The following is a 55539-nucleotide window of genomic DNA, read 5'->3' on the forward strand; positions in this document are numbered from 1 at the left end:
GCTCGCGCAGGGCCGTCTTGTCGGCGCGCCCCTCGGCCCAGTCTGCAAGCACCGTGCTCTCGATGTTGTCGATGCGGGCGCGCAGCACGCCGAGCTGCTCTTCGAGGTTGAGGGTCTCGGCCAGCGGTCGCTCGGCGAATTTTCCCGTTTCCGCAAGGAGGGCGTTGAGCCGCGTTTCGGCGCTGGCGATGGTGGCCTCGGCGGCGACCAGTTCGTCGGCGTCTGGCTTGCCGTTGGGCCGAGCGAGCGCGCGGCGCATCTCGGCGATCGCGGCGGCCCGCTCGCTGCGGCGGTTGGTGGATTCGAGCCGCTCGATCAGCGCCGTCGCCTGCTCTTCGAGGAACCGCGCGCGCTTGCGTTCGATGGCGAGGCTCGCGGCGAGCCGTCCCGTATCCTCGTCGTAGTCGCCCGAAAGCTCCCGCACCGCATCGCCAGTCGCTTCCGGCAGGTCGGCGGCCAGCGCCGCGCGCAACTGCGCGAGCTCGGCTACCCTCGCCGCCACGTCGCGATCGCGTATGCGCAACCGCTGGGCAAGGTCGGCCGTCTCACGCTCGTACTCGGCGACGCGTGCGCGCAGGTCCGCCACGCGCGTTTCCAGTTCCCGGGTGATCTCGGCGTGTTTCCCGCGCTCGGCCCGGATGCCGGCGAGATCGGTCTCGCGCGTGCCGGCCTCGCTCAACTGTTCGGCGAGCTTGCCGCGAAGCTGCTCCACCTGCATTTCGAGCCGACGCGTCGTCAGGGCGAACTGGGCGCGCAGCTGGTCCTTGTCGGCGCGCAGCTCCGCCATGGTCATGGGGGTCGCCGCCTCGATCCGGCGGCGGGTCAGGCGGACCGCGCGCCGCCAGACGGCGGGCAGCACGATCAGCGCCAGAAGGGCGGTCACCAGCGCCCCGAGGGCGAAGTACATGACGTTCTCGATGAGCATACCCAGCATCGGCCGGCCAACCGGCCTCTCCAGCCCTTTCGGCGTCGATACGCGCGCCTTAAGCCGACAAATAGCGCTTATTTCATCGCCGTGCCAAGGCCGCCGGCGCGTCGTGGCGTCCACAGGCGGCTTTCACCATTGAAAAAATGGTGATCGCTCAGAACGGGTTCCAGGTCGGCTCGGGGGTGAACTTGAGGTAGCCCACATTGATGCCCAGCCGCGCACCGACGCCGGAGCGGATCGGCACCATCACCACGTTCCTGTCCTTGATGACGGTCATGCCGAAGCCGCCCACGATATAGGCCGAGCCATCGACGCCCGGGAAACGGCCGAAAACGTCCTGGACGGTCGAAAGATTGTAGACCAGCATCATGACTTTCGAGCCGGCGCCGCCGATGTCGAGGCCGACGCTCGGGCCTTGCCAGAAGACGGGCATCTCGCCGGCGTTGCGGGTATAGAGCCTGCCTTCGCCGTAGCGGGCGCCGGCAAAGAGCGCGCCGCCGCCTTCCTCGCCGAGGATATAACCGTTGGGCAGGCCCATCTGGCTGACCGCCCGCTCGACGACGGACGCGAGGCCCTGCGCCGCCGAGCCGAAGAATTCGCCGCCGGCGGTGACGAGGTCTTCGCCCGAATAGGTGTCGCTCAGCGAACCGCCGCTCTGGGCAGTCGCGGCCACCGGCGCAAAGAGGGCGACCAACAACATGAATAGGGGGGCAAGGCGCTTGATCATGGTTCGTTTGTCTCCACTGGCTCGCAGTTGCGGCGCGTTACGACGACCTTAAGGTTGTCGCGCTAGGCTCGGATTGCCCCAAATCGAACCTCTGCGCGCCGATCATCGCCGACATGATGAAGCAAATCTCTAAACAATTCTTAACCATGCTCGCCTTGGTTCTGCCGCTTTTGGGGGCGGCCGGAACCGCAGGCGCCGCCTCGCTCGTCACCACCATCGTCACCGATCCGCTGACCGGCATCGCCATCGGCGGGTACGATCCGGTTTCCTATTTCACCGAGCGCACGCCGCAGATGGGGCGCGGCGATTTCGAGTATGTCTGGGCCGGCGTGCCCTGGCATTTCGCCAGCGCCGCCAATCTCGAGGTTTTCCGTCGCTCGCCTGAGATCTATGCGCCTCAATATGGCGGTCACGGGGCCATGGGGGTGGCGCGCGGCTATCTTTCCCAGGGAAATCCGCGCATCTACACCGTCTTCAAGCAGCGCCTCTATTTCTTCTATTCGCCCGCCAACCGGGAAGCGTTCCTCTTGGCCCCCGACCAGGCGGCGCTCGACGGGGAGGCGCACTGGCAGTCGCTCTCCGCGCAACTCTCGGCCCGATAGTCCGCGGGCTCGATTGCCTGACAGTCCGATCCGGCTAATGTTGGCGGATTGATTCTCTAGGAGCACCCTCATGGCCGACATCATCGAGCTCAACGCAACGGATCTGGCCGCCATGCTGTGCTCGCGGGTCTGCCACGACCTCATCAATCCGATCGGGGCCATCGGCAACGGGCTCGAGGTTCTGGGCGATCCCAACCAGACGGACATGGCCGACGGCGCGCGCGAGCTCATCGCCAGCGCCGCCAAGCAGTCGCGCGCCAAGCTCGAGTTCGCCCGGCTCGCCTATGGTGCGTCCTCGACAGCGGGCACCGACATCGACACGCGCGAATGCGAGCGCGTGGCGCGGCTCCTCTTCGAGATCGAGAAGGCCGATCTCGACTGGCAGGCTCCGCTCATCCTCCTGCCCAAGCTCAAGGCCAAGCTCTTCATGAACATGCTGCTGATCGCGGCGGGCTCCGTGCCGCGCGGCGGCCACGTCACGGCCAGGATCAGCGGCGAGGCCGGCAAGGAGGTCTTCGAGTTCACCTCCCACAGCGATCCGGAGAAGCGGCAGAAGACGCTGGTACCGTCGGGCGCGGCCGAACTTCTTTCCGGGGCTCCCGAGGAGGGGGTCGACGCACGCGGCATCCAGCCGTTCTATACCGGGCTCCTGGCGCGCATGACCGGCATGGAGATCAAGATCGGCATCGAGGACGAAAAGTTCGTTTTCACTGCCAAGCCGCGCGCTAACGGCTAGCATTTTGCTAACCATTCCGTAGCCGTTTGTGGCGATAATCGCTCCGATTTGCCAGCCGGGTGCGGTCCCATGAAGTCCTGCCTCATCGTCGATGACTCGAGCGTCGTGCGCAAGGTTGCGCGCCGCATCCTCGAGGATCTGGATTACGCCGTCGACGAGGCGGAGGACGGGCAGGAAGCCTACGACAAATGCCGGCGCGAGATGCCGGACGCGATCCTGCTCGACTGGAACATGCCGATCATGGGCGGGCTGGAGTTCCTCAAGGCGCTGCGGGCTTATGTGGGCGGCGAGAAGCCGCGGGTCGTTTATTGCACCATCGAGAACGACGTCGGCCAGATCGCCATGGCGATGAAGGCGGGCGCCGACGACTACATGTTCAAGCCCTTCGACCGGGCCTTGCTGGAAGCCAAGTTCGAGGAAGCGGCCTGAGGTCGCTTCCTCAAGGTTATCATAGACTTACATACCCATGAACGACTTGGGCGTCTCACCCTTGAGGAAGGGCTCGATCAGCGCGTGCAGCAGTTCGGGCTGGCTGATGACCGCGGTGTGCGAGGTCGCCGGCAGCACGGCGAGGCGCGAGGCGGGCAGCGGCACGCCCATGTCGCCCATACCGCCGCCGCCCAGCAGCCGGAAGAGCTCGACATTGTGCTCGAGGGTCGACACGTCCGCATCGCCGGCGATGATGAGCACGGGCGCCTTCAGCTGCTTGACGTCCTCCTCCCAGGCCATCGGCTCGTGCTCGAGTGCAATGAGCTTGTCGACGAGCGCCGGGAAGCCTTCCGGATCGGCCGCGAGCTTGCGGTATTCGTCCTCCATCGGGGTGCCGACGAACATCTCGGGCGCCATCTGCGGGATGAACTCGCGGAACGCCGGCTGCCAGCCCTCGGCGTCGTAGGCGACGGAGGCGGCGACGAGCTGATCGATCTTTTCGGGATGGCGGATGGCGAACTGCAGGCCGGCAGCCGCGCCCATCGAATAGCCGAAGACGTCGGCCTTCTCGATGCCGATGGCATCCATGAACGCGGCAACGTCGTCGGCGAGGTTGGGATAGGTGATCGGCCGGTCGATGTCGGTGGTCCGCCCATGGCCCTGGAACTCGAGGGCGATCACCTGGCGGCTCTCGGCGAGCATCGGGATGATCTCGCCCATCGTCGGGATGTTCATGTAGGCGCCGTGCAGGACGATCAGCGGTTCGCCCTCGCCATGGATCTCGTAGTACATCTGCATGCCGTTGACCTCGACGGTCTCCCCGGCGGTCTCGGACTGGGCGAAGGCGGACGTGGTCATCAGCAGGGCTCCGGCGATGATGATGGAACGGAACATGTCGTTGTCTCCTCGGAATTTCATGCAGGTCCTCGCCTGCACGTTCGCCTAGACGACGAGCATCATCGGCTGCATTCGACAAATCCGCTCCAAGATTCCGGAAAAAAGCAAAAGCCCCGCGCGACGGTCGCACGGGGCTTGCTGAAATCCGGTCGGAACGAGGGATCAGGCGCTTTCGGCCATTTCGGTCTCGTCGGGCTCACGCAGCACATAGCCGCGGCCCCAGACGGTCTCGATGTAGTTCTTGCCGCCGGTGGCGACGGAAAGCTTCTTGCGCAGCTTGCAGATGAAGACGTCGATGATCTTGAGTTCCGGCTCGTCCATGCCGCCATAGAGATGGTTGAGGAACATCTCCTTGGTCAGCGTCGTGCCCTTACGCAAGGAGAGGAGCTCGAGCATCTGATATTCCTTGCCGGTCAGATGCACGCGCTGGCCCATGACCTCGACCGTCTTGGTGTCGAGGTTGACGTTGAGGTCGCCGGTCTGGATGACCGACTGGGCGTGGCCCTTCGAGCGGCGGACGATGGCGTGGATGCGGGCCACCAGCTCGTCCTTGTGGAAGGGCTTGGTCATGTAGTCGTCGGCGCCGAACCCGAGGCCGCGAACCTTGTCCTCGATGCCGGCGAGGCCGGAGAGGATGAGGATCGGCGTCTGCACCTTGGCGACGCGCAGGGTCCGCAGCACCTCGTAGCCGCTCATGTCGGGCAGGTTCAGGTCGAGAAGGATGATGTCGTAGTCGTAGAGCTTGCCGAGGTCCACGCCTTCCTCGCCGAGGTCGGTGGTATAGACGTTGAAGCTCTCGGACTTGAGCATCAGCTCGATGCTTTGCGCAGTCGCGCTGTCGTCCTCAATAAGGAGTACCCGCATTATTATCCCCTTGCCAAACCGTTCCTGCTGGAACCCGGCGAGGCGGGGCATCCGGGACGCCGCCTCGCTTCCAACCCTACTGGGTATGACGCAACCCTAAGCCCAAATAGTTAACAAAGTTTAATTCTGATCCGCAATACGCAATCGGCGGTAACCCTGATTAATGATAACACATTGAAAAACATGGATATTACGCCAGAATTCTTCTTAAGAAATTAGTTTAAGAGTTGGTGACAACCGACTCTGTCGACTCAAGCATTCCGGGGCGGGGAGGGGAAAGGATGCGCCGAGGCGCGCGGCGGAAAAAACTTCGCCAAAACTGCCATTAGCGCTTTTTGCTTAACGTTCGGTTACCGTGTGATTCGCATTTGCGATTCGTGGAACGCAAGCCCCTACCATTCCAAGCCGGCACGGAGCCTCCAACGCCATGAAAGCCTTGATCTCGGCCATCGATGCCATCGACGATGTCGAGGTGTTCGGGCGGGTCAAGTCCGTGCAGGGCCTGCTGATCGAGATCGTCGGCCCCGTCCGCGAGCTCAAGGTCGGCGGGCGCGTTTGCGTCGAGACGGCCGGCGGGACATTGCTCTCCTGCGAGATCATCGGATTCCGCGATGGACATGCGCTCTGCCTGCCTTTCGGGCAGCTCTCGGGCGTCAGGCTTGGCTGCAAGGCGGTGTTCCAGCGCCACGCGGGCGAGGTCTATCCGTCCGAAGGCTGGCTCGGCCGGGTGATCGATGCCAATGGCGAGCCGATCGACGGCAAGGGGCCGCTGCCGGCGGGATCGCTGCCCTATGGCCTGCGCGCCGATCCGTTGGCGGCGCACGACCGGGTGCGGGTCGGCGAGCCGGTGGACCTCGGCGTGCGAGCCCTCAACACCTTCACCACCATGTGCGAGGGTCAGCGCATGGGGATATTTGCGGGCTCGGGCGTCGGCAAGTCGGTGCTGATGTCGATGCTGGCGCGCAACACGGATGTCGACGTCGCGGTCATCGGCCTCATCGGCGAGCGCGGCCGCGAGGTGCAGGAGTTCGTGCAGGAGTATCTGGGCGAGGAGGGCATCAAGCGCGTCGTCGTCGTCGTCGCCACCTCCGACGAGGCGGCGCTGATGCGCCGGCAGGCTGCGTACCTGACGTTGACGCTCTCCGAATATTTCCGCGACCGGGGCCGGCGCGTCCTCTGCATGATGGACAGCCTCACGCGCTTTGCCATGGCCCAGCGCGAGATCGGGCTGGCGATCGGAGAGCCGCCGACGGCCAAGGGCTACCCGCCCACGGTCTTCACCGAGCTGCCGCGGTTGCTCGAGCGTGCGGGACCCGGCACGCAGTCTACCGGTTCCGTTACCGGCTTATTTACCGTTTTGGTGGAAGGTGATGATCACAATGAGCCCATAGCGGACGCCGTGCGCGGCATTCTCGATGGGCACATCGTGATGGAGCGCGGCATTGCCGAGCGGGGACGTTACCCCGCGGTCAATGTGCTCCGGTCCATCTCGCGCACCATGCCCGGGTGTGTTCCGCCGCAGATGCGGCCGGTCCTGGCAAAAGCGCGCGAGTTCATGTCGGTCTATGCCGACATGGAGGAACTGATCCGGCTGGGGGCTTACCGGAAAGGGTCAGATCCGAAGGTGGACCAGGCGATCGCCCTCTATCCCGCGTTCGAGGCTTTTTTGGGCCAGGAGCGGGAAGAGACGACGACAATCTCCGAGAGCTATGTGCAGCTCGAGGCGATCGTGGCCGGAACGGCGGACGCGGGTCCGGAGGACTGAAGGGGAGCCGACGGTCCGGGTTTGACTTGATGTGTAGGGAGTACAGGTCGTGAAGTCGCGCAGCGAGAGCCTGATCCGGCTCAAGAAATTCCAGGTCGACGAGAAGCGCCGCCAGGTGGCGCAGATCGAGATGATGGCCACCGACTTCGAGCGCATGGCCGCCGAGCTCGATCAGCAGATCGAAATCGAACACCAGAAGACGGGCATCTCGGACGTCGCCCATTTCGCCTATTCGACCTTCGCCAAGGCCGCTTCGCAGCGCCGGGACAATTTGCTCGCTTCCGCCCATGACATGCGGGAAAAGCTCGAGGTCGCCCAGGATGAGCTCGCCGAGGCGATCGAGGACCTGAAGAAGGTCGAGCTTCTCGATCAGCGCGAAAACCAGCGCGATGCAGCCGAAGAGGCCAAGAACGAGCAGGCCGCCTACGACGAGATCGGGCGCCTGCGCCTGCGCCGCTGAACTTCTGGTTCCACGCCTTCAGGCCATGACCCGGTTGCGCATGATGCGCCACCGGCTCAATTCGCGTTCTCCTGCGGGCGCTGGAAGGGCGGCGCGGCGCTGAGCGCCTCGGGGGTGGTTTCCAGCACCCAGCGCGTCTCTCCATCCGGCATCTCTGTCGGCACGAGAATCTGGAAATCGACGGCGATGCTGCGCCCCGGATCGCCGAGATAGCTGCCGACATCGAGGATGACGCTGGCGATCGAACCGGACGGGCTGATGACTAGGTCCTCGATCGTGCCGATGATCTCGGCATCCTGGTCCTCGCTCGCATAGATGCTGCGCCCGAAGAAATCGAGCGCCATGATCTCGCCCGCGGCCAGCGTATGGCCCTCGGAAAGGATGGTGGGGGGCGTCAGTCCCACTGCATCGAGTTCGGTGCGCTCGCGCTCGAGATTGGAAGGCGCGGACGGTGTCGGCTGCTGGGCGGTAGCGGTCGGGGCGATCAGCGCGGCCAGCACCAGGGCGGTGATCGATTTGTTCAACATGGTCACCTTCTCAACAAGCATCCGGCCGCCGAGATGGCAGCCGGAGGGTACGCATGGGGCGAGCGCGGGGCAGAGGGACCCGCGCTCGCATGTTCCTATTGTGGCGCAGCGGGTGCCGCCGGGGCCGCCGGATCGGCGGGCGCCATGCCATCGGCAGGGGCGGCAGGCGCCATGCCGTCGGCCGGAGCAGCCGGATCGACCGGCTCATCCTCGGCCCAGACGAACTCGGGAGCAGCCTCGAGCGCCTCGGCAGTGGTCGCCAGCACCCAGCGTTCGGTGTTGTCGGCTGCTACGGTGAACTCGAGCGCGTCGAAGTCGGCCGCAACCCGTTTCTCGCCGATGCCGAGGAACCCGCCGACGCCGATGACGACGGCCTGGATCTGCCCGTCCTCGGAGAAGACGAGATCGCTGACATTGCCGATGTTCTCGGCGTCGTCGCCCGAAGACGAATAGACAGGCTGGCCGATCAGGGCAGTCGCAACGTTATCGCTGTCGGCGACCGTATAACCTTCCGAGATGTCCCAGGGCTCGTCGACCTCGGTGGTCTCAGCCGCGCCGGCTTCGACCTCCTCGCCCTCCGTCAGGTCCTCGGTGGGAGCAGCGGCATCGTCGGCCGGCGCTGCGGGATCGGCAGGTGCAGCCGGGTCAGCCGGTGCGGCAGGATCGGCGGGTGCCGCAGGATCGGCCGGAGCGGCCGGGTCCTCGGTCGCGGGCGCCTCTGGCGTTGTCGGCGCATCCTGGGCAATCACGGCGGTTCCCAGCAGCGCCGCCAGCGCGGTGGTGGTCAAAAGGGTGCGGATCATTGTAGACTCCGTTGGTTCATTGCTTGAACAGGGCCGTGCGGCGCAACGCTTGCCGGTGGAGTGCCGCGCGGCCTGTCATGTATCGTCAACGCCAGAAGGGCTCAGACGTTCCCCGGCAGTGGGATAGCTTCCAAAATGATCGGGATGGCCCGGCCAATTGAAAAGGCCGGCGCCCTTCGGCCCCGGCCTTCTCCGCCTCCCCGGCGGTATCATTGGAACGGGCCGCGCGGTGCGCGGACCCGGATCGTGGAAGACCTTAGCGGAGCCTCGATGGCGGCGCACGCGACGGTCGCCGGCGCGGTTAACGGGTTGCTAAATGGTTAACCGCGTCAGTCGTCTTGCGTGTATGTGCGCATCGACCGGTGGGGGATGCCGGCATCCATGAACTCGTCGCCGAAGGCGGTGAACCCGAGTTTTTCATAGAAGCCGAGCTTGTCGGTCTGCGCGGCCAGATAGAAGCGGTCGACGCCCTGCTGCCGGCAGTGATCCATTGCGGCCAGCATCATGGCCCTGGCGATGCCGTGGCCACGATGGTCGCGATCGACTGCCACCCGCCCGATCTTGGCGTGCTCAGGCTTGAAAACGACGCGCAGCGTCCCCACGACCTCGCCAGCGGCGATGGCGACGAAATGGGTCGCGGTCAGATCGTCGGCATCATGTTCGATCTCCTCGGGCACGTGCTGCTCGATGACGAACACCTCCCGGCGCAGGCGGAAGGCGGCGTTGCAGAGGGTGGAGAATACGGGAACTGCGAGGACGACGATATCGGCGGGCATTGTCATGAGGGCTGCATTGGTGCCACGCCCGTCCCCGCCGATCAAGCGGTCGCGGCAGCGCTGGGCAGGCTCGCGAAGTGCTCCTCGTCGAGGCGCATCAGCGTCTTCATCATCAGGCCGCGGAAGACCGCGTTCTTCTCGTCGATCTGCGGGGCAATGGCGGGCAGGCCGGCGATACGCCCGACGAGGGAGGCGGCGAGAGCCGCCTCGATCTCGGCGCGCATCAGGTGGTAGGCGCGCGCACCCGGACCAACGATGCGCACATGGGTCGCGTCGAACAGCGAGATCACGCGGGAAAGGCCGTAGCCGATGGCGCGGCCGGCCATGTTGAACGCGTGGCGCGTGTTGCGGTCGCCGGCCCCGGCCCGCGCAATGAGGCCCTCGTACTGGCTCGCCGGAACCGAGGCGGCGGGCGGGGCGGTCTCGGGCACGGAATAGGCGGCGCGCAGGATCGCGTAGTCGGCCGCATAGGCCTCGATGCAGCCGCGTGCGCCGCACCGGCAGAGCGCGCCACCTGGCAGGTGGTTCATGTGGCCGAACTCGGTGGCGCCCTCGTTGCCGCGCCCGATGGTCTCGCCGCGGAAGGTCAGGCCCATGGCGACGGTCGAGCCGATGAAGACGGTGGCAACGCTCGCGTCGCGTAGGTCCGGATCGAGCCAGCGCGAGCCTTCGGCCAGGAGCCGGCCGCGCTTGTGGAGCGTCACCGGCACGCGGAACGCGGCGGCGACGTCCTCGGCTATCGGCCGGTCGGCAAGATGCGCGATGGGCGACCATTTGAGGTGCCCGCCGTCGCGGTCGAGGATGCCCTGCACGGAGATGGCGATGGCCAGGAGCGCGCGCATCTCGCGCCGGTTGCGCTCCCGCAGCAGGGCGAGCTGGCCGGCGATGAAATCGGCGGGGGCCACATCGCGGAACTCGTCCGGGCGCAGGGGCAGTTCGAACCGGTCGATCAGCGTGCCGCCATAGTCGACGAGCGAGAACTGGGTCCGGTTGACCTCGAGCTCTATGAGGACGACGCTTCCGGCAAGGCGGTTGAACCCGATCCGTACCGCCGGCCGGCCGCGGATGCGCATCGGGTCGCTGCCGTCCTCGCGCAGCTCCGTCAGCACTCCCTGGGCCAGCATGTCCTGGCTGATGGCGGTGATCGAGGCGTGGCTGAGGCCGGTCTCGGCGGCAAGGTTGGTGCGCGCCAGCGGTCCGCACCGTCGCAACGTTGCAAGCACCAGCGCGCGGTTCTGGCGCCTTATGCTGTCGCTGTCGCTTACCGCACGAATCAAGGCAGGCACCGGGAGGCGAAGGTTGAAACGGCGTCACCCTATAGGATGACCGGGTTCATTTCGAGGTTCGCAAATGACGTTGACAGAGGAACGGGCGGCATGCCAGTTCTTTTTTCGAGCATCGAAATTAATGCTCGAGACGATGCTCCCGTCAAAGGAGCGGATGAGCATCGCGGATGGGGCGATCATGCCCTTTGGGAGGAACAGATGAAAACTTTACTGACGGTCCTGCTCGGCACGACCGCGCTCTTCGGCGCGGCCGGGTTTGCCGTTGCCCAGGACGAAGTGGTGGTTGGCGTTTCCTGGAACAACTTCCAGGAGGAACGCTGGAAGACGGACGAAGCCGCGATCAGGGCCGTGCTCGACGCTGCGGGCGCCCGCTACATCTCGGCGGACGCACAGTCGTCGGCCTCCAAGCAGCTGACCGATATCGAGAGCCTCATCGCGCAGGGCGCGGACGCGCTCATCATCCTTGCGCAGGACAGCGACGCCATCGGCCCGGCGGTCGCCTCCGCTGTTGCCGAAGGCATTCCCGTCGTCGGCTACGATCGCCTCATCGAGAACCCGGACGCGTTCTACCTCACCTTCGACAACAAGGAAGTCGGCCGCATGCAGGCGCAGGCGGTGTTCGACGTGCAGCCGGAGGGCAACTACGTCTTCATCAAGGGCAATTCGGCCGACCCCAATGCCGATTTCCTCTTCGAGGGGCAGATGGAAGTGCTGCAGGCGGCGATCGATTCCGGCGCCATCGTCAACGTGGGCGAAGCCTACACCGACAACTGGAACCCGGAAGTGGCGCAGGCCAACATGGAGCAGTTCCTGACCGCCAACAACAACGAGGTCGACGCGGTCGTCGCCTCCAACGACGGCACAGCAGGCGGCGCCATCGCGGCGCTGGCGGCGCAGGGTCTCGCCGGCTCGGTGCCGGTCTCGGGACAGGACGGCGACCATGCGGCGCTCAACCGCATCGCGCTCGGCACGCAGACCGTCTCGGTCTGGAAGGATGCGCGCGAGCTCGGCAAGAAGGCTGGCGAGATCGCGCTGGCGCTCGCCGAAGGCACGGCGCTCGATGCCGTCGAGGGCGCGACCACGTTCTCGGACGGGCCCAACGGGGTCGAGATGAACGCGGTGCTGCTGGCGCCGGTGCCGGTCACGCAGGACAACCTCAACGTCGTCATCGACGCCGGCTGGGTCTCCAAGGACGTGGTCTGCCAGGGCGTCGCGGCGGGCAGCGTCGCGGCCTGCGATTGATCCAGGGAATGAGCGTATAGTCGCTTCCAGGGTGCCGCGGCACATGCTGCGGCACCCCATGCGACGGCGCGCGTCGCGCCGGGAAGCGACGGGGGAAGAGATGAGCGAACACAACGCCATACTGACGGCTGCCCGTTCCGGCGGCGGGGCCCATAGCCCATTGAAGCGGTTCCTGGCCGCCACGGAACTCGACACCCGCCTCCTCGGCATGGTCGGGGCGCTCATCATCATCTGGGTCGGGTTCAACATCTTTTCGGGCGGGCTGTTCCTCACCCCGCGCAATCTCTGGAACCTTTCGGTGCAGACGGCGTCGGTGGCGGTGATGGTCACCGGCATGGTGCTCGTCATCGTTTCGCGCAACATCGACCTGTCGGTCGGCTCCATCCTTGGGCTCGTCGCCATGGTCATGGGGGTGGTGCAGACCGAAATCCTGCCGAGCCAGCTGGGATTGGGATTCGGCCATCCGATGATCTGGGTCATCGCGCTCGCCGTTGGCCTGGCGGTCGGCGTCGGCATCGGGGCGCTCCAGGGCGTCATCATCGCCTATCTCAAGGTGCCGGCCTTCATCGTGACGCTCGGCGGCTATCTCGTCTGGCGGGGCGCTGCCTGGTGGGTGACGGCAGGGCGCACCGTCGCGCCCCTCGACTCGCGCTTCCAGCTGATGGGCGGCGGACCGGCGGGATCGATCGGAGCCTTTTGGAGTTGGGTGGTCGCGGGGCTCGTCGGCCTCGGCATCGTCGCCATGCTTTACCTCGGCCGCCGGCAGCGCCGCCGCTTCAACTTCCCGCTGCGCCCGGTTTGGGCGGAGGTGGCGCTGGGGGTTATCGGCTGCGGCCTCACCCTCGCCGCCGTAGCCGTCGCCAACTCCTATCCCTGGCCGGTGCGGATCGCCGAGCGTTTCGCCGAGGCGAGCGGCATTCCGGTGCCGGAGAGCGGGCTCTTCATCTCGCACGGCATCGCCATTCCGGTGCTCATCGCGCTGGCGGTGGCGGTCGTCATGACCTTCATCGCGATGCGCACCCGCTTCGGGCGCTACGTCTTTGCCATGGGCGGCAACCCGGAGGCGGCGGACCTCGCCGGCATCAACACGCGCTGGGTGACGGTCAAGATCTTCATGCTGATGGGCGCGCTCTGCGCCATCGCCGCCTCGATATCGTCGGCGCGGCTCAATGCGGCGACCAATGCGCTGGGCACGCTCGACGAGCTCTACGTCATCGCGGCGGCGGTCATCGGCGGCACCTCGCTTTCGGGCGGGGTCGGCACGATCGCAGGCGCCGTGCTCGGGGCGCTCGTCATGCAGTCGCTGCAGTCCGGCATGGTGCTGATGGGGCTCGACAGCCCCCTGCAGAGCATCGTCGTCGGCCTCGTTCTCGTCCTCGCCGTCTGGCTCGACACGCTCTACCGGCGCAACAAGGCTTAAGGATTTCGCTGATGTTGGACAGCAAGACACCGCTCGTCGAGATGACCGACATCTCGATCTCGTTCGGCGGCATCCATGCGGTCGAGCGGGCTTCGGTCGACCTTTATCCGGGCGAGGTCGTGGGGCTCCTCGGCCACAACGGGGCGGGCAAGTCGACGCTGATCAAGATCCTGTCGGGCGCCTACAAGCGCGACACGGGCATCATCCGCATCAATGGCGAGGAAGCGACGATCAACAATCCGCGCGATGCCAAGGCCTACGGCATCGAGACGATCTACCAGACCCTCGCCGTGGCCGACAATGTCGATGCGGCGGCCAATCTCTTTCTCGGGCGGGAGCTTACGACCCCCATCGGCACGCTCGATGACGCGGCCATGGAATCGAAGGCGCGTGAGGTGATGGGCCGGCTCAATCCGAATTTCCGCCGCTTCAAGGAGCCGGTGAAGGCGCTCTCGGGCGGGCAGCGCCAGTCGGTCGCCATCGCCCGGGCCATTCTCTTCAATGCACGCATCCTCATCATGGATGAGCCGACCGCGGCGCTGGGGCCCCAGGAGACGGCGCAGGTCGGCGATCTCATCAAGCAATTGAAGTCCGAGGGCATCGGCATCTTCCTCATCAGCCACGATATCCATGATGTGTTCGATCTGGCCGACCGTCTCGTGGTGATGAAGAACGGCAAGGTGGTCGGCACGGCTCGCACCGAGGACGTCACGAAAGACGAGGTTCTAGGCATGATCATCGTCGGCAAGGTGCCGGCCCGTGCCATTCCCGGACCCGGTGCCCTCAGCGAATAGGGCAGGGGCTCAGCGGGCGGTTCCATAGGCGGCGAGGAATACCCGCACGCCTTCGGCCGCATAGCGGCGCAGCTCCGCGGGCTTGGGGATGGCCTCGTCCCCGAGCAGCATCGCACGGTTGAGCGGGCCGGACATCACCAGCCAGTTGAAGTGCTCGGCGGCAATCCGGGGATCGCCGATCTCGAGTTGGCCGCGTTCGGCGAGGCGCTCGAACATACTTGAAAGAATGCCCAATGCGCGCTGTGGGCCACGCTCATAGAGCACCTGTGCGAGCTCGGGAAAGCGCGCGACTTCGCCGATGACCAGCCGACGCAGCTGCATGACGCGCGGGGTGAGGACGATCGAGAGCTGGAGATAGGCGTAGCTTTCGAGGTACCTGGCCAGATCGCCGCCGGCGATGTCGGGCATCTCGTTGTGCACCGCGTCGCCGGTCTCGTTGGTCATGCTGGTGACGATCTCGATGAAGAGCGCCTCCTTGCTCGAGAAGTGCTTGTAGACCGTCTGCTTGGAAACGCCGGAAAGCGCTGCGATCTCGTCCATGCTGGTGCCGAGATAGCCGTCCCGCAGGAAGACGTCGGTGGCGGCCGCCAGGATTGCCTGGCGCTTGCGCGCCGAGCGGCCATCGCCGGCTCCTTCCGCTTGTGTCTCCGGTGTGCCCTTCATCCAGTCCCACGCTGCCATTTTTGTCTAATTTTGTGCCACGTTTGCGTGGATTTTCTCACGATCGACCGGCCGAACTTCACCGTCGCCGATTCCCGGTTGACAGAAGTGTACTGGACAGTCTAGTTTTCTGCAAGTGAAGTACTAGACCGTCTAGTTTGATCAGAACGAGATTGTGACGAGGAGGATCATCATGCACGTTCAGTTCGCCGAGCTTCCCGTATTCGACCAGGATCGGGCCAAGGCTTTCTACACTCGGCACTTCGGTTGCACGGCCGCCGCCGATGCGCCGATGGGCAAGGACGGGTGGCGGTGGATCGAGATGAAGTTTCCCGATGCGCGCACGACGCTCCACTTCGTGCGGCGCAAGGACGATACGCCCGCCGAGGAGCCGACCATAGTCCTGGTCGATGACGATGTGGCGGGGATCATCGAGAAGCTGCGCGCGGGCGGCGTCGAGATCATCACCGAGCCGCAGGAGGCGCCGTGGCAGCCCGGGCGCATTGTCGCCGAGTTCCGCGACAGCGAAGGCAACAGGCTGACCATCGGCAGCCCGTGACTGCCGCTCACCCAATGTCCTGAGGATCGGAAAATGTCGAAGCCGACACTGCTGGCCGCGCTCGCGGCCGGTGCGATGCTGTGCGGCCTGGCGGCCGGCATGGCGCAGACGAACGAACCCGATGGCGGCCCGCCCGCCGCGCGGCATGCAACAGGAGAGACAGCCATGACCAATTCCGCTACGTCGTCCATGCTCGAAGTACCGGGCGCGCGCATCTACCACGAGAAACGCGGCAGCGGCCCCGTGCTCCTCATCATTCCTGGCGGACCTCAAGATGCGGGTGTCTTCGCCGAGCTCGCCGAACTGCTGGCCGACCGGTATACCGTCGTTACCTACGATCCGCGCGGCAATTCCCGCACGAGCGTCGAGGGCGAGCTGGGCGACCTCGACCTCGATGTCCAGGGCGACGATGCGGCGCGGTTAATCGAGGCGGCAGGCGCAGGCCCGGCTTATGTCTTCGGCACCAGCGGGGGCGCGCAGATCGGGCTCAACCTTGCGGCCCGCCACCCGCACCTCGTCAAGGCGCTCGTTGCGCATGAACCGCCGACGATCATGCTGCTCGACGATCCGTCCGAAGCGCTGGCGGCCGATCAGGCGCTTTACGACACCTACAAGAGCGAGGGCGTCGATGCCGCCATGGCGCAATTCTTCGGCATGGCAGGTTTCGATGGCGACGAACCGCCGCCGGAGTTCGACATGCCTCCGGAAGCGGCGGAGACGTTTGCGCGCGTCGCCGGCAATTTCGAATACTGGCTGGCGCACGGCATGATTCCGCTTTCGGTCTACGAGCCGGACGTCGCGGCGCTGCGCTCGGGCGAACCGAAGATCGTTGTTGCCATCGGCGAAGGTTCGGCGCGCCAGCCGATCGCCGAGATGGGGGAGGCGCTTGCGCGCAAGCTCAGGGTTGAGCCTGTCAGCTTTCCCGGCGACCACATCGGCTTCGAGCAGGATGCGGGCGGCTTTGCCAAGGCACTGGATGGGGCATTGAAGTAGGAAAGCCCCCTCACCCGGTCCCTACGGGACCGACCTCTCCCCCAAGGGAGAGGTGGCGGGCTCTCAGGTTGCTGTTCCCTTCACCTCTCCCTCGGGGAGAGGTCGGCGCGCAGCGCCGGGTGAGGGGGCCTTTTATTAAGGCCGCATATCCGCCGGCACAGGCGGCGCCTCGTAAAGCACGGTGATCTTGATACGCTCGTTGGCCGAGAGATATGGGTCGCTCGGGAAGAACGGCTCGGAGGTCGCCCGCCCCGTAACGGCGCGCACATGGTCCTCGCTGAGGCCGAACTCCCCGAGAATGGTGCGCACGACATTGGCGCGGTCGCTCGAGAGCTCCCAGGCGCCATAGCGCGGATTGCTGTAGGTGCCGCCGGCGGCGACGTGCCCGGAGATGGTCACCTGGTTGGGCAACTGCTGCAAGATCGGGGCGACGGCGGCGATGGCCTTGCGGGTCGCCTCGAACGGATATTTCGAGCCTTCCGGGAACATCGGCCGGCCTTCCTGGTCGACGATCTGGATGTCGAGGCCGTCCTCGGTTTCCTCCACGATGAGATTGTCGGCGATCTCGGTGATCTCCGGCATGGCCTGCCAGGCCTGGCGGATGCTGGCGGCGGCGGCGTGGAAGGTTTCGCTATAGGTCGACCGCAGGTCGACCTGCGAGGCCTTGACCGCGTCGTTCTCGGCCCCGTCCGTGCCGTTGCTGCCGGCCGCGGCGCGGTCGGTCGCGCCGGTCTCGGCGGATGTGGGGGCGAGCGAGGCGCTCAGGTTGACGTTGGGCGAGGAGCCGGCCATCTGCGCGCCGGTGACGTCGAGGGCGGTGCCGCCCATCACGCCGCCGGCGCCGCTGGTGGTCGGGGCAACGTTGGGCGGGGCGAAATAATCGGCAAGGCCCTGCTTCTGCTCGGGCGTCGTCATGCTGATCAGCCAGAGCAGCAGGAAGAAGGCCATCATCGCCGTCACGAAGTCGGCATAGGCGATCTTCCAGGCGCCACCGTGATGCTTGTGAGCGGCCTTCTTGATTTTCTTGATGACGAAGAGCTGGTCGTCGGTCGCCATGGTCTGATCCCTGGTCTCAGCTTGCCGCCGGCAGGCTGGCGGTCGCCTCGTCGATCTCGGCGAAGGTCGGGCGCACCTCGGACATCAGCGCCTTGCGGGCGAACTCGATGGCCATGACCGGCGGGTAGCCGGAGATGTGGGCGAGCAGCCCCACCTTCATCGAGAGGAAGTACTTGGCCTCGGAGTCGTAGATGTTGCGCAGCGACTGGGCCATGGGACCGAAGAAGCCGTAGGCGACGAAGACGCCCAAGAACGTGCCGACGAGCGCGCCGCCGATGAGGTGGCCGAGCACTTCCGGCGGCTCGGTGATCGAGCCCATGGTCTTGATGACGCCGAGCACCGCCGCGACGATGCCGAGGGCAGGCGTGCCGTCGGCGACCGCTTGCACGGCCGAAACGAGGCGCTCACGCTCCTGGTGGTGGGTCTCCAGTTCTTCGTCCATCAGCGCGTCCATCTCGTGGACGTTGTTGGTCCCGAGCGTCACCATGCGCAGGTAGTCGCACATGAACTCGACGGCGTGGTGATTGGCGATGAAGGTGGGGAAGCGCTGGAAGAGCGGCGACTGGTAGGGGTTTTCGATGTGCTGCTCGAGGGCGAGCAGGCCCTTGGCCTGGACGAGCTTGAAGAGGCTGAACTGCAAGCCCAGCAGCTCTACATAGGCGGCCTTGTCGTAGCGCGGGCCGCGAAAAAGGGTGCCGAAAATGCCGAGCGACTGCTTAAGGACGGCGCCGCTGTTGCCGATGACGAAGGCGCCGAGCGCGGCGCCCAGAATGATCACGGCCTCATAGGGCTGCCAGAGTATCTCCAGATGTCCGCCCATGGCGGCGTAGCCGCCCAGGACACAAACGACGACGATGATGATACCGATAATGAGGCGCATCCTGTCCCCAAACTTTCTGTAGAGCGCGCCGGCCGGCGCATCTGCCAGCCCTGTGGGATCGTTGCGCCGGCCTTGCACCGGGCCGGTTCCCCGCCATCGGCAAAGGAGCGTTCCTGCTCCCCTGCGATCGCGCGCGTTGCACCAAACCTGAAAAACGGGCCTGACGAGCAACTGCAGCTGCTCGCCGGGCGGGAGCCCAAACGGCTCCCGCGCCCATGGTTAGCCGGTCCGGCTTAACGTGCGGTTATCTTGCGAGCTCTACACGCTGCCGATGGTCTTCAAGCGCACGCGCGGATGCACCTCGTTTTGGCTCATCACCGTCGTCTGCGGACGGAACCGCTCGACGATGGCGCGCACGTGCGGGCGGATCGAGGGCGAGGTGATGAGCACCGGAATCTCGCCCTGCTGGGCGGCGTTCTCGAAAGCGCCCTGCACCGCATGGATGAACTGCTGCAGCCGCGACGGGGCCATGGCGAGATGCCGGTTCTCGCCCTCGCCGGTCATGGCCTCGGCGAAGTCGCGTTCCCATTGCGGGGAAAGGGTGACGAGCGGCAGGTTGCCGTCGGCATTGAGCTGGGCGGCGCAGAGCTGGCGCGAGAGGCGCGAGCGCACGTGCTCGGCGATGGTCTGGGCGGAACGGCCGGGGCCGGCGATCTCGGCGATACCTTCGAGGATGGTCGGCAGGTCGCGGATCGAGACGCGCTCGGTCAGCAGCGCCTGCAGCACGCGCTGGATGCCCGAGACCGTGACCTGGCTCGGCACGATGTCTTCCACCAGCTTCTGCTGCTCCTTGGACAGGCCGGCGAGCAGGGACTGCACGTTGGCATAGGAGAGGAGGTCGGCGACGTTGGCCTTCAGCACTTCCGTCAGGTGCGTCGAGATGACGGTCGAGGGATCGATGATGGAGAGGCCCTGCATCTCCGCCTCGTCGCGCAGTGCCGAATCGATCCAGGTGGCGGGAAGGCCGAAGGTCGGCTCGATGGTGTGGACGCCCGGCAGCGTGATCTCGCGGCCCATCGGGTCCATGACCATCAGCTGGCTGGCGAAGATCTGGCCGGTGCCGGCCTCGACCTCCTTGATGCGCACCTTGTACTCGTTGGGCTCGAGCTGCATGTTGTCGAGGATGCGCACCGGCGGCATGATGAAGCCGAGTTCGGCCGCGAGCTGGCGACGCAGCGCCTTGATCTGCTCGGTCAGCCGATCGGTGCCACTCTCGTCCTCCTTGACCAGCGACAGAAGGCCGTAGCCGAGCTCGAGCTTCAGGTCGTCGATCTTGAGGCTGTCTGTGATCGGTGCTTCCTGCGGCGCGGCGGGGGCGGCCGCGGCCTGAATTTCCTGGGCCTCGACGGTTGCGCGGGCGGCGGCATTGGTGCGGGCGGCGCGCCAGGCGAGATATCCGACGCCGCCGGAGAGGGCCATGAACGGCGCGAAGGGCATGCCGGGCAGGAAGGCGAGCAAGGCCATCACCGCCGACGACATGCCAAGAGCCTTGGGATAGCCGGTGAACTGGCGGCCGAGCGCCTTGTCGGCCGAACCGGTGACGCCGGACTTGGAAACGAGGATGCCCGCGGCCGTCGAAACGATGAGGGCGGGGATCTGCGAGACGAGCCCGTCGCCGATGGTCAGGAGCGTATAGACGTTGGCGGCTTCCTGGAAGGAAAGCCCCTCCTGCATCATGCCGATGACCATGCCGGCGGCGACGTTGATGAAGGTGATGATGAGGCCGGCGATGGCGTCGCCGCGCACGAACTTCGATGCGCCGTCCATGTTGCCGAAGAAGGCGCTTTCGCCTTCGAGCTCGGCGCGGCGCGCCTTGGCGCCGGCTTCATCGATCAGGCCGGCCGAAAGATCGGCGTCGATGGCCATCTGCTTGCCGGGCATGGCATCGAGGTTGAAGCGCGCGGCGACCTCGGCGATGCGGCCCGAGCCCTTGGTGATGACGATGAAGTTGACGATGACCAGGATGATGAACACCACCGCGCCGATGACGAAGTTACCGCGCGTGATGAAGTTGCCGAAGGCTTCGATCACGTGACCGGCGGCGTCGGTGCCGTTGTGGCCCTCAGCGAGGATGAGACGGGTCGTGGCAAGGTTGAGCCCCAGCCGCAGCATGGTGGCGATGAGCAGCACCGTCGGAAAGGACGAAAATTCCAGCGGCTTTTGAATGAACAGCGCCGTCATCAGGATCATCACTGAGAAGACGATCGAGACGGCCAGCAGCGCATCGAGCAGCAGCGGCGGCATCGGCAGGATGAGGATGACGATGAGCCCCATGACGCCGGTCGCGAGCGCGATGTCGCCCGAGCGCAGCGTGTTGACCACGCTCATGACGCTGGGCAGCGAGAACTTGGGGCGCAGGCCCCCGGCGGAGGTGTCGGTCATGCGTGGTGCTCGCACCTTGGGTTAGATCGTACCGGGGTTCTTGCGGTCTTCATCCTCAAGCCACGGAGCGCCGCTCGCCGGGCTCGGGCACGAAGGTGCCCTCGTCGGCATACTGGTTGAGCTTGTTGCGCAGCGTCCGGATGGAGATGCCGAGGATATTGGCCGCATGGGTGCGGTTGCCGAGCGTGTGGCCGAGAGTGTCGAGGATCAGCTGACGTTCGACATCGGCGACCGTGCGCCCGACAAGGCCCTGGGTCACGGCCGCTGCCGTCTGGGCGACGTCGGAGGCAAGCGACCGGGTAACCTGGGAAAGCCCGCTGCCGTCGGGCATCAGGATCGCCTCGGGGCCGATCTCGTCGCCGATGGCGAGCAGCACCGCGCGATGGAGGGTATTCTCCAGTTCGCGCACGTTCCCGGGCCAGGGCGCGCGCAGCAGTTCGTCGCGGGCCGTGGCCGAAAGCGGACGCGACGGCAGGCCGTTGGCTTTCGAATATTTAAGGATGAAGTGCTCGGCGAGCGCGGCGATGTCGGCCGGGCGCTCGCGCAGGGGCGGGAGCCTGAGGTTGACGACGTTGAGGCGGAAAAGCAGGTCTTCGCGGAAGCTGCCTTCGCGCACAGCCTCGACGAGGTTGCGGTTGGAGGTGGCCAGGATACGGATGTCGACCGGAACCGGGCGCGTGCCGCCCACTCGGTCGATCAGCCGTTCCTGGATGGCGCGCAGGAGCTTGGCCTGCAGGCGGATATCCATCTCGGAGATTTCGTCGAGCAGGAGCGTGCCGCCCGAGGCTTCCTCGAACTTGCCGATGCGGCGGGCGACGGCGCCGGTGAAAGCGCCCTTCTCGTGACCGAAGAGCTCGCTTTCAAGCAGCGCCTCGGGAATGGCGGCGCAGTTGATGGAGATGAACGGGCGTCCGGCGCGCTTGGAGTGGGCGTGGATGTGCTTGGCCATCACCTCCTTGCCGGTGCCGCTTTCGCCGGTGATGAGGACGCTCGCGTCCGAGCCGGCGATCTGGCTGGCCATCTGCACGACCCGGCTCATCGCCGGATCGCGGAAGAGGAAATCCTGGCTTTCGCGCGCCACCGCCGCGATCACCGCGGCGATAAGCTCGGCATCCGGGGGCAGGGGGATGTATTCCTTGGCCCCGGCGCGGATGGCGTTGACGGCGGCCGCCGCATTGGTCTCGGTGCCGCAGGCGACGACCGGCGCGACGATGCGCTCGGCTTCCATGGCGGCGATGAGGCCGGCGATATCGGCCATCACGTCGACGAGCAGCAGGTCCGCGCCACGCCCGGCGCGGAGCGCGGCCAGCGCAATCTCGACCGATGGGGCGTGCGCGACCTTGGCGCCGCCCTGCATGGCGAGCTTGGTCGCTTCACTCAACTGGCCTTCGAGGGCCCCAACGATCAGCAGGCGCATCTGCGGCTCCCTTACTGCGGCTTGACGATTTCGGTCATGGTCACGCCCAGGCGGTTCTCGACGAGAACGATCTCGCCGCGCGCCACGAGGCGACCATTGATGTAGATCTCGACGGCCTCGCCGACCTGCCGGTCGAGCTCGATGACGGTGCCGACATCCATGCGCAGGAGGTCCGATACGGGCATGCGGGTGCGCCCGAGCACGACCGAGATGCGCACCGGCACGTCGAACACCGCCTCGAGGTCGGCGGCGGATTTTTCGGCGTACGGCTCGGGGCCGCCGCGCACGATGGTGGCGGCCATTTCCTCGAGGCTGATGTCTTCGCGGGCGGTCACGTCGCTGTCGAATTCATTGGGTTCGCCGGCGCTCATGCCTCTTTCTCCTCTTGCGGGCCGATCCCGCGGGTGGCGAGATAGGCTGAAATGCGTTGGTCGATCTCGCGCGAGATCGTGTTGATGTCGCGCACGAGCCCCCCGTCCACCCACTCCAGCCTGCCGTCGCCGAGGCGCTGGTCGGGGTCTCCCATGACGATGAGGCGGCCGGAAAAGCCGGAGGTCGTCATGTGGTCGGTCGCGACGTCGCGCACGGCGTCGGCGATGTCGGGGTGGCAGCGGATGACGAGATGCGGCACGCCGTCGAGGGATGCCATGCATTCGGCGATCAGCGCCTCGATCTCGGCGACGGGATAGCGGGCGACGAGGTGCGCCGCGAGCTTGCGGCCGACGGCGGCGGCGAGATTGACCGCTTCCACCCGGTTGGCCTTGCGCGCATCGTCAAGGGCGGCGGTCATGCTGACGATCGAGGTGGCCAGCGCGGCGGCGGCCGAAGCGATGGTCTGCGCGGCCATGGTCGTGGCGTTGCCCTCGCCGTCCCGCAGGCCTTGCGCATAGCCGTCCTCGCGCGCCTGGCGCACGAGCTGGGCCACCAGGTCCTCGGGCATGACCGGAGGCGGGGCCGTCGGACGCTGGCCGAGGTCGAGATCGAAGGTGAAGCGTGCGAGGCTCGCCATCTATCAGGCCACCATCTGGTCGTCGGCTTTGGTCTTGAGGATGATGATCTCGCCCTTGGCGGCGAGATCCTTGGCCGTCGCGACCATGCGCGCCTGCGCCTCGTCGACATCCTTGAGGCGGACGGGGCCCATGGCTTCCATGTCGTCGCGCAGGAGCTTGGCCGCGCGCGCCGACATGTTGGCGAAGAAGAAGTCGCGGATGTCCTCGCTCGCGCCCTTGAGGCAGAGGGCGAGCTCGCGCTTGTCCATGCGCTGGAGCAGCGTCTGGATGGCGGACGGCTCGAGGCGCGTCAGGTCCTCGAAGGTGAACATCAGCGCCTTGATCCGCTCGGCGTCGTCCCGGTTCATCTCCTCCAGGTTGGTCATGAAGCGCGCTTCGGTCTGGCGGTCGAAGGAGTTGAAGATCTCCGCCATCTGCTCATGGCTGTCGCGGCGCTTGGTGTGCGAGAGGGTCGACATGAATTCGGTGCGCAGCGTCACCTCGATCTTCTCGAGGATTTCCTTCTGCACGGGATCGAGCCCCAGCATGCGCTGGACGACATCCATCGCCAGCTCCTCGGGCAGCACGGCCAGCACCTTGCTGGCATGGTCCGGCGCGATCTTGGAGAGGACGACGGCTACGGTCTGCGGGTATTCGTTCTTGAGGTAGGCGGCCAGCACGTCTTCCTGGACGTTGGAAAGCTTCTCCCAGATGTTGCGCCCGGCCGGTCCCCGGATCTCCTCCATGATGGAATCCACGCGGTCGGCCGGCAGAAACGAGAGCAGCAGTCGCTCGGTGGTGTCGGTGTTGCCCGAGATGGTGCCGGCCGAAGAGATGGTGGTGACGAACTCGATCATCAGGTCGTCGAGCATCTCCTGGGTGATCGGGCCGAGCCGCACCATGGCGCGTGAGAGGGCTTTGATCTCAAGCTCGTCGAGCTCGTCGAAGATCGGCCTGCCGTAATCGGGACCGAGGGCGAGCATCAGCACGGCCGCCTTCTCGTCGCCACGGAGCGTGCGCTGGGCGGCGCCCTGGCCGACGACGAGCTGCTGGCCGGCGCCCTGCATCGGGGCGGGATTGCGGGTTTCGTATTCGATCTGGGCGGGGGCGGCGGCCACGGTCTCGTCCTTACGCTGCGTCACTCAGCCAGTCGCGCACGATGAGCGCGGCTTGCCTCGGGTTTTCCTCGACCAGCGTGCCGACGGTCTTGAGCGTCTGGAGCTGGTTTTCGCCCATGGATTTGGCGTTGGCGACCCAGGAGGGGGTCTTGTCCCTGGGCTCCTGCGTTTCCTCGGGCACGAGCTCGCCATTGGCGCCGACCATCTGGTGGTGGCCGAGCTCGGCGCCCGGCGGCAGGGCGAGCGGCTGCGGCTCGGGCGCGAGCACGCGGCGCAGCAGCGGGCGCATGATGAAGAGGACGAGGGCGAGCGCGATCAGCAGCGTCACCGCCATCTCGGCGAAGCGAACCATGTCGTCGCGGGTGAAGTCGAAGAGGCCCGCTTCGCTGGTGCCGACGGCCAGGTCGGGCCGCTCGGCGAACTGCATGTTGACGATCTCGACCCGGTCGCCGCGCGCCTCGTCGAACCCGACGGCCGAGCGCACGAGCGCGGCGATGCGTTCGATATCCTCGGCCGTGCGCGGCTGGTAGGCGGCGACGCCGTTGCCGTTGTCGACATAGGTGCCGTCGACGACCACCGCGACCGACAGGCGCTTGATGCCGCCCGCTTCGGTGACGGCGGTCTGGGTGGTCCTGGAGATCTCGTAGTTGGTGACTTCCTCGGTCGTCGAGCCCTGTTCGCTGGTCGCGCCATCCGCCGTGGCGTTCTCGCTGGCGCCGGGCAGTTCGTTGGCGACGGAAACCTGCTGGCTGCCGGGACCGGTCGCGGAATTGGCCTCCTCGCGCAACTGGCTGGAACGTACCACCTGGCTTTCCGGATCGAAAACCTCGGAGGTGACCGTCGAGCGGTCCATGTTGAGTTCGGCGGTCACCTCGACGCGGGCGCGGCCGGGGCCGACGACATTGGCGAGCATGTCCTCAAGGCGGGTGCGCAGGCGGTTCTCCTGGGCAAGCGCCAGCTCGGCGGTCTGTCCGGCGATGACGCCGTTCTCGCCTTCGCCGGTGCCGGCGGCCAGCAGTCGGCCGGTGTTGTCGACGATCGAAACGCGGTTGGGCGACAGACCCTCGATGGCTGAGGCGACGAGGTGCTGGACGGCGCGGATCTCGCCGGCCGAGAGCTCCCCGCGCACGGTCAGGACGATCGAAGCGGAAGGTTCCCGGCGCTCGCGGCGGAAGAGCTCGCGCTCGGGCAGCACCAGATGCACGCGCGCCGCCTGGATGCGGGCGAGCGAGGTCATGGTGCGGGCAAGCTCGCCTTCGAGGGCGCGCACATTGTTGATGTTCTGCACGAAGCTCGTGGCGCCCAGGGTGTTCTGGCTGTCGAAGATCTCGTAGCCGACCTGGCCGCGCGTCGGCAGGCCTTCGCCGGCGAGCTGCATCCGCAGCGCCGTGATCTGGTCGCGCGGCACGAGGATCGTGTCGCCGCTGCCGCGCAGCTCGAAAGGCACGTTCTGCGTCTGCAGCTCGGCGACGATGGCCGAGGAGTCCTCTATCGAGAGCTGGGAGTAGAGCGGCGCCATGCTCGGGGCCGAGGCCCGCATGATGAGAAAGGCAAAGAAGCCCAGCATCAGGACGGCGACCGTCGCCATGGCCGCGATCCGGGCGAGCCCAAACCGATTGAGGAACTGAAGCAGGTTGTCCACGCGAACACTCGGATTTTGAACATGAGCGATCGCGAGCCCCCGCAACCGTTAGGCAAAAATTACCTAGCGGATGGTAAACAAGGCGTTAACTCGTTGTTGCAAAGTGCGAAAATAGGCAGAAACTGCCGGTCACGTAATCGAGAGGCATGAAGGCGATGGCGCTGAGAATTCTGGGACGGCTCACATCCATCAATGTACGCAAGGTTCTCTGGCTCGCCGACGAGATGGGGCTCGCCTACGAGCGCGAAGACTGGGGAATGCCGCTGCGCGACCCGAAGGTGCCCGAGTTCCTGGAGCTCAACCCCAACGGGCTGGTCCCCGTGCTGGTGGACGGCGACTATGTGCTCTGGGAGAGCTCGGCGATCATGGCCTATCTTGCCCGTGCGTTCGGACCGACGCCGTTGGCGCCGGAAGAGGCGAGGGCGCGAGGCCTCTGCGACCAGTGGCTGATATGGCAGGGATCCGAGATGGCGTCGGTCTGGGGCTATGCGGTCATGGCGCTGGCGCGCAAGGTGCCCGGCTATGACGACGAGACGAAGATCGGCGAATCGCTCGAGCGCTGGACGGCCAAGATGCGCATCCTCGATGCGCAACTCGGCCGGACGCCGTTTGTCGCGGGAGACGCGATGACGATGGCCGACATCGCCGTCGGGCTGGCGGTCCATCGCTGGTTCTCGGTCGACCGCGAGATCGAGCCCATGCCGAACGCTGCTGCCTATCTGGAGCGCCTGCGTTCAGAGAGCAAAGGCGGCTCGTACCTCACGGATCGGACGCCCTGAACAGGCAAAACCCGCCGGACGGGTCCGGCGGGTTCGCGAATTTCACGCGCGGCCTGAACGCTCAGGTTTCGCGGTAGTGCTGAATCCAGGTCGTGCGCAGCCCGGCAAGGCCATGCTTGTCGATGGCAGCCTGCCAGTTGAGGAATTCATCGACGCTCAACGTGTAGCGATCGCAGGCTTCTTCCAGGCTCAGCAAGCCGCCGCGCACGGCGGCGACAACCTCGGCCTTGCGACGGATCACCCACCGACGCGTGTTCTTCGGGGGAAGATCGGCGATCGTAAGCGGGCTTCCGTCCGGACCGATAACGTACTTGACGCGAGGACGCATTTGTACGGTCATTTTACTCTCTACTCGACCTGACCATAGGCCGAGAGACTAAGCCCATCGCGCTTAAAATTTGCCTAAGGGGAAACTTACAGGTGGTTAAGAATGCCCGGTAAATGTGTGCCGGGCAGCGCCACAAGGGCTGTTCGCCGGCTTCTTCGCCTCCCTCCCCCCTCAAGGTGAGGGATTTGAGGGTGGGGGGTCAGTGGATCACAGATGAACCCCCACCCCCGACCCCTCCCCTCAAGGGAGAGGGGAGCATCGGCTCATGCACGCGTTTGAATCCGGGCGCCTCAGCGGCGGGGCTCGTCGTCCTGTCGGGGAGATAGACCGTGGCGTCAGGCCGCCTCGGTTTCATCCTCTGCGTCATCGCCGCCATTGTCCCCACCACCCCCTGTCGACGGTTCGGGAATGCGCACGTTGGTGACGTCGGTGAGCTTGATCTTGGAGGTGCCGACGGTCAGCACCGGCACCTCGCCGGAGAAGTCGACGGCCGAGACGACGCCGGTGGTGGCGGTGGTGACGTTGACGTAGTTGCCGGCAAGGTTCTTGGCGACGATGGAGATGGTGTAGGTGCCGTCGGGCTTGATGTTGCCGTCCGAACCGCGCCCATCCCAGATGAACTGCCCTTCGCCCTGCGCGAGCGAGCCGGTTTCGGTATAAACGACGTTGCCCAGGGCATCCTTGATGGTCACGGTCGCGTCCGATGCGGTGGCGGCGGAGGGGAAGCCCCAGACGGCATAGCCGCCCGAGAGGTCCGCCTTGTCGCCCGCGGCCGTCACTTCCTTGCCGATATAGGAGACGGCGTCGGTGTTGACCGCCGCCTGGTTGGACAGCATCAGCGCCTCGAGGAACTGGTTGGTCTTCAACTGCTGCTCGACGGAGGTGAACTGCACCAGCTGCTGGGTGAACTGGTTGGTGTCCATCGGGTCGAGCGGGTTCTGGTGCTTGAGCTGCGTCGTCAGGATCTGCAGGAAGGTATCGAAGTTGTCGGCGATGCTCGTCCGGCTGCTGTCGAGTGTGCTGCTGCTGTTCGTCGTGGAAACGCCGCTGACGGTCACGCCGGCCTCCTAATCAAGCAAGAATATTGACGCCGCCGGCACTTGCGGTGCCGCGGTATAGGGTGACGACAGGCGCCGGGATCGCATCGTCCGCTTCGCCGGCAGGCGCGTCGGCAACGGTCGGCGTCTTGCCGCCCTGCTGCCCCTGGTCCTGCTGGGCGAACGGATTCTGCTTCAGCGAGAATTCCAGGCTGGTCTTGGCGCCATCGAGCCCGGCCTGGGCGAGGGCGCGTTCGAGCGTCCTCTGGTCACGCTGCATGAGGTCCAGGGTTTCGGCCTTTTCCACCGCAAGCCGGGCGGTGACGTTGCCGGCATGGTCGATCTCCATGCGCACGTCGATCCGGCCGAGCTCGGGCGGATCGAGGCGGATCTGGAAATGCGTATTGCCCTGCTGCACCTGGCGGGAGATCTCGAAGGCGATCTGCGGCAGGTTGAGTTGCTGTTGCGAGGTCTGGTAGCCGGCGACGACCGGCCGGGCGACCGGCGCGGTCTCGATCCGCGTGCCCGTCTGAACGGCGATCTCGGCCGCCGTGTTCGGCGTTTCGGCGTCGGCCGTCAGGCGCGCCAGGGATTCCGGTTGCGGCGCCTGTCGGGTTGCCGCGCGCATCACGCTATCATCGGCCTCGCCGCCGCCGGCGGACTGACCTCTGCCGAGCGCATCGCTCAGCCGGGCGTCGGCGGAAAGGGTGGGGCTCTCCGACTTCGCGCCTGGCTTGCCGGCGGCGAGAGCGGCGATACGGGCTTCGAGATCAGGCGGGAGCCCCTCACCGTCGAGCCCGAGTTCGGCAAGGGTGGCGCCATCGCCGAGGGCGGCGGCGAAGGCGCCGAGTTTTGCCCCGACCGACCGGGCAAGCGCTGCCTCCTCGCGATTGTCGCCACCGAGCTTTCCGGCCAGATCAGCGAGGAGCCCGGCGAGGCGTTCGGTCGGGGAAGCATCGTCCTTGATGAGGTTTGCGCCCATCCGGGTAAGCTCGGTTTCGCTCGGAGCAGGCGAAAGCGGCAGATCGAGCATAGCCGCAAGCGCGTCGAGCAGCTCGTCTATCTTGGCGAGATCCTGTTCGTCGGGGTCGTCGGCGAGGCCCGACAGGCGCTCGATCAACTCGGCGAGGAGCTTTTGCGGGTCGGTTGAGTCTTCGGGGAGCTCGATGCCCGCCGCCTGCGCCAGCTCCGCCAGGGAAAGCTTGCCCGCCTGCCCGGCGATCTGCACGCCGACGAGTGCTCCGGCCTCGAATTCCAGCTCGACGGGTTTGCCGAACAGGTCCTCGATGCCGGCCTTGAGCGCCGCGGCGTCGGAGGCTCCACCGGTCAGGGCCGCAAGCAGAGCTTCGAAACCTGTCGGCGCGGCATTGGCCGAAGATGCACCACCGCTGCTGAAAGCGGAAACCGATCCGGATGCGGAACTGACGAGAAGCGGCACTTTACTGGGCGTCCCTGACAAAACACATGTCCGACTGTTGCGATGCAAGCGCCTTGCCAGATGCATGTGCCTAGAGGATTTCCTTTGAAATCAATTGTTTGGGTGGATCGTTCTCCAATCCGCACGGGCGTCGGCGGCAGGATTGTCCGGGCGATGCGGCAAAAGCTGCCGAGCACGGATGTTGCGGGAGCGGCGGGAAAGGATTAGAGACGGCGCCGACATACATGCCGCTGGCTCTTGACCCCAACCGGATGACCTTGAACATGCTCAACTCGCTTGATCTGCCCAAGCGCCCTGAGGACACACGCGTCGTCGTCGCGATGTCCGGGGGCGTCGATTCCTCGGTCGTTGCCGGGCTCCTCGCCCGGCAGGGCTATGAGGTGCTGGGCGTCACCCTCCAGCTCTACGATCACGGCGAAGCCACGCACCGCAAGGGCGCGTGCTGCGCCGGCCAGGACATCCACGATGCGCGCCGGGTCGCCGCAAAGCTCGGCATCCCGCACTACGTGCTCGATTACGAGGAGCGCTTCCGCAACGCCGTCATCGAGCCCTTCGCCAACGCCTACCAGCAGGGCGAGACGCCGGTGCCTTGCATCGCCTGCAACCAGTCGGTCAAGTTCGTCGACCTGATGGCGGTGGCCCAGGACCTCGGCGCGGACGTGCTCGCCACCGGCCACTATGTGCAGACGCGGCTCGAGGACGGGCGGCGCAAGCTCTACCGCCCGGTCGATTCGGACCGCGACCAGAGCTATTTCCTCTTTGCCACCACGCAGGAGCAGCTCAATTTCCTGCGCTTTCCGCTGGGCGGCATAGGAAAGGCGGAGGTGCGTGAGCTTGCCCGCGAGATGGGGCTGGAGATCGCCGAAAAGCACGACAGCCAGGACATCTGCTTCGTGCCGCAGGGCAAGTACGCCGACATCATCCGCAAGATGCATCCGGAGGCCATCGCCGAAGGTGAGATCGTCCATCTCGACGGGCGGGTGCTGGGCCGCCACAACGGGATCGTCAACTACACCATCGGCCAGCGCAAGGGCCTCGGCATCGCTGCGCAGGAGCCTCTCTACGTCGTCAAGCTCGAGCACCGCACCGGCCGCGTCATCGTCGGCCCGCGCGAGGCGTTGAAGACCCATACGGTGAGGCTGCGTGACGTCAATTGGCTCGGTGAGCGCCCGCTCGCGGAGTTCTCCGCCGGCAATGGGGCGCCGGTCGAGGTCAAGGTGCGCTCCACCCGCGGCCTACAGTCCGGCGTCGTCTCGATGCAGGGCGGGGAGGTCTTCGTCACCCTCGTTGCCGGCGAGTACGGCGTCTCACCGGGCCAGGCCTGCGTCTTCTATGCCGACGACTCGCAGACCTCGCAGGTGCTCGGCGGCGGCTTCATCGCCGAAGCGGTGCCAACGGCGTTCGCGGCTTGAAAGGAGCCATAACGTCTTGCGTTATATAACGTTACGCGTTATAAGTGCATGATCCGGGGCTTTGCCGATTCCGAAACCGAACTGATCTGGTCCGGCCGGCGGAGCCGGAAGTTACCGCCCGATATTCAGGCCACGGCGCTCCGCAAGTTGCGTCTGCTCAATCAGGCGCGGGTGCTGGCGGACCTGCGGGTTCCGCCGGGCAATCGTCTGGAGCTGCTTAAAGGCAATAGAGCCGGGCAGTACAGCATCCGGATCAACGAGCAATGGCGCATTTGCTTCATCTGGCAGGAAGGAGGACCGAGCAGTGTCGAAATCGTCGGCTATCATGACTGATATGGACCTTCTGCCCAACCCGCATCCCGGTGAGATTCTGCTCGAAGAATTCCTAAAGCCGATGGGGCTCAGCCAGAATGCGCTGGCTCGCGCTGTGCACGTTCCACCCCGCCGTATCAACGAGATCGTACTCGGCAAGCGGGCGATGACAGCCGATACCGATCTGCGATTGGCGCGGTATTTCGGCGTGTCGGAAGGATTTTTCCTCGGCCTGCAGGCAGATCACGACCTGATGGAACGACGGCGGGCTATAGAGGGCGACCTCGAGACGATCACGCCACGAGCCGCTTAGTCCCCATTCCCCGCCGCCTGCTGCTGCCTCGACAGCGTCGTTCTGCCGCCAGATCGAGAGGTTGGAGCTGATCGCTGCAACGATGAAAGTCAGCGCGACGACACCCAGCACGATGAGCAGGATGCGGCCCCGGGTATTGTTCGGCTTGCCTTCATCCATGGTCCCGCGCTCCCCGTTTTTGTCGCCCCATTGGGCGGGCGATGAAATTTTTCTAAGCTCATCCCCAAGGATCGTGCGTCGAGCCGCGTCCTAAGGTCAAGGCGCTTGGGTGAAGCGTCCGGACGCGCACGGGGAGGACTGCGATGGAGATTGGGCTTTGTCGGAAGCGGTGATGCCGCTCACGGCGGATGCGGCCGATACCGAGACAGATGTCGCCGATCTCGTGACCCTGGCGCGGGCAGGGGATCGACAGGCCTTCGTCTCGCTCGTCTCGACACACTATGACTTCGTCTATCGCACGGCCTATCGCTGGTGCGGAAACCGCAGCGATGCTGAGGACGTGGCGCAGGAGGTGTCGATCAAGCTCGCGGCCGCCATCGCAGCGTTCGATGGGCGCTCCAAGTTTTCGAGCTGGCTCTACCGCATCACGCTCAATGCCGTGCGCGACATGCAGCGGGCAAGGGCCCGGCGCGGCCGGCACGTCACCGCCCTGGCCGAGGTCAGCCCGCAGTCCGCTCCGCCAGAGCAGGAGGACGCGGCGGCGACGCGCCAGCTCTGGGCGGCGGTACGGGCCCTGCCCGACAAGCAGCGCGACGCGGTGCTGCTGGTCTATGCCGAGGACCTCACCCACGCTGCCGCCGCCGAAATCATGGGGTGCCGGGAGGCGACCGTCTCCTGGCACATCTTTGAAGCCAGAAAGACCCTGAGGGGGTTCCTATGAGCACCGAACCGAACATCGATCCACTGGCGCGCCTCGGCGGCATCGAAGCTCCGGCCGCGGACGCGGCGGCACGCACCCGCGCCATCGCCGCTGCGACGGCTGCCTTCGAGAAAGAATCTTCGCCGGGCGCCCAAGGAAAGCGCTGGGGCGAGCGTCTCAAGTCCATCTTTCCAACCTTTCAGGGAAACTGGATCATGGACACGCGCATTCCCATCGCCACGGCCGCCGTCGCGCTCCTCCTCCTGCCACTCGGCTACCAGCTCTATTCGACCACCTCGATGACGCCGCCCGTCGTGCAGCAGCCGGCGGTCGCGCCGGCCCCGGCTCCGGAGCCGGCCGAAATGGGCGAGGAGGCGGATACCGCCGCCGAAGTGCCGGTTGCGGCACCCGAGCCCGTCATGGCCGAACGGGCCAAGACCGTCGTGGTCCCGCAGTCCGGCGCCGCCTCGCCCACAATGGACATGGAAGCGATGCCCGCCCCCGCGCCGATGGCGCCGAGCCTGATGGCGACGGGGATGGCCGCGCCTGCCGATGCGATGATGGCGATGCCGGAAGCCTCCGGCGACGCGTTCGCCGCCTTCGACGAGCAGCCGGTCAAGTCCGTCGCCGAAGAGCCGGTCTCGACCTTCTCTATCGATGTCGATACCGCGAGCTACTCCTATGTGCGCCGCATGCTCGAGGACGGGCAGGTGCCGTCCCCCGACGCCGTGCGCATCGAGGAGATGATCAACTATTTCCCCTACGACTACGCCGCGCCGGAGGACGCCGAGACGCCGTTCGCCTCGACCGTCGCGCTCTATCCGACGCCGTGGAACCCCACGACGCGCCTCCTCCACATCGGCATCAAGGGCTACGAACCCCCGGTCGCGGTGGACAGGCCCAGCAACCTCGTCTTTCTCATCGATACTTCGGGATCGATGGACGAGCCCGACAAGCTGCCGCTCCTGAAGCGCGCCTTCCGCCTGCTCGTCGAGCAGCTGTCGGACAACGACACGATCTCGATCGTCACCTATGCCGGCTCGGCCGGCGTGGCGCTGGAACCGACCTCGGCCGGCGACAAGGCCAAGATCCTCGCCGCGCTCGACAACCTCTGGGCTGGCGGTTCAACGGCCGGAGTCGAGGGCATCGAGCTTGCCTACCAGCTGGCCGAAAAGGCGAAGGTCGAGGGCGGCGTCAACCGGGTGATCCTCGCCACCGACGGCGATTTCAATGTCGGCATCTCCGACCCGCAGGAGCTCGAAGACTTCATCGCGCAAAAGCGCGGCAGCGGAGTCTTCCTCTCCGTCCTCGGTTTCGGTGCCGGTAATCTCGGCGACGACACCATGCAGAGCCTTGCCCAGAGCGGCAACGGCAACGCCAGCTACATCTCGAGCTTCCGCGAGGCGCAGAAGGTGCTCGTCGAGGAGATGGGCGGCACGCTCGAAACCATCGCCAAGGACGTCAAGATCCAGGTCGAGTTCAACCCCGCCATGGTCTCGGAGTACCGGCTCGTCGGCTATGAGACGCGCACGCTCAACCGCGAGGATTTCAACAACGACAAGGTCGATGCCGGGGAAATCGGCGCGGGCCATACCGTCACCGCGATCTACGAAGTGACGCCGGCGGGCTCCGATGGCGCGCTGATCGACTCGCTGCGCTACGGCTCGGATGAGCCGGCCGCCGGCGGCAACTCGGACGAATACGCGTTCCTGCGGATGCGCTACAAGCTGCCCGACAGCGACGTCAGCCAGCTTATCGAAACGCCGGTGACGGCCGAGGTCGCCTATGACGACATCACCTCGGCGCCCGCCGACATGCGCTTCGCCGCCGCCGTCGCCGCCTTCGGGCAGAAGCTCAAGGGCTCCGTCTATGCCGGCGATATGGATTGGCAGACGATCCGCGCGCTCGCCCAGGGTGCCCGTGGGAAAGACGAAGCCGGCTACCGCGCCGAGTTCGTCCAGCTCGTCGACCTTGCGGCCTCGCTGAGGCCGGACCGGTAGAGTATGGCACCCTTTCCCTTCTCCCCTTGTGGGAGAAGGTGCCCCGAAGGGGCGGATGAGGGGTCCGCGATAGCGCCACAAGCGCGGGAGCACGAGACAGCATCGCAGACCCCTTACGCAGATTTTCCGCTGAACGCGGAAAATCTGTCCCTCTCCCACAGGGGGAGAGGGATGGGGCGCCAAACTACGCCAGCGGCTTCAGCCCCGCCTCGATCGAAGCCCTATGCGGCTCGAGGAACGGCGGCAGCGACAGGCTTTCGCCGAGCGTCTCCAGCGGTTCGTCGGCGGTAAAGCCGGGGACGTCGGTGGCGATCTCGAAGAGGATGCCGTTGGGCTCGCGGAAGTAGAGCGAGGTGAAGTAGTAGCGCTCCACCTCACCGCTCGAACGCAGGCCTGCTTCGGAGACCCGCGCGATCCACTGGCGCAGCGTCTCCTGGTCGGGCGTGCGGAACGCCACGTGGTGGACGCCGCCGGCGCCGGGCCGCACGAAGTCGAGATCGGGCTGCACGGCAACGTGCAGCTCGGCCGAAGGTCCGCCCGGTCCCATCTCGAAAACGTGGACATCGCCGGTTTTGGTGCGGTCGGGATAGGTCCTCGCCTCGCGCATGTTCATTACCTGCGTCAAGACCCGCGCGGTCGGCTCGAGCCGCGGCACGCTCATGGTGATGGGGCCGAGGCCGATGATCTGCTTGTCGGCCGGCACCGGGCTCTTCTCCCAGGCCTTGGCGGTATTGGCCGGATCGACGACCAGCCGGAAGCGCTGGCCCTCGAAATCCTCGAACTCGAGCGAGACATGCCCGAACCGCTCCTTGATGGCGCTGACGCCAACGCCGGAATTCTGCAGGTGGTCCTTCCACCATTCGAGCGTTTCCTCACTGTCGACGCGCAGGCCCGTGCGCACGATCGAGTGCGTGCCGCGTTTTTCGGGCGCGGCAGGAAAATCGAAGAAGGTCAGGTCCGCGCCGGGCGAGGCGACGCCGTCGCCGTAGAAGAGGTGATACGCCGTGGTGTCGTCCTGGTTAACCGTCTTCTTGATGAGCCGCATGCCGAGGGTCTGCGTATAGAATTTCAGGTTGCGCGGGGCCTGAGCCGTCACCGCCGTCAGGTGGTGGATGCCGCCGAGTTCGAGGGTCATGTCGTGTCTCCTGAAAGGCGCGTGTTCATGCGCCGTTTGCCTTGCCCAACACATAGGACGGTTCGCCTTGCCACGTCAGGCGGACAACGCCGACAGGCCGTTGCCGATTCTCGAACGATATGCATCGCAACTGGCGCGGTGGTTGCCCGTTTCTCAAAGGAATGGAGCATGCCATGGTTGCCAAGTCATCGGTCACCGCCCGGCCGGTCGATCCGAACCAGCCCGATCCGCCGATCGGGAGTTTAGCCGAGGCCCGCGCCTCGATAGACGAGTGCCGGCGCTGCGAGCTCTACAAGGCCGCAACGCAGGCCGTCTTCGGCGAGGGACCGCAGCATGCCAGCGTCCTCTTCGTCGGCGAGCAGCCGGGCGACCAGGAAGACCTTGCCGGCAAGCCCTTCGTCGGCCCGGCCGGACGCCTCTTCGACAGCTACCTCGAGCGGGTCGGCATCGACCGCAGCAGAGTTTACGTCACCAATGCGGTCAAGCACTTCAAGTTCGAGCCGCGCGGCAAGCGGCGCCTGCACAAGCGCCCGGACGCCGCCGAAATCGCCGCCTGCCGCTTCTGGCTGGACCTCGAGATGCAGTTCCTCGAGCCCAACCTCATCGTGGCGCTCGGCGCCACCGCCGCCCGCAGCGTTCTCGGCAAAGTGGTGACCATCGGCGAATTGCGCGGCAAGCCCATCGAGCGGGGCAACGCCCCGGCGGTCTTCGTCACCATCCACCCCTCCTTCCTCCTGCGCATCCGCGCCCGGCCGGAATACGAGCAAGAGGCAGAAAAGTTCGAAGCCGATCTCGCCGCCATCCGCGACTACGCGCAGGCGGGCTGAGAAGGCCTCGGGCATGCTTGACACGAGGGACACGCAAACCTAATAAGTCGCGGCGCTCACAAGCGCCGCCGCGCACCGCCGCGGTCCCCTTCGGGGCGGAGTAGCTCAGTTGGTTAGAGCAGTGGAATCATAATCCATGTGTCGGGGGTTCAAATCCCTCCTCCGCTACCAATTTGTATCACCGGTTTGGGGCTGGGCAGCCACTGCCGCATCGCGCTGCGGGGTTCGGACTACCGCGTGGCGGTCTCGCCGATGTTGAAGGTGGCGCAACTGGTGCAAGAATCCGAAACCAGCCAGACATTAGTTCTCGTGCGTCCGTGCTCATGGGGGCATGCAGCGGCTCAACATGAAGATGGATGCCGAAGGACTGGTCGAGCGCCGCACCGTGGAAACCCTTGTCGACCTCTGTCATCGAAGCCCGACTGCGTGGGCGTCCGCTATTCGTTGATCCTGCAGGCTTTGGGCGGCATCGATGGCTTTCGTCAACACCAACGTCCTGCTCGAAAATGCATCAGAAGGGGGGCGACGTCTCCATCCCCAGGCAGTGCCGTTTTCATTTCCTTCGGCACGACTGTCCGGCTCGTGGGGTCAACTTGCGCGAATGCTGGTGCCCAAGTCACCGTATCGCATCTTGGTTCGAGCGTAACCAAGAGGTGCGAACTAGGATGCGTTGACGCTTCTCTAAGCTCAGCCGCGCCCCGGTCAAATTGTCGAATAGGTGTACCGCGTTGGAATCGATGGTCACGGATACGGTTTGTCCGGGCTTGAGGTCGACGCGCTGGCGGAAATAGACCGTCAGTTGTTCATCGCCGCATCGGCCATGCACGAGCGTGTCGGCGCCCGTTGGCTCCACGACATCCACGATCAACTCGATACCGTCATCCTCCAGACTGATCTGCTCGGGGCGAATGCCGTATGAAATGGCCTGACCGGGCTTAACGTTGGCATTCTGGGGCAAGGGCCATATCGACCCGATCCCGCTTCGAAATTCGTTAGTTCCGTTCCGATTTTCGACGGTTCCGGACAGGATGTTCATCGCCGGAGAGCCGATGAACCCGGCGACAAAGATATTAGCAGGCTTGTCGTAGAGCTCCAGTGGCGTGCCGAACTGCTCCACAACGCCGTCATGCATGATGACGATGCGGTCGCCCATGGTCATGGCCTCGACCTGATCATGGGTCACATAGATCGTCGTGGTCTTGAGGCGCTGGTGCAGCGCCTTGATCTCGGAGCGCATCTGCACGCGCAGCTTGGCGTCGAGATTGGACAGCGGCTCGTCGAAGAGGGAGACGGCCGGATCGCGCACGATGGCGCGGCCCATGGCGACGCGCTGGCGCTGCCCGCCGGAAAGCTGGCGCGGATAGCGGTCCAGCAGCGCATTGAGACCCAGGATTTCGGAGGCATGGGCGACGCGGCGGTCGATCTCGTCCTGCGGCACCTTCTTGAGGCGCAGCGAGAAGGCCATGTTCTTTTCCACGGTCATATGCGGATAGAGCGCATAGTTCTGGAACACCATGGCGATGTCGCGTTCCTTGGCCGGCAGGTCGTTGACTACCCTGCCGCCGATCTTGATGTCGCCGTCGCTGATTTCTTCCAGTCCGGCGATCATGCGCAGCAGCGTCGACTTTCCGCAGCCTGAAGGCCCGACGAGAATGACGAATTCACCGTCCGTGATCTCGGCCGAAACCTGCTTGAGGGCATGAAAGTTGCCGTAAAATTTGTCCGCGTTGGCGATGGTAACGCCGGCCATGATGATCCTCCCTGTTCTCGAGCCGGACCGATCCGCGATCGGTCCGACCATGGTCGTGGAGCGCCGCGCGCTCCGGACGTGCTATCGCGCCAAGGGTACCCGGATGACCTCATAGAGGTCGAGGCGGGGCAGGGCGATCTCGATACCGGCGCCGCTATTGCGGATATCGGCGGGGGCACCGGAGACCAGCAGCTCGGCGGTGCCCGCCGCGCCGCTAATATGCAGCTTGCCACCATCCACCGGCACGTGCGGGCCGAAGGATTTGCGGCGGGCGCCGGTCTGGTTGATCAGGTGGATGACGAGACCGGACTGGTCACGGCCCATGATCATCTCCACCTGTTCGGGCAGGTCGGCAGCGACCGGCGTGTCGACGACGCCCCTGATGGTGTCGAGGAAATAATCGCGTATCTCGGTGGTGCCGAATTCGCGATAGGTGCGGCCCACCGACCACGGGATCTGGATGACACTGCCATAGCGGCTGGCGCTGGCGGCGGCCGGCTCGCCGCCGGTCACGTGGCCATAACACTTTTCCGGCGGGCCGAACGGCGCCTGGGGCAACATCACCCCGATGCGCACGGCATTGGGCTTCCAAACGAAATGGGCATAGCTGCCATAGACCGGAATGGTGGGCGCGGCATAGTGGAAGGCCTGCGCCTCCGGCTGCGCGGAGGTGGAGACATAGGTGGCCCAGAGCGCCTGGCCCTTGTCCGGCGTGCCCACGCGCATGATCGAGGGGGCAGTGGCCAATTCGACCCCGCCATGGCCGGTGACGCCGCTGGAGCCGGTGAGCACGACATTGCCGCCCGCTTCCACGAAACGATCCAGCGCCGCCGCCGCCCCCGCGACCAGGGCGCCGAGATCGGGCAGGACCACGAGGCGGTATTTGTCCAAGAGGCCCTCGGCATCCATCTTGGCGATGAGGTCGGCGCCGACCACGTCGAAGGGAATGTGCTTTTCCTTGAAGGCGCTGTAGAGCCCGCGGAATTCCTCGACGCTGTCTTCATAGCCCGGATCGGCGGCGCGCAGCCGGTCCGGCCGGGCCAGGGCGATGCCGCCGCCCGGCTGCAATTGGCCATACATGTCCTTGTGGTCGCGGAAGAAGCGCGAAATCTCGCCGGCCAGCGGCAGGTTGGCATAGGGAATGCGGCCGGGCGCGCCCATGATATAGGTAGACGGATTGCCGCCCCGGGCAATGGCCTGCAGCAGATATTGCGCGAAATGCTCGGGCTGTTCGCCGGCCATGCGATAGGGCATGTCCACGAAGGACACCGAATTGACCATCAGCGACACCTCGGGCAGGCCGGTCATGTGGGCGCTGACATTTTCCGAGGTCGAATGGTGCCAGAGTTCGCGGCCGAAGGCGTTGTTGGCCTCGTAATAGATCACCGGCGCGCCACGGCTGAGCACCAGGGCCGCATCGGGGCGACGCGACAGGATGTGGTCGGAAATCTTGGTGGCCAGGGCGCGGATCACGCCATTGGAGAAGCGTAGCCATTCGGGATAATTGGCGTGGCCCGGCCCGTCGGGCAGCTCCTTGCCGCCGCTATATTCGGCGAAGGTGGCCTGGCATTTCTGGCAATGGCAGACGCCGTGATAGACGCGGCTGTAATCGGTTTCCGAAAAGCCGAACCAGTTGAAGAAGAAGCCGTCGACCGGATAGCGCTCCATGATCTCGTCGAGAATGTCGAGCGAGCGGTGCTGGTAGTAATCGGCTGAGGGGCAGGCGCTGTAGAGCGTATTGTAGATCTGCGGCTCGCCCTTGGGGGACACGAAGAGCCAGTCGGGATGCTCCTGGGCGATATGGGTCGACATCTTGGAGAAGTCGCAGCGGGCCAGCACGCGGATGCCGCGTTTATGGGCGGCCTTGACGGCATCGCCGATCAGGTCGCCGGACGGCCGGTCGGCCAGGAAGGGATTGCGCGTCTGGAAGGGCAGGTCGCTGGGATAGAAGGAGACGATGCCGCCGGTATTGATCAGCCAGGTATCGGCGCCATGCTCCTCGATGATGTCGAGCACACGCTCCACGTCCATGACCGCATCGACTTCCTGCAGATTGGTCTGGAACACGGAGAACGGGCTGCGCCACCACTCCTTGCCTTCGGTGGCCGCATGATTGTTCGAAGGCTTGGCGCCCATGGACATGATACACTCCTGATTAAAGCTGCGGTCTTGCCGACGATGGGAATGGGCCGGCCTGGCGAGGCCGACCCGAAATGGCTAGGCGCGGCGCAGCAGCGCGTTGCCCTGATTGACGAATTCCTCGGCCGCCTGCTGCACGCCATAGGCGCCGAAGCCGACATTCTCGTTGACGCGCCGCATGAGGTCGTTGACGGCACGCTCGCCCCGATGCACCGGCGGCGCGGGATTGGCCTGGGCCAGGGCGGCCTGGCTGTGGCGCAGCACCTTCTGGTCCACCTCGCTAATATCCTCCAGCGCCAGCACCGCCTCCAGCGCCGGACGCGAGGCCGGCGGCCCACTGACCAGGCCCAGAATGCTCGCCGATTCCGGGTCGCTGACGAACCAGTCCATCAGATGGGCGGCCTCCTGCTTGAAATTGCTGCGGGCATTGAGGGTGAGCGAACTGGTCGGACGGGGGAAATAGCCCGGATTGTCGGAGCCGACCGGGGCAGGCGGCGCCATCATGCCCAACGTGTCGGTGGTAAGCGCCTGATAGCCCCCAGCCAGGTCCTGCGAGGCCATGTTGGCGAAAATGGCGCGGCCGCGCACCAGCGGGCTGTTGGGCCATTCGGTGCCGGTGAACTGGGCCTGCAAATCCGGCGGCACGGTGGCGCCGGTTTCGCGCATCTTGTTCCAGTATTCGAGCCAGGCTGCCACTTCATCGACACTGACGCCGAGCTCGTTTTCGGTAAACAAGGTGCGCCCCTGAGCCACCAGGGTCATGCCCAGATCGCCCAGTCGCGCGCCGCCATCGTGACAGCCATACATGCTGCTGTCGGCCTTGTGCACCTCGGCGCAGTAAAGGGCGAAGTCGTCGTAGTTCCAGCTCTCGGGCGGCGCATCCAGGCCCAGCCGCTCGATGGCGGACTGGTTATAGCCCATGCCCTGGATCGACACGGCGATGGGCAGGCCATAGAGCGTGCCGTTGACGCGCCCCAGATCGAGCACCGCCGTTTCGAACAGGTCGCCCCGGATCGGGTCGGGGATAAGGTCGTCGAGAGGCTCCAGCGCCTCGCGGGTGGCGTATTGCTCGAGGTCGCCGCTGCTGAGCGTGATCACGTCGGGCGCATTGCCGCCGGCGACCATGGCCGCGATCTTGTCCGGCCAGGCATCGCTGGGAACGCCCTCATAGACCACGTTGATCTCCGGATGCAGCTCGGCATAGCGGGCAACCGAATTGCCGCGGATGGCGAGCTTTTCGGCATTGCCGAAAATGCCGAACCGGACAGGCCCCGTCTGGGCGCGGGCGCCCGTGGTCCCAAGGGCCAGCGCACCGAGAGCGGCCGTGCCGCCCAGAAGCACGCTGCGGCGTGAAAGGTTGAATCTTCTATTCATAGTCACTCCTCCTCTATGCCTGCCGTGCAGGCGGTTGGCGGGGAGAGGCTGTTATGCTCAGCCCTTCAGCCCCGAAGTTGCGATTCCTTCCACCAGCCTGCGCTGGAAGATCAGGAAGACGACGAATGTTGGGATCAGACTCAGGGCCGACATGGCGAGTAATTGCCCATAGGCGCCGCCCGAGGAGTCGACCAGGGTGCGCAGCCCGACCGGGACCGTCAGCGATTCCGGCGAGGTCAGGTAGATGAGCTGCGAGAAGAAGTCGTTATAGGTCCAGATGAAGGTGAAGATGATGGTGGTGATCAGTGCCGGTTGCAGCAGCGGGAAGATGATGCTGGTGAAAATCCGGAAGGTGCTGCACCCGTCGATGGTCGCCGCCTCGTCCAGCTCGCGCGGGATGCGGCGGATGAACTGCACCATCAGGAAGATGAAGAACGCATCTGTGGCCAGGAATTTCGGCACGATCAGCGGCAGATAGGTGTTCACCCAGCCGAGACGCGCGAACATGACATATTGGGGGATGAGCAGCACGTGCGAGGGCAACATCAGCGTCAGCAGCATGATGGTGAACAGCGTGCGCTTGAACGGAAATTCGAGCCGGGCAAAGGCATAGGCCGTAAGCGAGCAGGCCAGCACATTGCCGATCACCGCGCCCAGGCAGATCATGAAGGAATTGATGTAGTACTGGGTGAAGCTCGGATTGGTGGCGAACCAGCCGGTGAAGTAATTGCTCAGATCGATATCGTTGGGCAGAGCGGCCGGATTGCTGAAGATTTCCTGGTCCGACTTGATCGAACTCATCAACATCCAGAGCAGGGGATAGATCATGATCGCCGCGCCGCCGATCAGTACCGCATAGGTGACGATCCGGGGCAGCGAAATGGGGGCCTTTCGGCGCGGCAGCGGCGCATAGGTGGCGATGCTCATCTGTCGTCTCCGTAGTAGACCCAGCGGCGGGACGCCCAGAAATTGAGGGCGGTGAAGGCGCCGATGATGAGCAGCAGCACCCAGCCCATGGCCGAGGCATAGCCCATGCGGAAGCTGGTGAAGCCCTCCTGGTAGAGGTAGAGCGTGTAGAACAGGGTGGAATCCGCCGGCCCGCCACTGCCGCCGCTGACGATGTAGGCGGAGGTGAAGGCCTGGAACGAGTTGATGATGCCCAACACGAGATTGAAGAATATCACCGGCGTGATCATCGGCAGCGTGACATTGCGGAACTTCTGCCAACGCCCTGCGCCGTCGATCTCTGCGGCCTCATAGAGCTCGTTGGGCACCTGTTGCAGGCCGGCCAGGAAGATGATCATTGCCGAGCCGAACTGCCAGATATGCAGCAGGACCAGGGTGTAGAGGGCGTATTGCGGGGTGGAAATCCAGTTGGGCGCATCGATGCCGAACAGCAACAGGCCCTGATTGACGACCCCCTCGCCCCCGAAAATCTGCCGCCACATGACGGCGACCGCGACGCTGCCGCCCAGCAGGGACGGCAAGTAATAGATGCCGCGGAACAGGCCCAGCCCGCGCACCTTCTGATTGAGCAGCACCGCGATGGCGAGCGCGAAGACCAGGTTCAGCGGCACGCCGAGCAGCACATAGATGAAGGTGACCTGCAGCGCTTTCTTATAGCGCGGGTCGAAGGTGAACATATCGACGAAATTGGACAGGCCCACCCAATTGGGGATGCGCAACATGTCAAAATCGGTGAACGACAGATAGAGCGAGGCTAGCAGGGGACCTGCCGTCAACAGGATCATCCCGCCGAACCAGGGTAGAAGGAAAAGATAGGCCTCGAAATTCTGGCGCTTGCGGCGTCGCGCCGTCTTGGGCGCCTCCATTGGGGAATTGGCGGCCTGAGCGGTCATGCCGAGCCTCCCCTTGCCGGCTCTGCGGTAATTCTGGCTGCTAAGGTCAACGATCCTCCTCCGCCCCTCCTCCGTGAGGTGCGTTGTTTGCGTTCGCTCCGGTATGAAACCACCCGTTCTTTCGCTCTTTGAGGCGAGACTTCGGGTCGTTTCAGGTCAATTTCGAGCCGTCACGCCCGAGCGTCCGGTGATATATCGCCGAGCGCCCGGAACATGACTGAATGGTCCTTGCCGCCGAGGCCCCTGGACACGGCCGAGTTCATTAGCTGGACGGTCGCCGCCGTATTGGGCAGGGCGATGTCTAGGTTGCGCGCCGTTTCCAGCGCAATGTTGAGGTCTTTCCGATGCAGTTTTAGCGCGAAGCCGGGATCGAAGGTCTCGTCGATCATCCGCTGTCCATGCAGCTCCAGAATCCGCGATTGGGCAAATCCGCCCATCAAGGCGGTCTTGAGCGTGCCCAGGTCAACGCCGGCCCGCTCAGCCAGAAGGAAGGCCTCGCCTACGCATTCAATGGTCAGGCCGACAATGATCTGGTTGGCGACCTTCACCACCTGCCCGCATCCCACCGGGCCGACATGGGTGATGGTCTTGCCCAGGACTTCGAAAACGGGTCGGGCACGCTCGAAATCCTCGGCCTCGCCGCCCACCATGATCGTCAGCGTGCCGCCCTTGGCGCCGACCTCGCCGCCCGACACGGGGGCATCGAGATAATGCGCGCCCAGTTTCCGGACGCGTTCGGCGAAATCCCGCGTGGCGACCGGCGCGATCGAGCTCATGTCGATCAGCAGACCATTGCCCGAAAGCCCGGAGGCCACGCCGTTGGGGCCGAAAAGCACGGTTTCCACGTCCTGAGTGTCAGGTACCATGAGAATCACGATATCGGCGCCCCGCGCCGCTGCGGCCGGCGTGTCGACGCCATAAGCGCCCTTGTCGACCAGATATTGCGACTGCGCCTTCACGCGATTGATTTGCAGTTTGTGCCCGGCGTCGATCAAGCGTTCCGCCATGGGCCGCCCCATGGTTCCCAAGCCGATAAATCCGATCGTCGCCACCGCGCAGCTCCCTAACTCACGTGCCTGTGCACTTGCTATTGACTCAGAACTAACAAATTAAGTCATCTATAACAAGTTTGTTGTTTTTGATTTTTCCACGGGGCGGCGATCACGCGCGGAAGTGACCTGATTGCAGGCTGTGGCGCGTACTTATAGGCGCTTCGCTGTCCAGATTTGACATTTTTGGGACCATAGTTGTCAAAACTCCCGGAAGTGGGCAGGATATGTCCGAACAAATGAGGGGAAAGCCGTTGGCTATCCAGGAAGAGAGCAGGGCGGCGGGCAGGCATCAGAGCCTGTCCAGCGTTGTCTATAATGAGATGCGTGCCCTCATCATGCAGGGAAAGTGGACTCCCTCGTCGCGCCTGCCCTCCGAGGCTGAGCTTTGCAAGCAGTTCAATGTGTCCCGCCCGGTCGTGCGCCAGGCGCTGGCGGCGTTACGCGACGATGGGCTGGTTCTGTCCCGCCAGGGATCGGGCAGCTTCGTGCAGCCCGGCGTGGTGCCGACGGCCAGCGAGCCGCAGGTCCAGTTTCCACCTTTGACAAGTGTTGCCGACCTTGAATCCTTTCTGAATTTCCGGGAGGGGATCGAGGGGGAGGCGGCGGCCATTGCCGCGCGACGCCATACCGAACCCCAGCTCCAGACGCTCCGCGAGGTTGCCGCCCACCTGGGCGCCAGCTCCAGCCTGGCCGAGGGCGACTACGAATTTCACCGCGCGGTGGCTGCGGCCTCGGGCAATCCGTTCTATCTCAACAGCCTGGAATCGTTGCGGTCCCACATCATGTTCGGGCTGGGCATCACCTGGACATTCGGCGCCGGGCAGGGCGATTTCCAGCAAACGGTACAGACTCATCATGGCGCTCTCGTCGAGGCCATCGCCGCGCGGGATGCAGGTGCGGCGCGGGACGCCATGCGGCGCCATCTGCAATGGGAGCGCGCGAAATTGATGACCGGACAATTCCCCGAAGACGGCCTTTGACATTGCCTGGAGGACTTGGCGTGTTATGGTTTTCGCAGGGCGCAGCGGCAACGGCCTTGATGTGGAGGAGCATCGATGATCGCAATCTCGTCTTTCGACGTGCAATCGGGAAAAAGCTGCTTCGAATTCCGGATGGGTATCGAAGGGGAAGCAGCGGCCGCAGCGGCGCGCAAGCGATCGACGGCGGATTTGATCATCCTGCGTGACATTATAAGGCAGATGGAAGGCCTTCAGCATAACGGGCAGCCGGGGCTGAACGAGGACTTCGCCTTCCATCTCGGCGTGGCCCGCGCTTCGCACAACGATTATTATGTCAGCGTGCTGCAATCGCTCAAGGCGACGATCTTCGAAGGCATGCTCTATGCGCGCACCACCTCCGGCCTGAAGACGGTCGAAAAGGTCGCTGCCATCAACGAGCAGCATCGCCTGGTCCTCGATGCCATTGTCGAACAGGACGCCGATGCGGCGCGTGCCGCCATGCGCGGCCATCTGCTGCGATGCCGCATCTCGACAAATCACTGGCATCTCGCTTGAGCCGGCTCGCGTCAAGCATAAGGCCTTGACGTGAGGCGGTTTTGTTCAGAAAGAACTATTTTTACAATTCTGTACAAGTTGCATTAAAAAGGACAAGTTGCGCATAGGGTAGTTCCTGCGATTAGCGGTGCTTCGGCGTGGCGGCTGGCAGCCGGCGGGCAAGCGCGAACGGCGCGGCCTGCTCCCTGGGATTCAGGGGCTTTCTACATCGATTGGTAGCGCGTCCCTCCTCAGCACCATCAATCCCCCCAACTTCATCGCCGAATGCGTGTCACCGCAACGTGCCACCTTGATTCAGGCTCTCGCGGCGGAGGGTCTGCTTGGCGGCAATGTAAGCAAACAGAGTTGGTGAGTTGATGCCTGGAACTGCTCAGCCGAAGCGTTCCATACCCTGTATCAAGTCCAATACTGAACGGAACGATCCTGCTCATCGTATGGCGGCCACGCGCAGCAGCCGGTCCTTGCGAAGTCGATCAGGGATTGTGCCATGCGCAAGCTAAGGCCGTGCGCAGAGGCATCGTTCTTGGCGAGCGGCATCCGGTTGAGGCTGTTAAAAACAAACGGCTCATCAAAGCCATGGGCAGCTCCAAGTCGGTCGTTCTCGAACGGGGGGACCATGCGAACTCGTATGCATAGCCCGTGCCGCCCGCCTCGGCATGGACGGCGAGCGACAAGAAGATTTCTTCGTATTGCGTCCAGGTTCAGCCCCGGTTTCTCTGCGCAAAGTGCATCAAGCACGTTGGCTGCGTTATCTGGATGAAAGCGGGCAATGGTCAGCAGCTGATCGCGGCGGGCGACTTCTGGCATCCCGATACCGGCTTCGCAAAAGGCCCTGGGGAAGGCCGCTGGCGAATTTCGGAGCTCGACCGCGTCGAGGCCAATGAGGCCTTCGCCGCCCAGGCTTGCGCCGTCAATGCCGGCATGGGCTGGGACCCGGAAAATCGTCAACGTCAATGGCGGCGCCATCGCTCTGGATCATCCCATCGGCGCATCGGGCGCCCGGATCCTGGTGACGTTGCTGCATGAACTGCCGCTCGAAGTCGAGGCATGGACTGGCTACCCTGTGCATAGGTGGTGGCATGGGAGTCGCCATGTGCGTCGAGAAGATGGGCGATCATGATCAGCGAGCCACCATGAACTCGGCACTGGATGAGTGACCCGGGCCAAAGGGAGGAAGGCCCGGGTCTCTGGAACGTCACCTGATGGCGATGACGTTCCAGGAGGCTGGTTTGAGCTTGGCCTTCAAGACCTCGCCGTCAACGCTGACAGAGTCCAGCTTGCGGGGCACGATATTGTCCGGGTGGTCGACGCTGTTGACGGCCTTGAGATCCGGATTGGCCAATTCATGCGTCTCGACCACGCCACGGCTCGCGCCCAGACCCTTGAGGTTCACCGTGAGGTCCATCTCTTCGGCGAGGTGCCGATTGGCGGCGATGACCACGGTCTGGCCGGTGCTGGCATCGTGCATGACCGTCGAGAGCAAGTAGGGCACGTCATGCCAGGTCTTTGCCGAATAACTCGGGCTGTCGACCACCTGCCGCAGCACCTGACCATGGCCGTACTTGCTGGCGAGCGACAGGGGCCAGAAAATGGTCTGCCGCCAAGCCGGGCCGCCATCGACGGTCATGATCGGAGCGATGCAGTTCACCAGTTGGGCAAAGCAGGCGACCTTGACCCGATCGGCATTGTTCAGCAGCGCCTGCATGGCGCCGCCGATCAGCAGCATGTCCTCGACGGTGTAGGATTCCTCGATGAGGGGCAGGCGCTCGGGCCATTTGCCGCGGGGCGCCTTCTTTTCCTCGATCGGCCAGCGGGCGCCGATGTTCCATTCGTCGAACGAGACCATGATGCGCTTGGTGGAGCGGCGCTTGCCGGCAACCGCATCGCACATGGCCACGATCTCCTTGATGTAGCCGTCCATCTGGTCGGCCCAGGCGAGATATTCGGCCGTGTCGTTGTGATCGTTCTTGAAGTACATGTGCGGGCAGATGAAATCGACATAGTCGAAGGCATCCTCGAGCACGATGCGCTCCCATTCCCCATAATGCGGCATGCCGCGGGCGGCCGAGGGGGCCAGGGTCAGTTGCGTATCGGGATCGATCCACTTGATGGCTTTGGCCGTCTCGGCAGCAAGCCGGCCGTAGGTTTCGGCCGAATGCGCGCCGATCTGCCACCATCCGTCCGGTTCATTGCCCAGGCACCAGACCTTGACCTTGTGCGGCTCGGCATAGCCGTGCTCGATCCGCAGGTCGCTCCACTTGCTGCCGCCTTTGTGGTTGCAGTATTCCACGTAGTCGAGCGCACTCTGGAACCCCTGCGACTCCAGGTTGATCGCCAGCATCGGTTCGGTTCCGACCACCTTGCACCAATCGATGAACTCGTTGGTGCCGATCTTGTGGGTCTCGATGACGTACCGGGAAAGGTCCAGCGTACGCGGACGCTGTTCACGCGGGCCAATCCCGTCCTTCCAGTTATAACCTGAAAGGATATTGCCGCCCGGATAGCGCACGATGGTGACGCCGAGCTCACGAACAAGTTCGATGACGTCGTGACGGAAGCCGTGCTCGTCGGCGGTCGGATGTCCCGGTTCCCAGATCCCGCCGTAGACCTGGCGGCCCATCTGCTCGATGAAGTTGCCGAAAATTCGCCTGTCGATGTCCGAGAGGACGAAGTCGGCGCTGACGGTTACGCTTGCCTTGACCATTTTGTGTGCGCCGCAGCGCTCTCCTCGATTGCAGATATTCAGTTGACGACGATGACGTTCCAGGATGCCGGCTTGAGCCTCGCCGACAGCGTTTCTCCTTCCAGGGCGACATCCGTTATGGTGCCGGGGCGGATATTGTCGGGGTTGTCCCTCGTGTTGGTGGCCTTGAGGTCGGCATTGGCGATCTCGTGCGTCGCCAGGATGCGCGTGGCGCCCAAGCCCTTGAGCGCCACGGTCAGATCCATGGGCTCATGGAGATTCCGGTTGAGCGCGAAAACCACCGTCTGACCCTCCTCCTCCTGATGCAGGACGGTGGAGACGAGATAGGGGATGTCGGCCGCGGCCTTGGTGGTGGTGTATTCGGAGCTGACCGTCTGGCGCATGATCCTGCCGCGGCCATATCTGCTGGCCAGCGACAAGGGCCAGAAGATGGTCTGCCGCCAGGCCGGCCCGTTGTCCTGCGTCATGATCGGGGCGATGACATTGATCAACTGGGCGAAACACGCGGCCTTGACGCGATCCCCGTTGTTGATGAGCGTCTGCATGGCGCCGCCGATGAGCAATGCGTCCTCGACCGTGTAGACGTCCTCGATCAGGGGCAGCACTTCCGGCCATTCGCCTTTTTTCGCGAACTTGTCCTCGTACTTCCAGCGCGCGGCGATGTTCCATTCGTCGAAGGAGAGCATGATGCGCTTGGGCGAGCGCTTCTGAGCCGCCACGGCATCGCACATCGCCACCGTTTCCTTGATGTAGGCGTCCATCAAGTCGATGTTGGCGAAGAACTCCATCGTGTCCGGGTTGTTCTTGAAGTAGGTGTGTGGCGCCAGGAAATCGATGTAGTCGAAGGCGTTCTCCAGGACGACGCGCTCCCAGTCGCCATAGTGGCTCATATTGCGGTTCGACGAGGCCGAGGCGGCGACCACGATGTCCTTGTCGATCCACTTGATGATCTTGGCGGCCTCGGCGACGATGCGCCCGTATTCCCGGGCGGTCTTCTGCGCGATCTGCCACCGGCCGTCGGGCTCGTTGCCGACGCACCAGAACTTGACGTTGTGCGGTTCCTCGAAGCCATTGGCGCGGCGGCGATCGCTCATCGTCGTGCCGCCCCTGATGTTGCAATACTCCACATGACCCCAGGCGCCGTTGAGATCGCGCGAGGCCACATTGGTGGCCAGCATGGGCTCAATGCCGGTCTTGCGGCACCACTTGATGAATTCATCGGTGCCCATCTGGTTGGTTTCCGTCACGAAGCGCGACAGCTCCAGCCGGCGCGGGCGCTTGTCCTTGGGACCGATGCCGTCTTCCCAATTATAGCCCGAGAGCATGTTGCCGCCGGGATAGCGCACGATGGTGCAGCCGAGCTCCTTGACCAGTTCGATGACGTCCTGGCGGAACCCGTCCTCATCGGCGGTGGGATGGCCCGGCTCATAGATGCCGCCATAGATGCAGCGGCCCATATGTTCGGCAAATTGTCCGAAGACGCGCCGGTCGAGATCGGAAAGGACGAAGTCCTTGTCGACGATGACGCTAGCTCTGGTCATGAAAGGCTCCTGGCGCCTCAAGCGCGGGTAAAGTTTGGAGAGTGAAGGGAGAAGGCGGCCGCGGGCACCGGCCCGCGGCCGAGGCGCCTGTTCAGCGCAGGCGCGACAGATAGGTGTTCACGCGTTCTTCGGCGGCAGCGAAAGCCTCGTCGGTGGACTTCTGGTCCTGCAGGGCTGCGAGCAGCTCCTCGCCGATGAATGGCTGAATGATGCGCTGCTGCGGCACGTCCTTCGGCAGGTGCTCGGCGATGGGTGGAATCTCGGCGAAGCCGATGCGATAGGGCATTTCGGTGAATGCCGGATCGCTCATCAGCGAAGTGCGCATGGGCAGGTGGCCGGCGCGTGCCCAGTGGATGTTGTTCTCGAACAGGAAGCGCAGGAACCTGAGGGCCGCCTCGCGCTTCTCCGGTGTTGCGGCGCCACCCTTGAGCATCACCCAGGAATGGCTGGACGACCATACGGCGGGCTCGCCATTGATGGCGGGGAAGACGTGGGCCACGTAGCCTTCCAGCGCGCCGCCGGTCTGCTCGGACAGGCGGACCATGTCGCCGATCTGCCAGGTCCCGCCGATCAGATTGCCGTATTCGCCATTGGAGAAGCCGGTAAAGGCGGAGGCCCAGTCGGGGATCAGAACGAGAAGCCCCTCATCCTTCATCTGCTTGAGCGCTTCGAAGGCTTCCTTTGCACCGGGCGAGTGCAGGTCGATCTGGTTGGTCGATTCTGGAAACAGGTTGTAGTTGGCCTGCATCAGCATCGTATAGAGCGTGCGGGACATGGCGTTGGAATCGAGCGTCAACGCCAGATAGGGCAGGCCGGTGGCCTGCTTGAACTGGCGGGCGTGCTCCATCATTTCCTCGATGCTGGTGGGGTAGACCGGCGCCCCGACCTCGCCCAGGCCGGCTTCGGCCATCGTGCCGCTATTGGTGTGCCAGAGCCAGGTGACGAAATCCTGGGGCAGGGCGTAGATCTGGCTGTCGATGGTGACGTTTTCCCGCGGGCCGGGGGCGATGTCCTCCACATCGATGCCGGCTTCGGTGAAAGCTTCGTCGAGGGGCGTGATCATGTCGCGCTTGACGAAGTTGATCAGCATGTCCCCGTGCATGACCGAGATGTCCGGCACATCGCCGCTGGCGATGCGCCCGGCCAGCTGCTCGTAATAAGGGCCCCATTCCACGATCTCGGGCACGACGCGCACATCGGGGTTTTCAGCGTTGAAGATGTTCGTGAGCGTGGTGATCACGCCGCATTCGTTGGATGGCGTACCGGGATCGGTGTTGGTTCCAAAATCGGCCTCGCAGGCCCCGAAGAAACGTGCGAACCGGACTTCGGTCTGCGCTTGCGCCATGGTGGGCACAGCCAAGCCCAGGGCAAGCGCCCCCAGGGCCACGAAAGTCGTCAGTTTCATTTTTCCCTCCCTTGGGATTGAAAGACTGCTTGGCAGTCTGAGCCGCGCAAAGGAGCGCGGTTAGCGGATCGCCGCCCCGGCCACGGCCCGGACGACGTATTTCTGAAAGAAGATGTAGAGGATGAGCATGGGCAGGCCGGCAAAGACCGCCTGGGCCATGAGATAGCCAAGGCCTTCCGACTGATCGATATTCGTCTGCGTGGCGGCCAGGCCCACGGTCAAGGTGTACATTTCGGGGCGCGTCGCCGAGATCAGCGGCCAGAGATAATCGTTCCAGGAGTGCAGGAAGGTGAAGATGGCCAGGGTTGCCATGGCGGGCACCGCCAATGGCAGGGTGATCTCCCAGAAAATCCGGAACCGGCTGGCATTGTCGAGCTTGGCAGCTTCTTCGATCTCGAGGGGAATCGCCCGGAAATAGGCTGTCATCAGGAACACGCCGAAGGGCCCGGCGAGCCCCGGCAGGATCAGCGCCTGGAACGTGTTGTGCATCTGCCAGTCGTTGAACATCTTGTGCAGCGGCACGATGACCGCGTGCTGCGGGATGGCCAGACCCATCAGCACCAGGATGAAGACGAGGTTCCGCCCGGGAAAGTCGATGCGGGCGAAGCCGTAGCCGGCCAGGCAGGAGATCGCCACGACCAGGACGGTCTGGGTGACGGTGACGATGAGGGTATTGCGCAGCCAGACGCCCAGATTGGACGTGACCATCAGGTCCGCGTAGTTCTCCAGCGTATAGGGGAAGCGGAATACCGCGTTGGGATCGACCACCAGTTCAAGGCTGTTCTTGAAGCTGAGGCCGACGATCCAGACAAGCGGCACCATCCAGGCAATGGCCAGGATCACCACCGAGGCGACGAGAATCTGCTCGCTCATCGGACGGGCAATGGTCTTGCTGGCCATGATCAGAACTCCTGTTTGCGGCGGCTGACCCAGAACTGCAGGCCTGCGGCGACGATCATGATGACGAAGAGCACCTGGGCCGCCGCGGAGGCGAAGCCGGCCGTCCATTGCCGGAACCCGGCCTCGTAGACGAATTGCACCATGCTGCGGGTCGAGTTGTTGGGGCCGCCCGCCGTCATCAGGTTGATCTGTCCGAATACCTGGAACTGGGCGATGATCTGGATGATGGTGACCAGCACCACCGTGCGCCAGATGGAGGGGATGGTGATGTGCCACAGCGTCTGCCAGGGCGATGCATTGTCGAGTTCGGCGGCCTCGTAAATTTCGCCGGGAATCTGCTGCAGGGCGGCCAGGAACAGCACCATGGGCAGGCCGATGCCCCACCAGATGGTGGTAACCGCGATGGCTTGCAGCGCCCAGTTCGGATCCTGTAGCAGGGCAATGTTCTGGATGCCGAAAACATCGAGAAAATTTTGCAGCAGGCCCTTTTGCGGCAGGTAGACCGCACGCCAGATCAGGGTGACGATGGTCACCGAAAGCACGTTGGAGGCAAAGAACAGGGTGCGCAGGGTGGCTGCCCACCATGTCTGCCGGTTGAGCGCCAGGGCGATCAGCAGACCCAGCGCCACGAAGGTCGGCACGGTGAAGATGACGAATTTGAAGGTGTTGACGACAGCGCCCTGGAAGATGCGATCTGAGAACAGCTGCTGGTAGTTTTCGAGACCGATGAACTCGGCCTGTCCGGCGAAGAGGTCGAAGTACTGGAAGCTCATGATGAAGCCGAGCCCCAGAGGGTAGACCAGGAACACGACATAGAGCAGCAGATAGGGCGCGACGAAAAGCAGCTCCGTCCAGCTCCAGGATTTGAGCCTGGGGGTCGCCGCGGCCGTCATACCGGCAGCGGTCGAGGTCATATCAGTCATCGGCCTGGCTCCTTGCGGGATGGTGGCCGACGCCCTTGCCGTCGAAGATGTGCGTGCGCAGCGGGTCGATCTCGAGGCGAACCACATCCCCGAAGCGCACGCGGCTTTCCCCGACGTCCTCGGCAATCAATTGCTGTCCATCGGCGAGTTGGGTGTGCAGGACCGTCTTCTCGCCCAGGCGCTCCACCACATCCACCTTGGCCTCGATACTGCCCTGCGGGTTGATGCGCACCGCCTCCGGGCGAACGCCCAGCGTCAGGGCACCCGACAAATCCGCCGTGGGAACGGCCGTCCTGATATCGTGGCCGCCGAGGGTGATCCGGGCACCGTCCCCTTCGGAACGCAGCTCGCCGATCTCGAGGAAATTCATGGCCGGCACCCCCACGAACGAGGCAACGAACCGGGTGGAGGGGCGGCGATAGATCTCCATCGGTGCGCCGATCTGCTCGATCTTGCCGTTGCTCATGACCACGATCTTTTCCGCCATGGTCATGGCTTCGATCTGATCGTGGGTGACGAAGATCATCGTCGCGCCAAGGCGTTTGTGCAGCCGCGCGATCTCGACACGTGTCCGCGCCCGCAGCATGGCGTCGAGATTCGACAAAGGCTCGTCGAAAAGGAAGACCTCCGGGCTCTTGACGATGGCACGACCAATGGCGACGCGCTGCCGCTGACCACCGGACAGTTGGCCCGGCTTGCGATCGAGCAGGGCTTCGAGCTGCAGAATCCGGGCCGCCTCCTGGATCTTGGCCGCGACGGTAGCCTTGTCGACACCGATATTGCGCAGTCCGAAGCCCATGTTTTCGGCCACGCTCTTGTGCGGATAGAGCGCGTAGTTCTGGAAGACCATCGCGACGCCGCGCTGTCCCGGCGGCAGGTGCTCCACGCGTCGGTCTCCGATGCTGATCTCGCCCGCCGAGACGGGTTCGAGACCGGCGATCATGCGCAGCAGCGTGGTCTTGCCGCAGCCGGAAGGCCCCAGGAACACCACGAATTCACCGGGACTGACCGAGAGGGACAGATTGGCAATAGCCTCGTAGGCGCCAAATGCCTTGTTGATGCTTGTGAGTTCGATTCCGGACACTGGGTTCCTCTCCCTTGGCAGGCATGCGCCAGAGTTCAACTGGACACGCGCATGGAACGGACTTTTCGCCTCTTGTTCTCGCGACCACTAAAGCACAGGAAGATGCGTCTTGCAAGCGCTTGCAAAATCGATCCGAACGCGGCTGAAGAGGCGTCACTGGCCGGAGAGGTGGTTAGCGGACGGAGGTGCGCTCGACGATGGACACCGGCACGAGCTGGATATGGCGGGTTCGCTGGCCCGATCTGATTTGCTCGACCAGGACGTCTACGCAGCTTTCAATCAGCGCCGCCTTGTCCTGGCGGACCGTCGTCAGGCCGTATGGCGGCCATGACGCCAGTTCGATATCGTCAAAACCGACGATGGAGATATCTTCCGGCACGCGAAGCCCTGCGGCGCGAACGCCGTCTATGGCGCCGATGGCAGTGATGTCATTGGCGCAGAAGATCGCTTCGGGCCGGGTGTCCGCGGTGGCGAGCCTCAGCGCGGCGTCAAAGCCACCCTTGTAGGTATAGTCGCCGTGCTCGCGGGCGAACAATTGAACGCCCCGCTCCATGAGCCGGCCGACAAAGCCGGCCTCACGCTCCTGGGTTGTGTAGATGTGCTCCACGCCGGCAATGTAGGCCAGGCGGGAAAACCCTTTGTCGAGCAGGTAGTTGGCGACCGATCGGCCGCCCTCGACATTCTCGCAGCGCACCGAGGAGAGCTTGTCCGAGGTCGCCGCCGAGCGGTTGAACAGCATGACCGCTGCGCCGTTCTTGTAGAGCAATTCGCCCAGCCGATCGGCATCCGCGATCGATGCGATGATGGCGCCGTCGACACGGGACTGCACCAGGCTCGGAGCGACGTCGTCCACCGTGATGTCGCCCCACACGGTGGTCAGCATGGTCCGGAAGCCATGCGTC

At 64.7% G+C, this 55539-nt stretch carries 54 protein-coding genes, 1 tRNA gene and 1 pseudogene (2 of these 56 only partly in view); 21 read left to right on the forward strand and 35 right to left on the reverse strand.

The window, feature by feature from the left end:
* Together VE25_RS06555 and VE25_RS06560 are read right to left on the reverse strand one after the other, a co-directional pair.
* Positions 1 to 934: the 5' portion of a hypothetical protein gene (locus VE25_RS06555; RefSeq protein ID WP_046107789.1), read on the reverse strand. The gene continues 227 nt to the left of window position 1, outside the view; the window shows 934 of its 1161 coding nt (coding positions 1-934); the start codon lies at positions 932 to 934; its stop codon lies off the left edge, out of view.
* Between the two features lie 148 nt (positions 935 to 1082).
* Positions 1083 to 1655 (reverse strand): DUF1134 domain-containing protein, encoded by a 573-nt coding sequence (locus tag VE25_RS06560; RefSeq protein WP_046107790.1) that lies wholly within the window; start codon positions 1653 to 1655, stop codon positions 1083 to 1085.
* A gap of 146 nt (positions 1656 to 1801) precedes the next feature.
* Between VE25_RS06560 and VE25_RS06565 the strand changes: the two genes are divergently transcribed.
* The 3 genes from VE25_RS06565 to VE25_RS06575 all read left to right on the forward strand — a co-directional run bounded on the left by VE25_RS06565 (position 1802) and on the right by VE25_RS06575 (position 3422).
* Positions 1802 to 2257 (forward strand): YHS domain-containing (seleno)protein, encoded by a 456-nt coding sequence (locus VE25_RS06565; protein WP_046107791.1) that lies wholly within the window; start codon positions 1802 to 1804, stop codon positions 2255 to 2257.
* Positions 2258 to 2327: 70 nt separating this feature from the next.
* Positions 2328 to 2993, forward strand: a complete 666-nt coding sequence (chpT, locus tag VE25_RS06570; RefSeq protein ID WP_046107792.1) for a histidine phosphotransferase ChpT — start codon at positions 2328 to 2330, stop codon at positions 2991 to 2993.
* Positions 2994 to 3062: 69 nt separating this feature from the next.
* The gene (locus VE25_RS06575; RefSeq protein ID WP_046107793.1) at positions 3063 to 3422 is read left to right on the forward strand and encodes a response regulator; all 360 of its coding nucleotides are present in this window, start codon (positions 3063 to 3065) and stop codon (positions 3420 to 3422) included.
* A 27-nt stretch (positions 3423 to 3449) separates the two neighbouring features.
* Here the strand turns inward: VE25_RS06575 and VE25_RS06580 are convergent, their stop codons facing one another.
* On the reverse strand, positions 3450 to 4316 hold the full coding sequence (locus VE25_RS06580) for an alpha/beta fold hydrolase (RefSeq protein WP_046107794.1): 867 nt from the start codon (positions 4314 to 4316) through the stop codon (positions 3450 to 3452).
* A gap of 165 nt (positions 4317 to 4481) precedes the next feature.
* The gene (ctrA, locus tag VE25_RS06585; RefSeq protein WP_046107795.1) at positions 4482 to 5183 is read right to left on the reverse strand and encodes a response regulator transcription factor CtrA; all 702 of its coding nucleotides are present in this window, start codon (positions 5181 to 5183) and stop codon (positions 4482 to 4484) included.
* Between the two features lie 427 nt (positions 5184 to 5610).
* On the opposite strand from ctrA, the gene fliI reads away from it, so the two are divergent.
* Positions 5611 to 6948, forward strand: a complete 1338-nt coding sequence (fliI, locus tag VE25_RS06590; protein WP_046107796.1) for a flagellar protein export ATPase FliI — start codon at positions 5611 to 5613, stop codon at positions 6946 to 6948.
* A 49-nt stretch (positions 6949 to 6997) separates the two neighbouring features.
* A complete protein-coding gene (gene fliJ / locus VE25_RS06595; RefSeq protein ID WP_046107797.1) occupies positions 6998 to 7408 on the forward strand; it encodes a flagellar export protein FliJ in 411 nt (136 codons plus the stop codon).
* 56 nt (positions 7409 to 7464) lie between these two features.
* Here the strand turns inward: fliJ and VE25_RS06600 are convergent, their stop codons facing one another.
* From VE25_RS06600 to VE25_RS06615, 4 genes are all read right to left on the reverse strand, one after another.
* Entirely contained in the window at positions 7465 to 7935 is a 471-nt protein-coding gene (locus VE25_RS06600; RefSeq protein WP_160299957.1) for a PRC-barrel domain-containing protein, read from the reverse strand.
* 95 nt (positions 7936 to 8030) lie between these two features.
* The gene (locus tag VE25_RS06605) at positions 8031 to 8738 is read right to left on the reverse strand and encodes a PRC-barrel domain-containing protein (RefSeq protein WP_052731776.1); all 708 of its coding nucleotides are present in this window, start codon (positions 8736 to 8738) and stop codon (positions 8031 to 8033) included.
* A gap of 329 nt (positions 8739 to 9067) precedes the next feature.
* Positions 9068 to 9514, reverse strand: a complete 447-nt coding sequence (locus tag VE25_RS06610; protein ID WP_046107799.1) for a GNAT family N-acetyltransferase — start codon at positions 9512 to 9514, stop codon at positions 9068 to 9070.
* A 41-nt stretch (positions 9515 to 9555) separates the two neighbouring features.
* The gene (locus VE25_RS06615) at positions 9556 to 10791 is read right to left on the reverse strand and encodes an ROK family protein (protein WP_152664530.1); all 1236 of its coding nucleotides are present in this window, start codon (positions 10789 to 10791) and stop codon (positions 9556 to 9558) included.
* Positions 10792 to 10998: 207 nt separating this feature from the next.
* On the opposite strand from VE25_RS06615, the gene xylF reads away from it, so the two are divergent.
* The 3 genes from xylF (at position 10999) to VE25_RS06630 (ending at position 14256) form a co-directional block, all read left to right on the forward strand.
* Positions 10999 to 12042, forward strand: a complete 1044-nt coding sequence (gene xylF, locus VE25_RS06620) for a D-xylose ABC transporter substrate-binding protein (RefSeq protein ID WP_046107801.1) — start codon at positions 10999 to 11001, stop codon at positions 12040 to 12042.
* Positions 12043 to 12142: 100 nt separating this feature from the next.
* Positions 12143 to 13462, forward strand: a complete 1320-nt coding sequence (locus VE25_RS06625) for a sugar ABC transporter permease (RefSeq protein ID WP_046107802.1) — start codon at positions 12143 to 12145, stop codon at positions 13460 to 13462.
* An 11-nt stretch (positions 13463 to 13473) separates the two neighbouring features.
* The gene (locus VE25_RS06630; protein WP_046107803.1) at positions 13474 to 14256 is read left to right on the forward strand and encodes an ATP-binding cassette domain-containing protein; all 783 of its coding nucleotides are present in this window, start codon (positions 13474 to 13476) and stop codon (positions 14254 to 14256) included.
* A 9-nt stretch (positions 14257 to 14265) separates the two neighbouring features.
* Here the strand turns inward: VE25_RS06630 and VE25_RS06635 are convergent, their stop codons facing one another.
* Positions 14266 to 14919 carry a TetR/AcrR family transcriptional regulator gene (locus tag VE25_RS06635; protein WP_046107804.1) on the reverse strand — a complete coding sequence of 218 codons (654 nt, stop codon included), beginning with the start codon at positions 14917 to 14919 and terminating at the stop codon, positions 14266 to 14268.
* Positions 14920 to 15109: 190 nt separating this feature from the next.
* Between VE25_RS06635 and VE25_RS06640 the strand changes: the two genes are divergently transcribed.
* Complete coding sequence (locus tag VE25_RS06640) at positions 15110 to 15475, forward strand: VOC family protein (RefSeq protein ID WP_046107805.1); 366 nt, start codon at positions 15110 to 15112, stop codon at positions 15473 to 15475.
* Positions 15476 to 15508: 33 nt separating this feature from the next.
* Positions 15509 to 16468, forward strand: coding sequence for an alpha/beta fold hydrolase (locus tag VE25_RS06645; RefSeq protein ID WP_244466874.1), 960 nt, complete (start codon positions 15509 to 15511; stop codon positions 16466 to 16468).
* A 135-nt stretch (positions 16469 to 16603) separates the two neighbouring features.
* Here the strand turns inward: VE25_RS06645 and VE25_RS06650 are convergent, their stop codons facing one another.
* The 8 genes from VE25_RS06650 to fliF form a co-directional block, all read right to left on the reverse strand.
* A complete protein-coding gene (locus VE25_RS06650) occupies positions 16604 to 17524 on the reverse strand; it encodes a flagellar motor protein MotB (protein ID WP_046107806.1) in 921 nt (306 codons plus the stop codon).
* A 16-nt stretch (positions 17525 to 17540) separates the two neighbouring features.
* Positions 17541 to 18404, reverse strand: a complete 864-nt coding sequence (gene motA, locus VE25_RS06655) for a flagellar motor stator protein MotA (RefSeq protein WP_046107870.1) — start codon at positions 18402 to 18404, stop codon at positions 17541 to 17543.
* A gap of 258 nt (positions 18405 to 18662) precedes the next feature.
* Positions 18663 to 20786 (reverse strand): flagellar biosynthesis protein FlhA, encoded by a 2124-nt coding sequence (flhA, locus tag VE25_RS06660; protein ID WP_052731777.1) that lies wholly within the window; start codon positions 20784 to 20786, stop codon positions 18663 to 18665.
* A gap of 55 nt (positions 20787 to 20841) precedes the next feature.
* On the reverse strand, positions 20842 to 22203 hold the full coding sequence (gene flbD, locus VE25_RS06665) for a sigma-54-dependent transcriptional regulator FlbD (protein ID WP_046107807.1): 1362 nt from the start codon (positions 22201 to 22203) through the stop codon (positions 20842 to 20844).
* Positions 22204 to 22214: 11 nt separating this feature from the next.
* Entirely contained in the window at positions 22215 to 22505 is a 291-nt protein-coding gene (gene fliN, locus VE25_RS06670; protein ID WP_152664536.1) for a flagellar motor switch protein FliN, read from the reverse strand.
* 65 nt (positions 22506 to 22570) lie between these two features.
* Positions 22571 to 23212, reverse strand: coding sequence for a FliH/SctL family protein (locus tag VE25_RS21725; protein ID WP_052731778.1), 642 nt, complete (start codon positions 23210 to 23212; stop codon positions 22571 to 22573).
* 3 nt (positions 23213 to 23215) lie between these two features.
* Positions 23216 to 24259 (reverse strand): flagellar motor switch protein FliG, encoded by a 1044-nt coding sequence (fliG, locus tag VE25_RS06680; protein ID WP_046107874.1) that lies wholly within the window; start codon positions 24257 to 24259, stop codon positions 23216 to 23218.
* A 61-nt stretch (positions 24260 to 24320) separates the two neighbouring features.
* Entirely contained in the window at positions 24321 to 25952 is a 1632-nt protein-coding gene (fliF, locus tag VE25_RS06685) for a flagellar basal-body MS-ring/collar protein FliF (protein WP_046107808.1), read from the reverse strand.
* Positions 25953 to 26107: 155 nt separating this feature from the next.
* Between fliF and VE25_RS06690 the strand changes: the two genes are divergently transcribed.
* On the forward strand, positions 26108 to 26731 hold the full coding sequence (locus tag VE25_RS06690; RefSeq protein ID WP_046107875.1) for a glutathione S-transferase family protein: 624 nt from the start codon (positions 26108 to 26110) through the stop codon (positions 26729 to 26731).
* Positions 26732 to 26792: 61 nt separating this feature from the next.
* Here VE25_RS06690 and sciP read toward each other — a convergent pair whose 3' ends face one another.
* From sciP to VE25_RS06705, 3 genes are all read right to left on the reverse strand, one after another.
* Positions 26793 to 27071 (reverse strand): CtrA inhibitor SciP, encoded by a 279-nt coding sequence (sciP, locus tag VE25_RS06695; protein ID WP_046107809.1) that lies wholly within the window; start codon positions 27069 to 27071, stop codon positions 26793 to 26795.
* A 323-nt stretch (positions 27072 to 27394) separates the two neighbouring features.
* On the reverse strand, positions 27395 to 28117 hold the full coding sequence (locus VE25_RS06700; protein WP_046107810.1) for a flagellar hook assembly protein FlgD: 723 nt from the start codon (positions 28115 to 28117) through the stop codon (positions 27395 to 27397).
* 13 nt (positions 28118 to 28130) lie between these two features.
* Positions 28131 to 29534 carry a flagellar hook-length control protein FliK gene (locus VE25_RS06705; protein WP_046107811.1) on the reverse strand — a complete coding sequence of 468 codons (1404 nt, stop codon included), beginning with the start codon at positions 29532 to 29534 and terminating at the stop codon, positions 28131 to 28133.
* Between the two features lie 263 nt (positions 29535 to 29797).
* Between VE25_RS06705 and mnmA the strand changes: the two genes are divergently transcribed.
* The 5 genes from mnmA (at position 29798) to VE25_RS06730 (ending at position 34430) form a co-directional block, all read left to right on the forward strand.
* Positions 29798 to 30946 carry a tRNA 2-thiouridine(34) synthase MnmA gene (gene mnmA, locus VE25_RS06710; protein ID WP_046107876.1) on the forward strand — a complete coding sequence of 383 codons (1149 nt, stop codon included), beginning with the start codon at positions 29798 to 29800 and terminating at the stop codon, positions 30944 to 30946.
* Between the two features lie 48 nt (positions 30947 to 30994).
* Positions 30995 to 31279 carry a type II toxin-antitoxin system RelE/ParE family toxin gene (locus tag VE25_RS06715; protein ID WP_046107812.1) on the forward strand — a complete coding sequence of 95 codons (285 nt, stop codon included), beginning with the start codon at positions 30995 to 30997 and terminating at the stop codon, positions 31277 to 31279.
* Positions 31251 to 31571, forward strand: coding sequence for a HigA family addiction module antitoxin (locus tag VE25_RS22240; protein WP_083988771.1), 321 nt, complete (start codon positions 31251 to 31253; stop codon positions 31569 to 31571). The genes VE25_RS06715 and VE25_RS22240 overlap by 29 nt, the downstream gene beginning before the upstream one ends.
* A 331-nt stretch (positions 31572 to 31902) precedes the next feature.
* Positions 31903 to 32451 carry an RNA polymerase sigma factor gene (locus tag VE25_RS06725; RefSeq protein WP_046107877.1) on the forward strand — a complete coding sequence of 183 codons (549 nt, stop codon included), beginning with the start codon at positions 31903 to 31905 and terminating at the stop codon, positions 32449 to 32451.
* A complete protein-coding gene (locus tag VE25_RS06730) occupies positions 32448 to 34430 on the forward strand; it encodes a vWA domain-containing protein (RefSeq protein ID WP_046107814.1) in 1983 nt (660 codons plus the stop codon). Before VE25_RS06725 ends, VE25_RS06730 begins: the two co-directional genes overlap by 4 nt.
* A gap of 184 nt (positions 34431 to 34614) precedes the next feature.
* Here the strand turns inward: VE25_RS06730 and VE25_RS06735 are convergent, their stop codons facing one another.
* Positions 34615 to 35565 carry a ring-cleaving dioxygenase gene (locus VE25_RS06735; RefSeq protein WP_046107815.1) on the reverse strand — a complete coding sequence of 317 codons (951 nt, stop codon included), beginning with the start codon at positions 35563 to 35565 and terminating at the stop codon, positions 34615 to 34617.
* A 173-nt stretch (positions 35566 to 35738) separates the two neighbouring features.
* Here VE25_RS06735 and VE25_RS06740 point away from each other — a divergent pair, with 173 nt between their 5' ends.
* On the forward strand, positions 35739 to 36392 hold the full coding sequence (locus tag VE25_RS06740) for a UdgX family uracil-DNA binding protein (protein WP_244466875.1): 654 nt from the start codon (positions 35739 to 35741) through the stop codon (positions 36390 to 36392).
* 94 nt (positions 36393 to 36486) lie between these two features.
* Positions 36487 to 36563, forward strand: a tRNA-Met gene (locus VE25_RS06745).
* 445 nt (positions 36564 to 37008) lie between these two features.
* Here the strand turns inward: VE25_RS06745 and VE25_RS06750 are convergent.
* The 6 genes from VE25_RS06750 to VE25_RS06775 form a co-directional block, all read right to left on the reverse strand.
* Positions 37009 to 38142 carry an ABC transporter ATP-binding protein gene (locus tag VE25_RS06750; RefSeq protein ID WP_046107817.1) on the reverse strand — a complete coding sequence of 378 codons (1134 nt, stop codon included), beginning with the start codon at positions 38140 to 38142 and terminating at the stop codon, positions 37009 to 37011.
* Positions 38143 to 38223: 81 nt separating this feature from the next.
* The gene (locus VE25_RS06755) at positions 38224 to 40284 is read right to left on the reverse strand and encodes a beta-galactosidase trimerization domain-containing protein (RefSeq protein ID WP_052731779.1); all 2061 of its coding nucleotides are present in this window, start codon (positions 40282 to 40284) and stop codon (positions 38224 to 38226) included.
* A 75-nt stretch (positions 40285 to 40359) separates the two neighbouring features.
* Positions 40360 to 41655, reverse strand: coding sequence for an ABC transporter substrate-binding protein (locus tag VE25_RS06760; RefSeq protein WP_046107818.1), 1296 nt, complete (start codon positions 41653 to 41655; stop codon positions 40360 to 40362).
* A 57-nt stretch (positions 41656 to 41712) separates the two neighbouring features.
* A complete protein-coding gene (locus VE25_RS06765; protein WP_046107819.1) occupies positions 41713 to 42582 on the reverse strand; it encodes a carbohydrate ABC transporter permease in 870 nt (289 codons plus the stop codon).
* On the reverse strand, positions 42579 to 43487 hold the full coding sequence (locus VE25_RS06770) for a carbohydrate ABC transporter permease (protein ID WP_052731780.1): 909 nt from the start codon (positions 43485 to 43487) through the stop codon (positions 42579 to 42581). The genes VE25_RS06765 and VE25_RS06770 overlap by 4 nt, the downstream gene beginning before the upstream one ends.
* 197 nt (positions 43488 to 43684) lie before the next feature.
* Entirely contained in the window at positions 43685 to 44566 is an 882-nt protein-coding gene (locus VE25_RS06775; RefSeq protein WP_083988772.1) for a 2-hydroxy-3-oxopropionate reductase, read from the reverse strand.
* A gap of 224 nt (positions 44567 to 44790) precedes the next feature.
* On the opposite strand from VE25_RS06775, the gene VE25_RS06780 reads away from it, so the two are divergent.
* Positions 44791 to 45546 (forward strand): FadR/GntR family transcriptional regulator, encoded by a 756-nt coding sequence (locus VE25_RS06780; protein ID WP_052731781.1) that lies wholly within the window; start codon positions 44791 to 44793, stop codon positions 45544 to 45546.
* A 75-nt stretch (positions 45547 to 45621) separates the two neighbouring features.
* Positions 45622 to 46080, forward strand: a complete 459-nt coding sequence (locus VE25_RS06785) for a FadR/GntR family transcriptional regulator (protein ID WP_046107821.1) — start codon at positions 45622 to 45624, stop codon at positions 46078 to 46080.
* Positions 46081 to 46476: 396 nt separating this feature from the next.
* Here the strand turns inward: VE25_RS06785 and VE25_RS23215 are convergent, their stop codons facing one another.
* Positions 46477 to 46887 (reverse strand): hypothetical protein, encoded by a 411-nt coding sequence (locus VE25_RS23215; protein WP_210166887.1) that lies wholly within the window; start codon positions 46885 to 46887, stop codon positions 46477 to 46479.
* Between the two features lies 1 nt (position 46888).
* On the opposite strand from VE25_RS23215, the pseudogene VE25_RS22245 reads away from it, so the two are divergent.
* Positions 46889 to 47237, forward strand: a pseudogene (locus tag VE25_RS22245) (hypothetical protein); the annotation flags it as partial.
* Positions 47238 to 47275: 38 nt separating this feature from the next.
* On the opposite strand, the gene arfA (VE25_RS06795) reads toward VE25_RS22245, so the two are convergent.
* The 7 genes from arfA (VE25_RS06795) to VE25_RS06825 all read right to left on the reverse strand — a co-directional run.
* Positions 47276 to 48784: an arabinosylfuranosidase ArfA gene (gene arfA / locus VE25_RS06795; protein ID WP_046107823.1), complete on the reverse strand. Its 1509-nt coding sequence runs from the start codon at positions 48782 to 48784 to the stop codon at positions 47276 to 47278.
* 38 nt (positions 48785 to 48822) lie between these two features.
* Positions 48823 to 50325 (reverse strand): arabinosylfuranosidase ArfA, encoded by a 1503-nt coding sequence (gene arfA / locus VE25_RS06800; protein ID WP_046107824.1) that lies wholly within the window; start codon positions 50323 to 50325, stop codon positions 48823 to 48825.
* 91 nt (positions 50326 to 50416) lie between these two features.
* A complete protein-coding gene (locus VE25_RS06805; RefSeq protein WP_046107825.1) occupies positions 50417 to 51730 on the reverse strand; it encodes an extracellular solute-binding protein in 1314 nt (437 codons plus the stop codon).
* Between the two features lie 60 nt (positions 51731 to 51790).
* Positions 51791 to 52630 (reverse strand): carbohydrate ABC transporter permease, encoded by an 840-nt coding sequence (locus VE25_RS06810; RefSeq protein ID WP_046107826.1) that lies wholly within the window; start codon positions 52628 to 52630, stop codon positions 51791 to 51793.
* A gap of 2 nt (positions 52631 to 52632) precedes the next feature.
* The gene (locus tag VE25_RS06815) at positions 52633 to 53553 is read right to left on the reverse strand and encodes a carbohydrate ABC transporter permease (protein ID WP_052731782.1); all 921 of its coding nucleotides are present in this window, start codon (positions 53551 to 53553) and stop codon (positions 52633 to 52635) included.
* On the reverse strand, positions 53546 to 54637 hold the full coding sequence (locus VE25_RS06820) for an ABC transporter ATP-binding protein (RefSeq protein ID WP_046107827.1): 1092 nt from the start codon (positions 54635 to 54637) through the stop codon (positions 53546 to 53548). The genes VE25_RS06815 and VE25_RS06820 overlap by 8 nt, the downstream gene beginning before the upstream one ends.
* Positions 54638 to 54809: 172 nt before the next feature.
* Positions 54810 to 55539, reverse strand: partial view of a LacI family DNA-binding transcriptional regulator gene (locus VE25_RS06825; protein WP_046107828.1) — the 3' portion only. Its footprint extends 284 nt past the window's final position; only the last 730 of its 1014 coding nucleotides appear in the window; the start codon falls outside the window, past its right edge — the gene reads right to left on this strand; its stop codon occupies positions 54810 to 54812.

Origin of the sequence: Devosia geojensis (genome assembly GCF_000969415.1) — a bacterium.
Classification (GTDB): Bacteria; Pseudomonadota; Alphaproteobacteria; order Rhizobiales; family Devosiaceae; genus Devosia; species Devosia geojensis.

What these genes read in the sequence shown, in the direction of transcription:
- VE25_RS06600 (WP_160299957.1), bottom strand. Translation starts at nt 7,935, where the DNA reads ATGTTGAACAAATCGATCACCGCCCTGGTGCTGGCCGCGCTGATCGCC.
- VE25_RS06715 (WP_046107812.1), top strand. Translation starts at nt 30,995, where the DNA reads ATGATCCGGGGCTTTGCCGATTCCGAAACCGAACTGATCTGGTCCGGC.
- VE25_RS06750 (WP_046107817.1), bottom strand. Translation starts at nt 38,142, where the DNA reads ATGGCCGGCGTTACCATCGCCAACGCGGACAAATTTTACGGCAACTTT.
- VE25_RS06805 (WP_046107825.1), bottom strand. Translation starts at nt 51,730, where the DNA reads ATGAAACTGACGACTTTCGTGGCCCTGGGGGCGCTTGCCCTGGGCTTG.
- chpT (WP_046107792.1), top strand. Translation starts at nt 2,328, where the DNA reads ATGGCCGACATCATCGAGCTCAACGCAACGGATCTGGCCGCCATGCTG.
- VE25_RS23215 (WP_210166887.1), bottom strand. Translation starts at nt 46,887, where the DNA reads ATGCCAGAAGTCGCCCGCCGCGATCAGCTGCTGACCATTGCCCGCTTT.
- fliN (WP_152664536.1), bottom strand. Translation starts at nt 22,505, where the DNA reads ATGGCCGCCACCATCGTGCGCGGCGGCCCCGAGCCGTACGCCGAAAAA.
- flhA (WP_052731777.1), bottom strand. Translation starts at nt 20,786, where the DNA reads ATGACCGACACCTCCGCCGGGGGCCTGCGCCCCAAGTTCTCGCTGCCC.
- VE25_RS06785 (WP_046107821.1), top strand. Translation starts at nt 45,622, where the DNA reads ATGATCGCAATCTCGTCTTTCGACGTGCAATCGGGAAAAAGCTGCTTC.
- VE25_RS06640 (WP_046107805.1), top strand. Translation starts at nt 15,110, where the DNA reads ATGCACGTTCAGTTCGCCGAGCTTCCCGTATTCGACCAGGATCGGGCC.
- VE25_RS06810 (WP_046107826.1), bottom strand. Translation starts at nt 52,630, where the DNA reads ATGGCCAGCAAGACCATTGCCCGTCCGATGAGCGAGCAGATTCTCGTC.
- VE25_RS21725 (WP_052731778.1), bottom strand. Translation starts at nt 23,212, where the DNA reads ATGGCGAGCCTCGCACGCTTCACCTTCGATCTCGACCTCGGCCAGCGT.
- VE25_RS06755 (WP_052731779.1), bottom strand. Translation starts at nt 40,284, where the DNA reads ATGTCCATGGGCGCCAAGCCTTCGAACAATCATGCGGCCACCGAAGGC.
- VE25_RS06605 (WP_052731776.1), bottom strand. Translation starts at nt 8,738, where the DNA reads ATGATCCGCACCCTTTTGACCACCACCGCGCTGGCGGCGCTGCTGGGA.
- VE25_RS06565 (WP_046107791.1), top strand. Translation starts at nt 1,802, where the DNA reads ATGCTCGCCTTGGTTCTGCCGCTTTTGGGGGCGGCCGGAACCGCAGGC.
- mnmA (WP_046107876.1), top strand. Translation starts at nt 29,798, where the DNA reads ATGCTCAACTCGCTTGATCTGCCCAAGCGCCCTGAGGACACACGCGTC.
- VE25_RS06610 (WP_046107799.1), bottom strand. Translation starts at nt 9,514, where the DNA reads ATGCCCGCCGATATCGTCGTCCTCGCAGTTCCCGTATTCTCCACCCTC.
- motA (WP_046107870.1), bottom strand. Translation starts at nt 18,404, where the DNA reads ATGCGCCTCATTATCGGTATCATCATCGTCGTCGTTTGTGTCCTGGGC.
- VE25_RS06770 (WP_052731780.1), bottom strand. Translation starts at nt 43,487, where the DNA reads ATGGAGGCGCCCAAGACGGCGCGACGCCGCAAGCGCCAGAATTTCGAG.
- arfA (WP_046107824.1), bottom strand. Translation starts at nt 50,325, where the DNA reads ATGACCAGAGCTAGCGTCATCGTCGACAAGGACTTCGTCCTTTCCGAT.
- VE25_RS06560 (WP_046107790.1), bottom strand. Translation starts at nt 1,655, where the DNA reads ATGATCAAGCGCCTTGCCCCCCTATTCATGTTGTTGGTCGCCCTCTTT.
- VE25_RS06780 (WP_052731781.1), top strand. Translation starts at nt 44,791, where the DNA reads ATGTCCGAACAAATGAGGGGAAAGCCGTTGGCTATCCAGGAAGAGAGC.
- VE25_RS06760 (WP_046107818.1), bottom strand. Translation starts at nt 41,655, where the DNA reads ATGAATAGAAGATTCAACCTTTCACGCCGCAGCGTGCTTCTGGGCGGC.
- arfA (WP_046107823.1), bottom strand. Translation starts at nt 48,784, where the DNA reads ATGGTCAAGGCAAGCGTAACCGTCAGCGCCGACTTCGTCCTCTCGGAC.
- fliI (WP_046107796.1), top strand. Translation starts at nt 5,611, where the DNA reads ATGAAAGCCTTGATCTCGGCCATCGATGCCATCGACGATGTCGAGGTG.
- VE25_RS06650 (WP_046107806.1), bottom strand. Translation starts at nt 17,524, where the DNA reads ATGGCGACCGACGACCAGCTCTTCGTCATCAAGAAAATCAAGAAGGCC.
- VE25_RS06735 (WP_046107815.1), bottom strand. Translation starts at nt 35,565, where the DNA reads ATGACCCTCGAACTCGGCGGCATCCACCACCTGACGGCGGTGACGGCT.
- ctrA (WP_046107795.1), bottom strand. Translation starts at nt 5,183, where the DNA reads ATGCGGGTACTCCTTATTGAGGACGACAGCGCGACTGCGCAAAGCATC.
- VE25_RS06625 (WP_046107802.1), top strand. Translation starts at nt 12,143, where the DNA reads ATGAGCGAACACAACGCCATACTGACGGCTGCCCGTTCCGGCGGCGGG.
- VE25_RS06815 (WP_052731782.1), bottom strand. Translation starts at nt 53,553, where the DNA reads ATGACTGATATGACCTCGACCGCTGCCGGTATGACGGCCGCGGCGACC.
- VE25_RS06740 (WP_244466875.1), top strand. Translation starts at nt 35,739, where the DNA reads ATGGTTGCCAAGTCATCGGTCACCGCCCGGCCGGTCGATCCGAACCAG.
- flbD (WP_046107807.1), bottom strand. Translation starts at nt 22,203, where the DNA reads ATGCGCCTGCTGATCGTTGGGGCCCTCGAAGGCCAGTTGAGTGAAGCG.
- xylF (WP_046107801.1), top strand. Translation starts at nt 10,999, where the DNA reads ATGAAAACTTTACTGACGGTCCTGCTCGGCACGACCGCGCTCTTCGGC.
- sciP (WP_046107809.1), bottom strand. Translation starts at nt 27,071, where the DNA reads ATGACCGTACAAATGCGTCCTCGCGTCAAGTACGTTATCGGTCCGGAC.
- VE25_RS06630 (WP_046107803.1), top strand. Translation starts at nt 13,474, where the DNA reads ATGTTGGACAGCAAGACACCGCTCGTCGAGATGACCGACATCTCGATC.
- VE25_RS06690 (WP_046107875.1), top strand. Translation starts at nt 26,108, where the DNA reads ATGGCGCTGAGAATTCTGGGACGGCTCACATCCATCAATGTACGCAAG.
- VE25_RS06635 (WP_046107804.1), bottom strand. Translation starts at nt 14,919, where the DNA reads ATGAAGGGCACACCGGAGACACAAGCGGAAGGAGCCGGCGATGGCCGC.
- VE25_RS06765 (WP_046107819.1), bottom strand. Translation starts at nt 42,582, where the DNA reads ATGAGCATCGCCACCTATGCGCCGCTGCCGCGCCGAAAGGCCCCCATT.
- VE25_RS06730 (WP_046107814.1), top strand. Translation starts at nt 32,448, where the DNA reads ATGAGCACCGAACCGAACATCGATCCACTGGCGCGCCTCGGCGGCATC.
- VE25_RS06580 (WP_046107794.1), bottom strand. Translation starts at nt 4,316, where the DNA reads ATGTTCCGTTCCATCATCATCGCCGGAGCCCTGCTGATGACCACGTCC.
- VE25_RS06645 (WP_244466874.1), top strand. Translation starts at nt 15,509, where the DNA reads ATGTCGAAGCCGACACTGCTGGCCGCGCTCGCGGCCGGTGCGATGCTG.
- fliG (WP_046107874.1), bottom strand. Translation starts at nt 24,259, where the DNA reads ATGCAGGGCGCCGGCCAGCAGCTCGTCGTCGGCCAGGGCGCCGCCCAG.
- VE25_RS06725 (WP_046107877.1), top strand. Translation starts at nt 31,903, where the DNA reads ATGCCGCTCACGGCGGATGCGGCCGATACCGAGACAGATGTCGCCGAT.
- VE25_RS06575 (WP_046107793.1), top strand. Translation starts at nt 3,063, where the DNA reads ATGAAGTCCTGCCTCATCGTCGATGACTCGAGCGTCGTGCGCAAGGTT.